Genomic DNA, 57,111 nt, shown 5'->3' with positions numbered 1-57,111 from the left:
CATAGCGGCATGCGTCCACCACCAGCGCCGTCCCGGCCAACAGCGCTTGTACCTCTTCCAGCACGAGCAAACGCTCTTCGCCTCGGGCGATCAGACGCGCGACGGGCGTGCGCAGCAGTTGCCAGGCGCTGTCAATTTCGGCGCTCAGCGCGCCGATTCCCGCTTGCCGTGCGGCGTGCCCGGCCCGTTCGAGGGCGGCGTGGGCGGTCTGTGTTTGCAACCGCCGCATGGCGATTCCCGCGGCCACTAACTCGCAAGCCGCCCGTGATGCCAAGGGCAGGCAGGCAAGATCCAGCTCGACGAGTTTGAGCTCGGCCTCGTCAAGTCGACCGATCAACAACAGCCGGCGGATTTCGATCGTGCGGGCATGCGCGACGTTGGCTCGATCGCCGTGGGTTTCGAGCACCGCCCGCGCGGCGTCGAGGCGTTTCATCGGCCAAGTCAGGTCGCGGGACGCCAGGGCAATCTCGCCTTCGGCGATTACACAGCGCGCCCGTGCCACGGCCTCCTTGGGCCCGAAGGCCGCGCTCGCCCGACGCATCAGGGCCCGGGCCTTGGCCAGATCGCCCAACTGCGCCATGGCGATGCCGCGAAGCGCGAGGGCCGGGGCATCGTTGCGCAAGGCCACGCGATTGAGCGCGGCCACGGGATCGCCCGCTGCCAATGCTTGCGCTGCCGTGGTGATCTCGTCATTCATGAACGATAACCTTTGTGGCGAGGGAGCTTGCTCCCGCTGGACTGTGAAGCAGGCCCAAGGCATTTGCGACCGCTTCGCGCTCGAGCGGGAGCAAGCTCCCTCGCCACAGGCTTGCCCCAGCCCAAACCTGCGCCGCACTCAGGCTGTGGGTAATCGGTTACAGGCGGATCTCAGCAGCCGGCATAACATCAATCCGCGACACCGCACTGCTCAGCCGCCCCAGCCGGTTGTTGTGGTTGGCGATGATCTGCTCGGCCGCCATGCTGCCATTGTCCACGGTGGAGTGGGCGTCGGCCGCCAGGACCACGTCGTACCCCAGGGCATGGGCCTGGCGCACGGTGGCATTGACGCAACAGTCGGTTTGCAGCCCGCAGATCACCAGGCGGTCAATGCCTCGTGCCTGCAGCAAGGGTTGCAGGTCGGTCTGGTAGAAGGCATCGGGCGTGGTCTTGCGCACCCGCAGGTCATCCACCGCAGTCGACAGGCCGTCGGCCAGTTGCCAGCCGACAGCGCCATGGGTCAGCGCCCCTTCCAGCTCTTCATGCTGGATCAGGATCACCGTCCGGCCGAGCGCCCTGGCCCTGGCACCGAGGTCACTGATGGTCCGGATGATGCGCTGGCTGTCGAAGCACTCCTCTTCGCCGCTGCACAGCGCGTTCTGGACATCGATGATCAGCAATGCGGTGTTCATGACCTTCCCTCTTCAAACCGTGTTGGAGCCGCGCACTCCCTCAATAACCCAGCGACAACCCGGTGTTGCGACGGGGGTCGTTGGCGCCATAGAAGCGGTTCTTGCCCACGGGCTTGCCGCCCAATGACGGCGCGCCAACCAGAATCGCGGCAATGTGGTTGGGATCCTGCGGGCCGGCAAACTTGTGCCCCCAGCTCTCCAGCAGCTTCTGGGTATCAGGGCTGGCCGCGAACGTCTCCAGGTTGGTCTCCTCCGGCATCCACTGTTGATGGAAACGCGGCGCATCGACTGCTTCCTGGAGGTTCATGCCGTAGTCGATCACGTTGAGGATGGTCAGCAACGTCGCGGTGATGATCCGGCTGCCGCCCGGGGTGCCCACCACCATGACTGTCTTGCCGTCCTTGGTGACGATGGTCGGGCTCATGGACGACAGCGGCGCCTTCCCTGGCGCGATGGCGTTGGCCTCGCCCTGCACCAGGCCATACATGTTGGGCACGCCGACCTTGGCGGTGAAGTCGTCCATTTCATCGTTGAGGATCACCCCGGTCTTGCTGGCCATGACGCCGGCACCAAACCAGTCGTTCAGGGTGTAGGTGACCGAAACGGCGTTGCCCCACTTGTCGACGATGGAGTAATGGGTGGTATTGCTGCCCTCATGGGGCGCCACGCCAGGCTTGATCTTCTGCGAGTCGCCGGCCTTCTGCGGTTCGATCGCGGCCCGCAGCTTGGCGGCATAGTTTTTATCCAGCAGGTGGTCGATGGGGTTCTTCACGAAGTCCGGATCACCCAGGTAGCTGTTGCGGTCCACGTAGGCGTGGCGCATGGCTTCGATCTGATAGTGCATGCCCTGGGCCGAGTGGAACCCCAACTCCTTCATCGGATAGCCGTCGAGGATGTTCATGATCTGGCACAGCACCACCCCGCCGGAACTGGGCGGCGGTGCCGAGATGATGTGGTAGCCGCGGTAGTCGCACTCCACCGGGGCCAGCTCGCGGGTCTTGTACTTGTCCAGGTCGGCCTGGGTGATGATGCCTTTGTTGGCCTGGCTGGAGGTGACCAGGGCATCGGCGACCCAGCCCTTGTAGAAGCCGTCGGCGCCCTTGGCGGAGATTTCCCGCAGGGTCTTGGCGAGGTCTTTTTGCACCAGTTTCTGGCCGACCTGCATGGGCTCGCCGTTGCTCAGGAAGATCGCCCCGGAGTCGCGCATGTCCTTCTTGAACACATCGGTGGCGGTTTCCAGCAGATCGACATCGCCCTGTTCCAGGGTGAAGCCTTCCTCGGCGAACTTGATGGCCGGGGCGATCAGTTCCGCCCGGGGTTTACTGCCGTACTTGCTCAACGCCAGTTCCATGCCGGACACGGTGCCGGGCACGCCTACCGCCAGGTGGCCGCGGGTACTGAGCTCGGGCACGACGTTGCCGTCCTTGTCCAGGTACATGTTGGCGGTAGCGGCCAGAGGGGCTTTTTCGCGGAAATCCAGGAACGTCTTGCGACCATCGGCCAGTTGCAGGGTCATGAAACCACCCCCACCCAGGTTGCCCGCCGCCGGATACACCACGGCCAGGGCATAGCCCACCGCCACCGCCGCATCCACGGCATTGCCGCCGTTCTTGAGCACGTCGACCCCGACATGGGTCGCCAGGTGCTGGGCGGTGACCACCATGCCGTTCTCGGCGGCCACCGGCGCTTGGGAAGCGGCGTACGTCGATAAGCAACCGAGGGTCAATGACGTAGCGATGAGCGTTCGAGCTAAGGATTCGAACTTCATGAGTCGGTCTCTTCTTGTTTTTAGGGATAGGGATCGCTTCAAAAGCATTAGGCAGTATGGCCCGATTTGCGTAATGCGCCTGTTCGCTCGTCGACCGGATGACGTCACGACAACCTTTGGGATAGGCTCCTGCGGTTCATCCCTCAACGCATAAGGACATCGCCGATGACGCTACGAATCGAACGCACCGACACGCCCACCGACGAAGAACGCCAAGCCATCCTCGCCCCGCTACGCGCCTATAACACCGCCAAGACCGGTGGGACGGTGCCTGAACTGGTGGCCTGGCTGGTGCGGGACGAACAGGGCGAAATCGTCGGGGGACTCTACGGCCGAGTGTTTTTTGGTTGGCTGTATATCGAATTGCTGGTGGTGCCGGAACAGGCCCGGGGCCAGGGCACCGGCTCGACCCTGATGCAGATGGCCGAAGAACTGGCCCGGGAGAAAAACTGCGTGGGCATCTGGCTGGACACCTTCGACTTCCAGGCCCCGGCGTTCTACCGCAGACACGGCTTCACGGAAATCGGCCAGATCGACGACTACCCGCCGGGCCACCAGCACTTCTTCTTCCAGAAACGCCTGACGCCCTCTGACTGAAACCCAACCCCTGTGGGAGCGAGCTTGCTCGCGATGGCGGTGGGTCAGTCGACAGACATGTTGACTGTAGGATGGCTATCGCGAGCAAGCTCGCTCCCACAGGGGGATTGCGGTGGATGGCAATCTTTCGGCCACCCAGGACCAGTGTGGGAGCGGGCTTGCTCGCGAAAGCGGAGCATCAGTCGACAAAAATGTTGAATGGTTAACCGCTTTCGCGAGCAAGCCCGCTCCCACATTCGATCCGGTGTTCAACTCGAGTTGCTTATAGACACGTCGCCAACGCCGCCAACCGGCGCTTGGCCACGAAGTCGTCATGCTTGGCGTAATAGCTCAACTCGGTGCCCGTCGCACCGGCGTGCAAGTCGACAAACGACTCGGCGGAGCGAGTATAGACCGTCGAGCCGCCCTTCTTGCCCGTTTGCAGGTAGGCGCCGGCATCGACACCGAATACCGCTTCGTCCTGCCAGGAAAATTGCACACACTGGGCCACGACCTGTTCCGGTTTGTCCGAGGTCAGGGTCTTGTAAGGGGCCTGGGTCCGAGCCTCGTTCATCGCCGAGCCCGCGCAGCCGGCCAGCAAAGTGGCGGCCAGGGCCACCGTCAACATTCGCATTGCGATCACTCATCGAGAAAAAAACGGACTGTAGCACTGCGGCCCAAGCCATCGTGCTGCTTTACTGAAATTTACCCGCGACAGCGAGCACCGATTCACGCAATCTGTCGCGCCATTGCCACCAGCCACGCGGAACACTCCATGACCCCCAACGCCGAGTTCTACAAGCCCACCCCGGAATATGCCGACAAACTGATCAGCCAGATCGGCCAGACACCTTCCTGGATCGCCAAGCGAATCGGCGTCACCGACAAACGGATTCGCTACATCCTCGACGGCGAACGTACCGTCAAGGGCGAAACCACGCCGATCCAGATGACCTACACCGAACAATTCGCCCTCGAATGCCTGGCGGCTGCGGCCAAGGCCAGCAAGAAACAGTCCTCGTCTCCCAAGGAGTGACCATGGCGGCAACCGAACAGCAACACGAACGGGCCTTGGAAAAGTTTCTCGATGAGCGCCCCGAACTGCGCCTCGAACTGGACCACCTCAACCCACTGCTGGCCCAGGCCAAGGGCGAGACCACCGCGCAGTACCGTGCCGAGCGCTTGCATGAAGCGTTCGAAGCCGAGGCCGAGCGCCTGGGCCTGTTTGCCTGGGAACTGACCCTGCAACTGACCGCCGCCTCGCCTGAGGAGTACCAGGCCCAGCGCCTGGAGGTGCACAGGGAAGTGGCGGAAATGGCCGGGATGGAATGGGTGGAGTATTGCGAGTTGCATGGCCTCAAGCAGTAGCCTGATCACACGCCCATCTGTGGGAGCAAAGCTTGCTCGCGATACAGGCGCCTCGGTTTTCCGGAGACCGCATGGCCCTCATCGCGGGCAAGCCTTGCTCCCACACAGACCTCGCTGCACAAGCCTTGCTCCCACACAGGCATACACAATCGCCCCCCCGCCCATAAAGCTTTATCATGGCCGCAGTTTTGCTGATCGGGTCTGTCATGAAGTTCGCCATTGCGCTGTTTTCCGCCGCCCATGCGCCCTCCTCGCGCCGTGCCTTGTTGTTTGCCCAAGCGGCGCTGTCGGGTGGGCATGAGATCGTGCGGCTGTTTTTCTATCAGGACGGCGTCTATAACGCCTGCGCCAGTGTCGTCACGCCCCAGGACGAACAGGACCTGCCCCAACAATGGCGCGCCTTTGTCAGCGAAAACCAGCTCGACGGCGTGGTCTGCATCGCGGCGGCGTTGCGTCGTGGCGTGTTGAACGAGGAAGAAGCCCAGCGCTACCAGCGTTCGGCGGCCAGCGTCGAAGCGCCCTGGGCCTTGTCCGGACTGGGCCAGTTGCACGATGCGATCCAGGACGCCGACCGCTTGATCTGTTTTGGAGGCGCGTGATGGCCAAGTCTTTATTGCTCATCAGCCGCCAGGCCCCCTGGTCGGGCCCGGGTGCCCGTGAAGCGCTGGACATCGTCCTCGCCGGCGGGGCGTTCGACCTGCCCATCGGCCTGCTGTTTCTCGATGACGGGGTGTTCCAGCTCAGCGCCGGCCAAAACGCCAAGGCAGTCCAGCAAAAGGACCTGAGCGCCAACCTGCAGGCATTGCCGATGTTCGGCGTCGAGGAACTGTTCCTCTGCGCCGACAGCGCCGCCGAACGTGGCGTTGCCAGCGCTGCCCTGGCGCTGGGCGAGGTGAAAGTACTGAACGCGCCGGACATCGCCGCGCTCATCGACCGTTACGACCAGGTGATCACCCTCTGATGTCGACTTTGCATGTGTTGTCTCATTCGCCCTTCGGCGATAACCGCCTCGCCAGTTGCCTGCGGGTGCTGGGCAATCAGGATGCGCTGCTGCTGTGCGGCGACGCGACGTATGCGTTGCAGCCGGGCAGCCCACCGTTTGCAGTGCTGCAGGCCGCCGGCGTGAATCTGTTCGTGCTCGCCGAAGACCTCCAGGCCCGCGCCCTGGACACGCCAGACTGGGCCGAAGCCATCAACTACTCAGGTTTCGTCGAGCTATCGATCGAGCACGACAAGGTCAACACCTGGCTATGAACACGCTGAACGTGGGCGACCGCGCCATCGCGCTGGACAAGGACGGCTACCTGGCCGACCTGGACGACTGGTCGGCCGAAGTCGCCACGGCCCTGGCCACCGCCGAGGACATCGAGTTGAGTCCCGAACACTGGGAGATCCTCGAACTGCTGCGCGGTTTCTACGACGAATTCCAGCTCTCCCCCGCGACCCGGCCGCTGATCAAGTACACGGCGCTGAAACTGGGGGCGGACAAAGGCAACAGCCTGCACCTGAACCGATTGTTCAAAGGCACTCCCGCCAAACTCGCCGCCAAGCTGGCGGGCCTGCCCAAACCGACGAATTGCTTATGACCGACTTTCCAGCACTGACCCTTGAGACCCCGGCCGAACACCCGTTCGCCCAATTCGTGCGCATCCTTGGCAAAGGCAAGCGCGGCGCCCGCAACCTGACCCGCGAAGAGGCCCGCGAAGCCATGGGCATGGTGCTCGACGAACAGGTTGAGGACACCCAGCTGGGCGCCTTCCTGATGCTGCTGCGGCACAAGGAAGAAAGCGCCGAGGAAATGGCCGGCTTCACCGAAGCCCTGCGCGAACGCCTGGTGGTCCCGACGTTGACGGTGGACCTCGACTGGCCGACCTACGCCGGCAAGAAGCGCCATTTGCCGTGGTACCTGCTGGCGGCCAAGTGCCTGGGGCAGAACGGCGTGCGGATTTTCATGCACGGCGGCGGCGCCCACACCGCCGGTCGCCTCTACACCGAACAATTGCTGGGCCTGTTGCAGATCCCACTGTGCCGGGACTGGCAGCAGGTCGGCAGTGCGCTGGACAACGGCGGCCTGGCCTTCATGCCGCTGGTGGACTGGGCGCCGCAGATGCAGCGCATGATCGACCTGCGCAACACCCTGGGCCTGCGCTCGCCGATCCATTCCCTGGCACGGATTCTCAACCCACTGGCCGCCCGTTGCGGCTTGCAAAGCATCTTCCACCCGGGCTACCAGGCTGTGCATCGCGATGCCAGCGGCTTGCTCGGTGACACTGCCATCGTGATCAAGGGCGACGGCGGCGAGATCGAGATCAACCCGGACGCCGACAGCCACCTGTACGGCACCACCGGCGGCGCCAGTTGGGACGAAGAATGGCCGCGCCTGGCCGAGCAGCGCCACGTCAAACCGGAGAGCCTCGACCCCGAGCACTTGAAGGCGATCTGGCGTGGTGACGTCGAAGACAGTTATCCGCAATTGACGCTGATCGCCACCATGGCGTTGGCCTTGCGTGGCCTGGGCGATACCCGCGACGAAGCGTTCGACAAAGCCCGGCAGTATTGGGAGGCCCGGGACCGATCGATTTAACCGATCATCAACGCCCAACCTTTGCGCTTTTAGTTCGAACCTAACGGAATAGACTCGCCTCCAACGTTTATTGGCCGAGGAGATCGAGATGGGTTTGTTAGTCGAGGGCCGCTGGCAGGACCAGTGGTATGAAAGCAAGGACGGCACCTTCCAGCGCGAACAGGCGCAGCGCCGTCACTGGGTCACCGCCGACGGCAGTGCCGGCCCCTCGGGCGAGAGCGGGTTTGCCGCCGAGGCCGGGCGCTACCATTTGTATGTCTCCCTGGCCTGCCCCTGGGCCCACCGCACGCTGATCTTTCGCAAGCTCAAGGGCCTGGAAGACTTGATCGATGTCTCGGTGGTCAGCTACCTGATGCTGGAAAATGGCTGGACCTTCGACAAGGCCCACGGCTCCACAGGCGACAAACTCGACGATCTGCAATTCCTGCATCAGCGCTACACCGCCGACACGCCAGACTACACTGGTCGCGTCACCGTGCCGGCGCTGTGGGACAAACAGCAACAGCGCATCGTCAACAACGAATCGGCGGAAATCATCCGCATGTTCAACAGCGCCTTCGATGGCTTGACCGGCAACGACCTGGACCTGTATCCCGAGCACCTGCGCCGCGATATCGACGCGCTGAACGAGCGGATCTACCCGGCGGTGAACAACGGTGTCTACCGGGCCGGATTCGCTACGACCCAAGCGGCCTACGAAGAAGCATTCGACGGTTTATTCGCCGAACTGGACCGGCTGGAGGCCTTGCTGGCAACCAAGCGCTACTTGGCCGGCGAATACCTGACTGAGGCGGATATCCGCCTGTTCACCACGATCATCCGCTTCGACGCGGTGTACTTCGGTCACTTCAAATGCAACCTGCGGCGCATCGCCGATTATCCGAACCTGTCGAACTGGCTGCGGGAGCTGTACCAGTGGCCGGGCATTGCCGAGACCGTGGATTTCACCCACATCCAAGGCCATTACTACGGCAGCCACAAGACCATCAACCCCAATGGGATCGTGCCCAAGGGGCCGAAGCAGGACTTTACGCTCGCCCATGATCGGGAAAGGTTGAGTGGGAAAGGGATTTGGCGTGGGGTTAGGGGCTGATCCGGGATTTTCGCTGTATTTGAGGGCCTCATCGCGAGCAAGCTCGCTCCCACAGTGGACTGTGTGCAACCGCAGATTCATGGTTGAACACGATCAATTGTGGGAGCGAGCTTGCTCGCGATTGGAGGCGACACGGTCTTTCTAGACCTGCCCCTGAGCCCCTTCAAACCACGCCAGTTTCTCGCGCAGTTGCACCACTTCCCCAACGATCACCAGCGTCGGCGCATGCACCTCGTGCTCGGCCACCAGCCGTGGCAAGTCCGCCAAAGTGCCGGTAAACACCCGTTGGTTGGACGTCGTACCCTGCTGGATCAACGCCGCCGGCGTATCCGCCGCGCGACCGTGCTTGATCAGCTCGTTGCAGATCATCGGCAAGCCGACCAAGCCCATGTAGAACACCAGCGTCTGCGCCGGCGACACCAAGTCTGCCCACGGCAAGTCGCTGGTGCCGTCCTTGAGATGGCCAGTGATGAAACGCACCGACTGGGCGTAGTCGCGATGGGTCAGCGGGATCCCGGCGTAGGCCGCGCAACCACTGGCGGCGGTGATGCCCGGGACGACCTGGAACGGGATGCCATGGGCCGCCAGCTCTTCGATCTCCTCGCCACCACGGCCGAAGATGAACGGATCGCCGCCCTTCAATCGCACCACACGCTTGCCCTGGCGGGCCAGGTCCACCAATTGCTGGTTGATCTGATCCTGGGGTACGGCGTGGTCGGCGCGGCGCTTGCCGACGTAGATGCGTTCAGCGTCGCGCCGGCACAGTTCGAGGATTGCCGGTGCCACCAGGCGGTCGTACAGCACCACGTCCGCCTGCTGCATCAAGCGCAAGGCGCGGAAGGTCAGCAGGTCCGGATCCCCCGGCCCGGCTCCCACCAAGTAGACTTCGCCCGGCGCGTTCGGCGCCTGGCCGTCGATCTTTTCCCGCAGCAAGCGCTCGGCTTCGCCGCCCTGCCCGGCCAGTTGGCGGTCGGCGATAGGGCCTTGGAACACCTCTTCCCAAAACGCCCGGCGCTGCTGGACATCGGGAAACAGTTGCTTGACCTGATTGCGAAAGCGCGCCGCCAGCCCGGCCAGTTGCCCGTAGGTCGATGGAATCCAGGTTTCCAGCTTGGCCCGGATCAGCCGCGCCAGCACCGGCGCATCCCCGCCGCTGGACACCGCGATCACTAATGGAGAGCGGTCGACAATCGCCGGAAAGATCACGCTGCACAGGGCCGGCGCGTCCACCACGTTGACCGGCACGCAACGCTTGTGGGCGTCGGCCGAGACCTGGGCATTGAGCGGTTCGTCGTCGGTGGCGGCAATGATCAGCCCGCACCCGTCCAGATCCGTCTCGAGGTAACCGCGCTGGACACACTCGCCGCCGCTGCCACTGACCAGCTCCCGCAACTGCGGTTCGATGTCGGGTGCGACCACCCGCAGCAACGCGCCGGCATCGGCCAGCAGGCGGGACTTGCGCAAGGCAATCTCCCCGCCGCCAACCACCAGCACGCGGCTGCCGCGCAGGTTGTGGAACAGTGGCAAATAGTCCATTTAGCCGATGACCTCGATGCCGCCCATGTAGGGTTTCAACACCTCGGGTACCCGGATCGAACCGTCGGCCTGCTGGTAGTTTTCCAGCACTGCCACCAAGGTCCGGCCCACCGCCAGGCCGGAACCGTTGAGGGTGTGGACCAGTTCCGGCTTGCCGGTTTCCGGGTTGCGGAAACGCGCCTGCATGCGGCGGGCCTGGAAGTCGCCGCAGTTGGAGCACGAGGAAATCTCGCGGTATTTGTCCTGGCTCGGGATCCAGACTTCCAGGTCGTAGGTCTTGACCGCGCTGAAGCCCATGTCGCCGGTGCACAGCGCCAGGGTGCGATACGGCAGTTCCAGCAGTTGCAAGACTTTCTCGGCGTTGGCGGTCAGGCTTTCCAGGGCTTCCATGGACTTCGAAGGCTCGACAATCTGGACCATCTCGACTTTGTCGAACTGGTGCTGGCGGATCATGCCGCGGGTATCACGGCCCGACGCCCCGGCTTCACTGCGGAAGCACGGCGTGTGGGCGACGAACTTGATCGGCAGTTGCTTGGCGTCGACGATCTCGCCAGCGACGATGTTGGTCAGCGAGACTTCGGCGGTCGGGATCAGGTACAGGTCAGCCTCGCCGTCGCGGCTGATCTTGAACAGGTCTTCCTCGAACTTGGGCAACTGGCCGGTGCCTTGCAGCGCCGGGGCCTGGACCAGGTACGGCGTGTAGGCTTCTTCGTAGCCATGCTCAGTGACGTGCAGGTTGATCATGAACTGCGCCAGGGCCCGATGCAGACGGGCGATCGGCCCACGCAGCAGGGCGAAACGGGCGCCCGACAGCTTGGCGGCGGTTTCGAAGTCGAGCCAACCGAACTTCTCGCCCAGGGCCACGTGGTCCTGCACCGGGAAATCGAAGGTTGTCGGCGTGCCCCAGCGGCGCACTTCGACGTTGCCGTCTTCGTCTGCACCGACTGGCACCGATTCGTGAGGCAGGTTCGGGATGCCCAGCAGGATCGAATCCAGCTCGGTCTGGATCGCGTCCAGCTCGACCTTGCCGGCACTCAATTCGCCCGCCATGCGCTCGACATCGGCCATCAGCGGCGCGATGTCTTCGCCACGCTGCTTGGCCTGACCGATGGACTTGGAGCGCGCGTTACGTTCAGCCTGCAGGGCTTCGGTGCGGGTCTGGACGGTCTTGCGCTGTTCTTCCAGCGCTTCGATGCGCGCGACGTCCAGGGCAAAGCCACGGGAAGCCAGGCGGTCCGCTACGTCCTGAAGGTTGCTACGTAACAGTTTGGAATCGAGCATGTCGGTCTCTCGTTATCAAAGTTTGGTCAGGGACAGGCCGGCCCACGTGGCGAGCAGCCCGCCGAATACGCTGATGGCCGCATAGCCCAGGGCCAGCGGCACCTGCCCGCTTTCCAGCAGGCGCACCGTATCCAGTGAAAAGGATGAAAAAGTCGTCAGGCCGCCGAGAAAGCCGACCATCAGCCCCGCGCGTACCTCGATGGGCACTTCCGGGCGAATCAAAAACAGACCGTATAGAACGCCGATCAGCAGACAGCCCACGATATTAACGGCCAGCGTCGCGGTATAGAAGTGCCGGGGCCAATTTGCGTTGATCCAGTTGCCCGTGGCGAAACGCAGTAACGTGCCGGCGACGCCGCCAGCGGAAACAGCCAGTATCAAGGGGATCAAGGTTTTCTCCGCTGCCGTGGACTCAAGCGGTCCAGTTGCGCCAAGTGGTTGAGCTTCTCGCCGATCTTCAGCTCAAGGCCACGAGGCACCGGCTGATAGAAGCGCTGGGGTTCAAGTTCATCAGGAAAATAGTCTTCGCCGGCGGCATAAGCGTCCGGCTCGTCGTGGGCGTAACGGTATTCTTCGCCATAGCCCAACTGCTTCATGAGCTTGGTCGGCGCGTTGCGCAGGTGCAGCGGCACTTCGAGGGAACCGTGCTCGGTGGCGCTGCGCATCGCCGCCTTGAAGCCCATGTACACCGCATTGCTCTTCGGCGCGCAGGCCAGGTAAGTGATGGCCTGGGCCACGGCGAGCTCACCTTCCGGGCTGCCGAGGCGCTCCTGCACGTCCCACGCCGCCAGGCACAGGCTCAGGGCCCGGGGGTCGGCGTTGCCGATGTCTTCGCTGGCCATGCGCACCACCCGGCGCGCCAGGTACAGGGGATCGCAGCCGCCGTCGATCATGCGCGCAAACCAGTACAAGGCCGCGTCGGGGTTGGAGCCACGGATGGATTTGTGCAGCGCCGAAATCTGGTCGTAGAACGCCTCGCCGCCCTTGTCGAAACGCCGGCGGGTATCGCCCAACAGGCTTTGCAGCAGTTCGACGCCAATCTCACTGTCGTCTTCGGCCAGGTCCGAGGCGTTTTCGAGCAGGTTGAGCAAGCGCCGGCCATCGCCATCGGCGGCGGAAAACAGGATCTGGAAGCCTTCATCGCTAAGGCTCAACTGCCGCTTGCCCAGGCCGCGTTCCTCGGTCAGCGCACGGTGCACCAGCTTACGCATCGCCGTTTCGTCGAGACTCTTGAGCACATAGACCCGCGCCCGCGAGAGCAAGGCGTTGTTGAGTTCGAACGAAGGATTTTCAGTGGTGGCGCCGATGAAAATCAGCGTGCCGTCTTCGACGTAGGGCAGGAAGGCGTCCTGCTGGGATTTGTTGAAGCGGTGCACTTCGTCGACGAACAGGATGGTGCGTTTGCCGTACTGGCCGGCCTGCTGCTTGGCCACTTCCACCGCCTGGCGGATCTCCTTGACCCCGGCCAGCACCGCCGACACCGTTTCGAAGTGGGCGTCCGAGACTTCCGCCAGCAGTCGCGCCAGGGTGGTCTTGCCCACGCCCGGCGGGCCCCAGAAGATCATCGAATGCAGCGCGCCCTGCTCCAGCGCTTCGCGCAGGGGCTTGCCGCGGGCGAGCACATGTTCCTGGCCGACGTACTCATCCAGGTTGGTCGCGCGCAGGCGGGCGGCCAATGGCTGGGCAATCGGGGCGCTTCGAAACAGGTCCATCACTACTTGTGCAACCTCCACTGGGTCCTGGTGCCGATCCTCTCTGCCGGAGCAGATCTGTGGGAAGTGGTCTGTGGGAGCAAGGCTTGCCCGCGATTGCATCGCCTCGGTCTATCAGATGCACCGAGGTGTGTCTGTATTGCGGGCAAGCCTTGCTCCCACAGATCTGCTCCCACAGACCATTTCCCACAGCCTTTTCCCACCGGGCTTTGTTTATTCCTGGATCACATCCGCACCCTTGGGGATGTCGAACTTGAACTTGGACGCGGCGATCGGCTCGTTGGCCTTGACCCCGGTGAACAGGATATTGGTGCGCTGGCCGACACTGTCGATCAGTTGCATGTCGTTGACAAGGCCATTGCGGAACGACAGGCGCAGGCTGTCGAACAGGCTGTCCTTGGTCTTGGGCTTGAGGGTGAAGTCAATCACGCCGCCCGCCTCTTTGGAGCTGATGTCGAAGCTCTGGCTGATCTTGGAAACGTCACCGGAGAGCAGCAATGCCGGGGTCTGGGTCAGGCGCTGGTCGAGGGTCTTGATGGTGACCTGCTCCAGGTCCGGGTCCCACAGCGAGACTTTCTTGCCGTCGGAAACCATCAGTTGTTCGGCCGGTGCATCGGTGTGCCAGTAAAACAGGCCTGGACGCTGCAGGGCCATGTCGCCGGCAGTTTCCTGCAACTGGGTGCCGCTGCCGTCGAGGGTCAGTTGGGAAAAGCGTGCCGTCAGGGTCTGGGAACGCTCCAGCAACTGGGTCAGGCGGGCCACGTCCTTTTCATCGGCGTGGGCCGACAAGGTGGTCAGGGTCAGTACGGGCAACAGCAACATGCGAATCAGGCGCATGGGAGTCCTCATGAAGTCGTGGAGGGTCGAGCGGCGCTTCAGCAGGCCGCCCGGGTCATTAGTCGCGCATCGGGCCCGGCGCCAGTACTTCGCGCGAGCCGTTGGTGTTCATGGCCGTCACCACCCCGGCCATTTCCATGGCTTCGATCATGCGGGCGGCGCGGTTGTAGCCGATCTTCAGCTTGCGCTGAACGGCGGAAATCGAGGCCCGGCGGCTCTCCAGGACGAACTGCACCGCTTCGTCATAGAGCGCATCGGTTTCAGCATCGTCGTCACCGCCGCCACTGCTGCCCTCGAAACCGCTGCCGGCTTCTTCGACACCGTTGAGGATATCGTCGTTATATTCAGGGGCGCCGCGCAACTTCCAGGCCTCCACCACGCGGTGCACTTCGTCGTCGGAAACGAATGCACCGTGGACACGGATCGGCAGGCTGGTACCCGGCGGCATGTAGAGCATGTCACCATGACCGAGCAACTGCTCGGCGCCGCCCTGGTCAATGATGGTCCGCGAGTCGATCTTGCTCGACACCTGGAACGCCATTCGGGTCGGGATGTTCGCCTTGATCAGGCCGGTGATCACGTCCACCGACGGCCGCTGCGTGGCGAGAATCAAGTGGATACCGGCCGCCCGAGCCTTCTGGGCGATACGGGCGATCAGCTCTTCGACCTTCTTGCCGACGATCATCATCATGTCGGCGAATTCGTCCACCACCACCACGATGGTCGGCAACTTGTGCAGCAGCGGCGCTTCATCGTGGATATTTTCGCGGTGATACAACGGATCGCTCAATGGCGTACCGGCCTCTTCGGCTTCCTTGACCTTGGCGTTGAAGCCCGACAGGTTGCGCACGCCCATCTTCGCCATCAGCTTGTAACGGCGCTCCATCTCGGCGACGCTCCAGCGCAAGGCGTTAGCGGCGTCCTTCATGTCGGTGACCACCGGGCACAGCAGGTGCGGAATGCCTTCGTAGATCGACAGTTCGAGCATTTTCGGGTCGATCATGATCAGCTTGGCGTCTTCCGGGCCAGACTTGAACAGAATCGACAGGATCATCGCGTTCACCCCCACCGACTTACCGGAACCGGTAGTACCGGCCACCAGCAGGTGGGGCATCTTCGCCAGGTCGGTGATGACCGGCTTGCCGCCGATGTCATGGCCCAGGGCCAGGGTGACCGGCGATTTGTGGTTGTCATACTCAGGCGTCGACAGCACTTCAGAGAAGCGCACGATCTGCCGGTCTTCGTTGGGAATCTCGATACCCACGGTGGTCTTGCCGGGAATCACTTCCACCACCCGCACGCTGGTCACGGCCAGGGAACGCGCCAGGTCCTTCGCCAGGTTGGCGATGCGACTGACCTTCACGCCGGCGGCCGGCTGGATTTCGTAGCGGGTAATCACCGGGCCCGGGTGGATCGAGTCCACCGACACCTCGACGCCGAACTCCTTGAGCTTGATCTCCAGCAAATGGCCGACGGCCGCCAGGGATTCAGGGGAATAGTTGAGCTGTTTCTTCTCGGCCGGGTCCAGGATCGAGATCGGCGGCAAGGTGCCTTCCACCGCACTGTCGACGAACAGCGGCGCTTGTTTCTCTTTCTGTACGCGCTTGCTTTGCTCCGGCGGCTTGGCCGGGGCCATGGTGATGACCGGCGGCACCTGCTTCTCGCGCTCGGACATGTGCTTGCTCAACGCCTGCTCACGCTCGATCAGGCGCTCCTTGACCTTGGCCTGCTCGCGCTTGTCCGGCGTCGTCGGGGCCACCACGTCGTGGACCCGGTCGTCGACTTCACGCAGTTGCGCCACCAGTTGCTTACGCTCGGTGCGCGCCGCCCACCAGCGGTTCATGGCGCCCTGGATCAGTTCGATCAGGTCGAGGGTGATCTTGCCGGTGACGTCCATGACCTTGAACCAGGACAGGTCGGTGAATACCGTCAGGCCGAACAGGAACAGGGCGATGAACAACAACGTGCTGCCCTGGATGTTCAGGGCGTTCCTGGCCAGGTCGCCGAGGCTTTCCCCCAGCGCCCCGCCCGCCCCGGCCGGCAAGCCGGTGGGCGCATGGAAATGGATATGGGCCAGCGCGGCCCCCGACAGCACCAGGAACACCAGGCCGATCAGGCGCCAGGAGAACAGCCAGCCGCTCCACTGCCACGGTTCATGGCGCTGACGGAAGATCTGGTAGGCCTTGATCGCCAGCAGCAACGGGAAAATGTAGGCGAAATAGCCCAGCACCATGAACAGGATGTCGGCGCTGTAGGAACCGGCCGGACCGCCGAAATTCTGCACGTCGTCGATCTTGCTGTTATGGCTCCAGCCCGGATCGTCCTTGCCGTAGGTCAGCAGGGCCATCATCAGGAACAGGCACAGGGCACCGATGGCGATCAATGCACCTTCCTTGAGCCGGTAGTGCAATTGCTGGCGCCAGAGCGGAACGACTGGTTTAGGTGATGCGGTGGATTTCTTCAAAACGCTTCTTTTCCTGCGCCAATGGCGCGTCCATCTGTTGAATGACTATAAAAAACTGCCCATGACGAGCAGGTAAAAAAGTGAATGTGCACAACCGGTACTACTTTTACCACTGTGAGGTGCATCCAGAAAACTGCAGGCGTGGCCGAAAATTTGATCTTTAGCCCATCCTGCGTTCAAAACCCAAGCATTGTACGGGTTTGTCGACGCCAAGGCATTGCCCGCTCGCTGAGTGACAGCATCGCCGGATACAGGGTGCACAAGCGCCAATTGGACCATGCATTCTCTTTTGTGACAAAGGCTTATGAGGTGTTTTTTATGAGCGAAGTGAAGCATTCACGCCTGATCATTCTCGGTTCCGGCCCCGCGGGGTACAGCGCGGCGGTCTATGCCGCCCGCGCCAACCTCAAACCCGTAGTCATTACTGGCGTGCAGGCCGGTGGCCAGCTCACCACCACCGTGGAAGTCGATAACTGGCCCGGCGATGTCGAAGGCCTGACCGGCCCGGTTCTGATGGAGCGCATGCAGCGGCACGCCGAGCGTTTCGACACGCAGATCGTCTACGACCATGTTCACACGGCCAAGTTGCAGCAGCGCCCGTTTGAATTGATCGGCGACAGCGGTACCTACACCTGTGATGCGCTGATCATTGCCACCGGCGCCTCGGCCCAGTACCTGGGGCTGCCCTCGGAAGAAAGCTTCGCCGGCAAAGGGGTTTCCGCGTGCGCGACCTGCGATGGTTTTTTCTATCGCAACCAGGTGGTGGCGGTGGTCGGCGGCGGCAATACCGCGGTCGAGGAAGCCCTGTACCTGTCGAACATCGCCAGGGAAGTGCACCTGATCCACCGCCGCGACAAGCTGCGCGCCGAGAAAATCCTCCAGGACAAACTCTTCGAAAAGGCCACCAGCGGCAATATCAAGCTGCACTGGAACCAGAACCTGGATGAAGTCCTGGGCGACGCCAGCGGCGTGACCGGCGCGCGCCTGCGGCACAGCGAGACCGGCGAAACCAGCACCTTGTCCCTCGCCGGGGTGTTCATTGCCATCGGCCATAAACCCAACACCGATCTGTTCCAGGGCCAGTTGACGATGCGCGACGGCTACCTGCTCGTGCGCGGCGGCAGCGAAGGCAACGCCACCGCGACCGCTATCGAGGGCGTATTCGCCGCAGGTGATGTGGCCGACCATGTCTATCGCCAGGCGATCACCTCCGCCGGCGCCGGCTGCATGGCCGCACTCGACGCGGAGAAGTATCTCGATGACATCCCTGCCGTTTGACGGTTAACCTTCCCGGCGGGTACTCGCTGACGGGCGAGACCCGCATCCGCCGCCCTCCCCTTCTACAAGCCGGACACTCATGCTGACTTGGTTACAACGCAACAGCCTCGAATTCCCGCCACTGGCAAAAGCCATGCGCGATCCCAACGGATTATTGGCCGCCGGTGGCGATCTATCCGCCGACCGGCTGATCCAGGCCTATCGCCACGGCTGCTTCCCGTGGTTTTCCGAGGGGCAACCGATCCTGTGGTGGTCGCCGGACCCACGCACGGTGTTGTTTCCCGACGAACTGCATGTATCCCGCAGCCTGGGCAAACTGTTGCGCAAGCAGCGCTATAAAGTGACGTTCGATCGGGATTTTGCCGCGGTCATCCAGGCCTGCGCCGCGCCGCGGGACTATGCCGACGGCACGTGGATCACCGACGCCATGCAAACCGCTTATCTGGAACTGCACCGACGCGGCTTTGCCCATTCGGTGGAAGTCTGGGACCAGGGGGTGCTGGTGGGCGGCTTGTATGGCTTGGCCATGGGGCAGCTGTTCTTTGGCGAGTCCATGTTCAGCCGGGCCGACAATGCGTCGAAATTCGGCTTCGCCACTCTGGTCCAACACCTCAAGGCCGCCGGTTTCGTGCTGATCGACTGCCAGATGCCCACCGAGCACCTGCACAGCCTGGGTGCACGGTCGATCCCACGCAGTGAATTTGCCGATTATCTAAAGGCACATCTGGACCAACCCAACCATGCGACATGGGTTTGCTGAGCGACATTCGCGCTCCTGGCTTACAATTAAATTCAAAGCTTATCCCGAGGGTCGATCATGACCGAGTTGGCGCGTTTGAAGTTCTATGCCACTCAGCCCCACTCTTGCAGTTACCTGCCGGAGGAGCAGGCCACGACGCTGTTCCTCGACCCTAGCCAGCCCATGGATGTGCATGTCTACGCAGACCTGTCGGAAATGGGCTTTCGTCGTAGCGGCGATCACCTTTATCGGCCCCATTGCCAACACTGCAACGCTTGCGTCCCGGCGCGCATTCCCGTGGCGCAATTTTTACCCAATCGCCAGCAGAAACGCATTTTCAAGCGCAACGCCGACCTTCAGGTCCGCCCAGCCAAGCCGCAGTTCACCGAAGAATACTTCGACCTGTACCAACGCTACATCGAACAACGCCACGCCGACGGCGACATGTACCCGCCCAGTCGGGATCAGTTCTCGACGTTCCTGGTGCGTGACCTGCCGTTTTCCCGCTTCTATGAGTTCCGGCTGGAGGGGCGACTGGTCGCCATCGCCGTGACGGACCTGCTGCCCAACGGCCTTTCAGCGGTGTACACCTTCTATGAGCCGGAAGAAGAACGGCGCAGCCTGGGGCGCTTTGCCATTCTCTGGCAAATCAACGAAGCCCGGCGCCTGGGACTGGAAGCGGTGTACTTGGGCTACTGGATCAAGAACTGCAAGAAAATGAACTACAAGACCCAATATCGCCCGATTGAATTGCTGATTAACCAGCGATGGGTCGTCCTGAGTTAGAACCCTTCGGCTTAAAAGCTAGAACCCCTTGGCTTGCCCCCCCTTTTTCGGGCACAATGCACGCCGCTTTTGCCTGGCGCAGTTGCACCGGGCCATTCACTGGATACCGAGGGCTTTACTGCATGTCGAAAGAAGACAGCTTCGAAATGGAAGGCACTGTCGTCGACACCCTGCCCAACACCATGTTTCGTGTGGAGTTGGAAAATGGGCACGTCGTAACCGCGCATATCTCCGGCAAGATGCGCAAGAACTACATTCGTATTCTTACCGGTGACAAAGTGCGCGTCGAGCTGACGCCCTATGACTTGAGCAAAGGGCGCATCACTTACCGCGCTCGCTAACAAGTCAATACAAGACGCCCGGCTGATGCCGGGCGTTTTTGTTTGTGGGAGCTAAGCTTGCTCGCGATAGCGGAGCATCAGACAACATCGATGTCGACTGAACCGACGCCATCGCGAGCAAGCTCGGCTCCCACAGGGACTTGGCGGTAGAACGCCAATCTTGTGCCTTACCCAAACAAACTGTGAGCGAGTTTGCTCGCGATAGCGGTGGGTCAGCTTGCATCGATGCTGAGTGTGCCGCCGCCATCGCGAGCAAGCTCGCCCCCACAAGGGGGCGATTGGCGTGAGTCTGGAACAGCAAAAAGGCGCCTTTCGGCGCCTTTTGCTTTATTGCTATTAACGGTCAGGCCATTTCGGCCGTGGTTTCGAAGTCGAAGGTCAGTTCGCCGTCCTTGATGTCGATGTGAACCACACCGCCATGTTCGGCCAGCTCGCCAAAGAGGATCTCCTCCGCCAGTGGACGCTTGATCTTGTCCTGGATCAAGCGAGCCATCGGCCGCGCGCCCATCGTTACATCGTAACCGCCTTCGGCCAGCCAACTGCGGGCCGCATCGGTCACCTCCAGCAACACACGCTTGTCTTCGAGTTGCGCCTGAAGTTCGGTAAGGAACTTGTCCACCACGCTCTTGATGACTTCATGGCTGAGGCGACCGAACTGGATAATGGTGTCCAGGCGATTGCGGAACTCAGGCGTGAAGCTCTTCTTGATCACTTCCATCGCATCGGACGAGTGGTCCTGATGGGTGAAACCGATCGAAGCGCGAGCCGCGGTTTCGGCACCGGCGTTCGTGGTCATGATGACGATCACGTTGCGGAAATCCGCCTTGCGCCCGTTGTTATCGGTCAGCGTACCGTGGTCCATCACCTGCAGGAGCAGATTGAAGACTTCCGGATGCGCCTTCTCGATCTCGTCGAGCAGCAATACGCAGTGCGGTTGCTTGGTGATGGCTTCGGTCAACAGGCCGCCCTGGTCGAAACCGACATAGCCCGGAGGCGCACCGATCAGACGCGACACGGTGTGGCGCTCCATGTACTCGGACATGTCGAAGCGCACCAGCTCGATGCCCATCGCCTTGGCCAATTGCCGCGCCGCCTCGGTCTTGCCGACACCGGTAGGACCGGCGAACAGGAACGAGCCCACCGGCTTGTCCGGCGACTTGAGACCGGCGCGGGACAGCTTGATGGCGGTCGACAGCGAGTCGATGGCCGCATCCTGGCCGAACACCGTCAGCTTCAGGTCACGCTCCAGGTTACGCAGCAGTTCCTTGTCGGAACTGGTGACGTGCTTGGGCGGAATCCGCGCGATTTTCGCCACGATATCCTCGACCTGAGGCACTTCGATACGCTTGACGCGTTTCTCCACGGGTTGCAGGCGCTGGTAGGCACCCGCTTCGTCGATGACGTCGATGGCCTTGTCCGGCATGTGCCGATCGTTGATGTAGCGCGAGGCCAGTTCAGCCGCCGCGCGCAGGGCTTCATCGCTGTATTCGATGTTGTGGTGCAGCTCGAATCGTCCTTTCAGGCCGCGCAGGATGCCAATGGTGTCTTCCACCGAAGGCTCCGACACATCGACCTTCTGGAAACGCCGAGCCAAGGCACGGTCTTTCTCGAAGATCCCGCGGAATTCCTGGAACGTGGTCGAGCCGATGCAACGGATATCACCCGAGGACAGCAGCGGCTTGAGCAGGTTCGACGCATCCATGACCCCGCCCGACGCCGCCCCGGCACCGATGATGGTGTGGATTTCGTCGATGAACAGGATCGCCTGCGGACGTTTTTTCAGTTCGCCGAGCAACGCCTTGAAGCGCTTCTCGAAATCACCGCGGTATTTGGTACCGGCCAGCAAGGCACCCAGGTCAAGGGAATACACCACGCTGTTGGCCAGCAGGTCCGGCACCTGGTTGTCGACGATGCGCTTGGCCAGGCCTTCGGCAATCGCGGTCTTGCCCACGCCCGCCTCGCCCACCAGCAATGGGTTGTTCTTGCGACGTCGGGCCAGGATCTGGGCCACGCGCTCGACTTCCGCCTCGCGCCCGACCAGCGGATCGATCCGCCCCTGGCGCGCCAGTTCGTTCAGGTTGCTGGCATAGGCATCCAATGGGTTGCCTGAAGAAGAAGACTCACCGCCCTCGTCGTCCTGCATATCCTGCTCACCCTCGGAATGATCGCCATGCCCCGGCACCTTGGAGATGCCATGGGCGATGTAGTTGACGACATCGATACGCGCAACGCTCTGCTGCTTGAGCAGGAACACCGCTTGGCTTTCCTGCTCGCTGAAGATGGCAACCAGCACGTTGGCGCCGGTGACTTCACGCTTGCCCGAGCTCTGTACGTGGAAGACAGCACGCTGCAGGACACGCTGGAAGCCCAGGGTTGGCTGGGTTTCGCGATCCTCGTCATGCACGGGGATCAATGGCGTGGTGGAGTCGATGAACTCCTGCAGATCATGCTTGAGTTTATCGAGGTTCGCGCCGCAGGCACGCAAAACGGTGGCGGCAGCCTCGTTATCCAATAGGGCCAGCAGCAGGTGTTCGACAGTCATGAATTCATGACGCTTCGAACGAGCCTCCTTGAAGGCAAGATTGAGGGTGACTTCGAGCTCGCGGTTTAACATAGCTTCACCTCATACCCAAGTGGTCGGCGTTAACCGTCCTTCTCGATTTCACAGAGTAGCGGATGCTGGCTTTCCCGGGCGTACTGGTTGACCTGCATGGCCTTCGTCTCGGCGATGTCGCGGGTAAACACTCCACATACTGCCCGTCCCTCTGTATGGACGGCCAGCATGACCTTGGTCGCCAGCTCACGATTCAGGTTAAAAAACACCTCGAGCACTTCGACGACGAAATCCATCGGTGTGTAGTCATCGTTGAACAAAACCACCTTGTACATCGGTGGCGCCTGTAATGCGGGCTTTGCTTCCTGAACAGCAATGCCTGCGGAATCGTCGTCGTGTAGATCCGGGCGATCCTGATTGAATGTTAGTCGAATCTGGCTGACTGCATGCATGGAAAGAAAGGTTCGTTTAGTTGGCGAATACAGTGATGGGGGCGCTTGTGGGCGATTTCAACCACGACCACCGGAGCCACCTTGACTATCGGGAAAACGGTGTTACAACCAATAGAGCCCATCGTGGGTTAAAAAGGTCCGTGGAATCTATCCTGTTAACAAGATTAGCCTGCGGATGGACTGGATGATACTCCAGTGATGGAGTGCGTTGCAGAGGGAAATGGGTTATGTCGCTCGTCAAGAATGGCAGGGTTAAATGGTTCAACAACGCCAAGGGCTTTGGTTTCGTTATCGTCGACGGGGTGGATGAAGACCTTTTCGCCCATTACTCAACCATCCAGATGGAGGGCTATAAAACCCTGAAAGCCGGGCAGCCGGTGACTTGCGAAGTCATCCAGGGACCCAAGGGCCTGCACGCCACCAACATCAAGGTAATCGTCGTCGAAGACGCCGCCCCCCTTGTTCATACCCATGCCAGGGTCACCGAGCCCCATTGACCGATCATCACCGCCCTGCATGATATGAAAATGCCCGGCTCGATCACTCTAGCCGGGCATTCGCGCTGAGCGCCGATTCGCTTACATGTGCGAGATCAGGGCATCACCGAAGCCCGAGGACGACACCAGCTTGGCGCCCTCCATCAGCCGTTCGAAGTCATAGGTCACGGTCTTGGCCGAAATCGCGCCATTGGTGCCCTTGATGATCAGGTCGGCCGCTTCGGTCCAACCCATGTGGCGCAGCATCATTTCCGCCGACAGGATCAGCGAGCCCGGGTTGACCTGGTCTTTGCCGGCATACTTGGGCGCAGTACCGTGGGTGGCCTCGAACATCGCCACGGTGTCGGACAGGTTGGCGCCCGGCGCGATGCCGATACCGCCCACTTCCGCCGCCAAGGCGTCGGACAGGTAGTCACCGTTCAGGTTCAGGGTGGCGATCACGTCATATTCAGCCGGACGCAACAGGATCTGCTGCAACATCGCATCGGCGATGGCGTCCTTGACGATGACGTTCTTGCCGGTCCGCGGGTTCTTGAACTGCATCCACGGCCCGCCGTCGAGCAGGGTCGCACCGAACTCTTCGGCCGCCACTTCGTAGGCCCATTCCTTGAAGGCACCTTCGGTGAACTTCATGATGTTGCCTTTATGCACGATGGTCAGCGAATCGCGATCGTTGTCGACCACATATTGCAGGGCCTTGCGAGCCAGGCGCTTGGTGCCCTGCTTGGAAACCGGCTTGACGCCGATGCCGCAATCCTCGTCGAAACGGATCTTGGTCACGCCCATTTCTTCTTTCAGGAACTTGATGACCTTGGTGGCTTCGGCCGAACCGGCCTTCCACTCGATGCCGGCGTAGATATCCTCGGAGTTCTCACGGAAGATCGTCATGTCCACGTCGCCAGGCTTCTTGACCGGGCTTGGCACGCCTTCGAACCAGCGCACCGGGCGCAGGCAGACATACAGGTCGAGCTGCTGGCGCAGCGCTACGTTCAACGAACGGATACCGCCACCGACCGGCGTGGTCAGCGGGCCCTTGATGGACACCACGTAGTCCTTGACCGCGTCCAGGGTTTCCTGGGGCAGCCAGGTATCCTGGTCGTAGACCTGGGTCGCTTTCTCACCGGCATAGACTTCCATCCAGGAAATCTTGCGCTTGCCGCCATAGGCCTTCTGAACCGCAGCGTCCACAACCTTGATCATGACCGGACTGATATCGACGCCAATGCCGTCGCCTTCGATGAAGGGGATGATCGGGTTGTCGGGAACATTAAGAGAATGGTCTGCATTGACGGTGATTTTGTCACCGACGGCTGGAACCTGAATCTTTTGATACCCCATGCTGAACTCCATTGCTTGGATTGAACATCTGGCTGCGTTCGAGCGTACCCCAGTTGAATCGGCGCGCAAACCCTACGTTAGGCCCATCAGCGGCAAAGTCTTGCACTTCGCCGCGTACAACCTGCGAAAACCAAGGGAAAAGCGCCAAACATGAGCATAGTTTGCCCCAGGGGTACTGCGACGTTTAGACCAATGGACGTGTACGGAAGTCTATGAACCATCGGCAGATCGCCAGCTACCTATGTATAATGCCGCCGCTGACCACAGGGTCACGACGGCTGACGGCTCTATCACAGGACTTTCCGCCAACTTAAAAGCCGGACCGTTACCGCGGCCCGACCGCTTGACGCTCGACTGATGCACCCAACATCACCGCGAAGAAACCTCGACATTCGGCTCACGGATGACTTTGAACGAACGCGCTTACCCGGCGCCCCTCGAGTTTCTGCGCATGCTTTAGCAAAGAAGAGAGTTAATCCGAATATGCCCACCCGCTCGAAGATCATCTACACCTTCACCGACGAAGCGCCTGCCCTCGCCACCTATTCGCTGCTGCCGATCGTCGAAGCCTTTACCGCTTCGGCCGATATCGCCGTGGAAACCCGCGATATCTCCCTCGCGGGGCGCATCCTGGCCAGCTTCCCCGAGCAACTGGGTGACAAAGCCGTAGCCGACCACCTCGCCGAACTGGGCGACCTGGCCGTTACGCCAGAAGCCAACATCATCAAGCTGCCGAACATCAGCGCCTCGGTGCCGCAACTGCAGGCCGCGATCAAGGAATTGCAGGCCCAGGGCTACGCACTGCCGGACTACCCGGAAACCGTGACCAGCGATGCCGAGAAAGATGCACGCGCCCGTTACGACAAGGTCAAGGGCAGCGCCGTGAACCCGGTCCTGCGCGAAGGCAACTCCGACCGTCGCGCGCCGCTGTCGGTCAAGAACTACGCTCGCAAGCACCCGCACAAGATGGGCGCCTGGGCCGCGGACTCCAAGTCCCACGTGGCCCACATGAGCACCGGCGATTTCTACGGCAGCGAAAAAGCCGCCCTGATCGACGCCGCCGGCAGCGTGAAAATCGAGCTGATCGCCCAGGACGGCACCGCCACTGTCCTGAAGGAAAAAACCACCGTACAAGCCGGTGAGATCCTCGACTGCGCAGTGATGAGCAAAAACGCCCTGCGCGACTTCATCGCCGCTGAAATCGAAGACGCCAAGCAAAAAGGCGTGCTGCTGTCGGTTCACCTCAAGGCCACCATGATGAAGGTCTCCGACCCGATCATGTTCGGCCAGATCGTTGCCGAGTTCTATAAAGACGCCTTGGCCAAGCACGCTCAAGTGCTGGAGCAGATCGGCTTCAACCTGAACAACGGCATCGGCGACCTGTACGCCCGCATCAAGGCCCTGCCGGCCGAGCAGCAGGCGCAGATCGAAGCCGACATCCAGGCGGTCTACGCGGCGCGCCCATCCCTGGCGATGGTCAACTCCGACAAAGGCATCACCAACCTGCACGTGCCGAGCGACGTGATCGTCGACGCCTCGATGCCGGCCATGATTCGTGACTCCGGCAAGATGTGGGGCACCGATGGCCAGTTGCACGACACCAAGGCTGTGATCCCGGATCGCTGCTACGCCACCATCTACCAGGCGGTGATCGAAGACTGCAAGCAACACGGCGCCTTCGACCCAACCACCATGGGCAGCGTGCCGAACGTTGGCCTGATGGCCAAGAAAGCCGAGGAATACGGTTCCCACGACAAGACCTTCCAGATCAAGGTCAACGGCGTGGTGCGCGTTTCCGACAGCAACGGCCGCACTCTGCTGGAGCAGAACGTCGAGGCTGGCGATATCTTCCGCATGTGCCAGACCAAGGACGCGCCGATCCAGGATTGGGTCAAACTGGCCGTCAACCGTGCCCGCGCCAGCAGCACCCCGGCGATCTTCTGGCTGGACCCGATGCGCGCCCACGACGGCGTGGTCATCGAGAAAGTCCAGACCTACCTGAAGGACCACGACACCAGCGGCCTGGACATCCGCATCATGTCGCCGGTCGACGCGATGAAGTTCACCCTGGGCCGCACCCGCGAAGGCAAGGACACCATCTCGGTGACCGGCAACGTGCTGCGTGACTACCTGACCGACCTGTTCCCGATCATGGAACTGGGCACCAGCGCCAAGATGCTGTCGATCGTGCCGCTGATGAACGGCGGCGGCCTGTTCGAAACCGGCGCCGGCGGCTCGGCACCCAAGCACGTCCAGCAGCTGCTGGAAGAAAACTTCCTGCGCTGGGATTCCCTGGGCGAGTTCCTGGCCCTGGCCGCGTCCCTCGAGCACCTGGGTGTGACCTACAACAACCCGAAAGCCCTGGTGCTGGCCAAGACCCTGGACCAGGCTACCGGTGAGTTCCTGGACCGCAACAAATCGCCATCGCGCAAGGTCGGCGGCATCGACAACCGCGGCAGCCACTTCTACCTGACCCTGTTCTGGGCTCAGGCACTGGCCGCCCAGGACGACGACGCAGCCCTCAAGGCCCAGTTCGCGACCCTGGCCAAGACATTGACCGACAACGAAGAAAAAATCGTTGCCGAACTCAATGCCGTCCAAGGCAAGCCCGTGGACATCGGCGGTTACTACTTCGCCAACCCGGAGCTGACCAGCAAGGCCATGCGCCCAAGCAACACCTTCAACGCGGCGATCGCTGCGCTGGTATAAAGTTGTAAGGAAGCACCACGAACCCCGGCCTTGTGCCGGGGTTTGTGTTTCCGGCATTTACACCATTCATCAGACAGAACCCGACCCTGTGGGAGCGAGCTTGCTCGCGATAGCGATGTAGCATTCAACATTGATATTGACTGACCCACCGCTATCGCGAGCAAGCTCGCTCCCACAGTTGACCGTGCTTGACTATTGAATCGAGGACACTTGCTGTCCACGGACCGTGCGTTAGAGAGACTGCTTGACAGCGTCAGGAGGCAGCCTAGGCTCAATGGCATCGTTCTAAGTACGCCCTCTTCACTGAAGGCGCATGAAATAGACCATGAAGGCTGAAGGCCCCGGCGTGACCCAAACACGCTCCTTTCACCTTTTGGGATGCGGGATGTCTCGGCAAGAGAACGAGAGAGCGTCGGATCAGGTGTCATTCTGAAACTGGAAGGGCCTGCAGCAGTGTCGACCTCAAGTGGAGCGAAACCGGGTTGCTGAAATCGCCTACGTAGCGATAGCAATCCGTGTACAAGGTTTGAGTTTTTTCAACGAACAACAAGCGCTGACAACTCATCACCTGACTCGCGCACATTGAGGAAACACCTAATGAAAAAAAAAGCGCAAGTAACCATACCTGCTCAACGGCACTTCTCTATTGGGAACTGGAGCTTTCTGGAGCTGACAGTTTCCCCAACCCTATATGCTAGAGATCGCGACAACGAACCCTTTGCATATCGCGAAATAAATAAGCTTAGCTCTTCGGGTGGAAGATACTCTACAGATGTTCGCACCAATGACCATGGCCAGAGATACAGCTACGCCACCGCCTCCCATGAATTACTGTTTAAAAGCGCATCTGCCGAATACAGATTCAATGCGAACAAATTCGGAAACCAAGTCACCTACTCAACCAGCTCACCGGGCGCCTCCGTCGAAGCTTTTTATTGGATCTTCGATGATTTTCTACGCGTGATTGAACTTACGATGCGTAAACCAGATGATCCCGTCGACCATAAAATAGATGAGTCCAACAGGGAGTACGAAGTTCAGCTCAACGGTCAGATCATTCAATGTTCTACAGGGGACCCTGTGCATCCCGCTCCTAAAAAAAAGGTGTCACAAATCGTTATCGCAGACACGGATAGATTTTCTTTTTTATCCAATGTAAATCTCTATTTTTCGGGCTGCGATGTATACCAAGAATATCCGCCAGAAAAAATAAAAAAGGTTGACCGACACGGCGAGGGCAATCCCAGCGCGGCCACCGATTACTACCTCACACCGGACAAGGGCTATCCCCCTGGCATCACAATTCTTACTATAAAAGACGGGTTCTCGGAAGCAACGGCTGTCGTCGAGTTCGATCACGACACATTCAATAAACAGGTAACCGTGACCATCAAATCGTTCACCAGCAGACTGTGTGACATCCGAGACTTTTCATACCTCGAACAATACTTTCCCAATGCGATATGTATCGCGCTTTAAGGATCTCCGGATCTTGCACCCGCCTGCGGGACTTGCTCGGGACGGCGAGTGGTCATTCATTATCGACTGACCCACCGCTATCGCGAGCAAGCTCGCTCCCACAATGGCCCAATTCCAATCTGAGAAATAAAGGCCCCCATGAACTGGCAATCCCACATTACCGCCCCCCCCCCTCGCTGAGGACCAAGGCCGTTTTCAGATGACGTGGATGCAACGGCAGACGGGTGGCGGCCAACGCATAGCAAGATAGGGGCATTGTTCCTGTGCGCGGCATCAGCTTGACAGAATCAGGAGGCAGCCTAGGCTTGACAGCATCGTTCTAAGTACGCCCTCTTCACTGAAGGCGCATGAAATAGACCATGAAGATTGAAGGCCCCGGCGTGACCCAAACACGCTCCTTTCAGCCTTTTGGGATGCGGGATGTCTCGGCAAGAGAACGAGAGAGCGTCGGATCAGGTGTCATCCTGATTACCTAAAGATGTAGCGACCTCAAGCGGAGCGAAACCGGGTTGCTGAATCCGCTACGTAGCGATAGCAATCCTTGTCCAGGGTTTGAGTTTTTCAGCGAGCAACACATGCTTAAAACTCAGCACCCAGCTCATACACTGAGGGTCCACATTGTGAAGAAGAATGCGCAAATTACTATGACCGCTCAAATGCCTTTCAGCATTGCAAATATCGACAATCAACAGCTGCTAGGCTCTCCCGCCCTATACAAGAGAGAGGGCCAGGGCGAGCCTTTTGAATATCCTAAAGTAGATGAATTCACCGATACGTATACCCTTTACTGCTCTACAGATGTTCGCCACAACGACCACGGACAGAGATACAACTACATCACAGCTTCCCAAGAGCTTCTATTTAAAAGCGCACATGCCGAATACAGATTCAATTTGAACAAATTTGGAAACCAGGTCACCTATTCAACCAATTCTCCAGGTGCTAGCGTCACGGCCAATCCTTGGATTTTCGATGACTTCTCCATGAAAATTCAGCTTGAAATGCGTGAGCCAGGTACAAAGGCCGACCGAAAGACAGATAAGACCAACAGGCGACTCGAGGCCCAGACTGACGATCAGGTCCTTCAATATGCTTCAAACGACCCCGTGCATCCTGCTCCGCAAAAAAAGGCCTCACAAGTCGTTATCAAAAACACAGATAAATTCTCGCTGCTATTCAATGTCAACCTCTATTTCTCGGGCTGCGATGTATACCAAGAGTTCCCTCCAGGTGAAATGCACAAAGTTGACAAACGAGCTGGGGCATCTACCGACTGCTACCTCACACCGGAAAAGGGTTATCCACCAGGAGTCACAACCCTGACGATAAAAGATGGATTTTCGGAGGCAACCGCCATCGTCAAATTTGACCACGACGCATCAAAAAAACAGGTCACCATGACAATCGAATCATTTACGAGCAAGCTTTGTGACATCCGAGACTTCTCACTCAGCAACAAACCATTTCCGAATGCGATATGCATTGCTCTTTAAGGATGATCAGAACCCGCACAGGCCTGCGAAGGGCTACTGCAATTTACGTTCAAGACCAGCCTCGCTGAAAAGGAGGACGTAATTGCCTGTAGGGGCCCTTGCTCGGGACGGCGATCCATCATTCATTTAATATCGACTGATCCACCGCCATCGCGAGCAAGCTCGCTCCCCCAGTGGCCCATATTCCAATCTGAAAATAGAGACCCCATGGACTGGCAACCCCACATCACCGTCGCCACCATCGTCGAAGACCACGGCCGCTTCCTGATGGTGGAAGAATCCAAAGGCGGACGCGCTGTACTCAACCAGCCCGCCGGACACCTGGACCCCAACGAAACGCTGATCGAAGCCGCCGTGCGCGAAACCCTGGAAGAAACCGGCTGGGACGTCGAGCCCACCGGCGTGGTGGGCATTTATCTGTACACCGCCCCCAGCAACGGCGTGACGTACCAGCGGGTCTGTTTCGCCGCCAAGGCCTTGAAACACCACCCTGAGTATCAACTGGACGACGGCATCCTCGGCGCCAGATGGCTGAGCCGCGACGAACTGCTCGAACAGCGCGAGCACTGGCGCAGCGAGCTGATCATCCGCTGCATCGACGATTATCTGGACGGCCACCACCACAGTCTGACGCTGATCCGTCCTTCTCTTTAGCCTTGCGCGCCCGGGCCTGATAGAATCGCGTCCTTTTTCAAGACACTCATTGAATTCCTATGCGTGATCCAGCCCCTTCTGACACACCCAAGAAGCGCGTCATTGTCGGCATGTCCGGCGGCGTGGACTCTTCCGTTTCCGCCCTTCTGCTGATCGAGCAGGGTTATGAGGTGGAAGGCCTGTTCATGAAGAACTGGGAAGAAGACGACGGAACCGAATACTGCACCGCCATGGATGACCTGGCGGACGCCCAGGCCGTGTGCGACAAGATCGGCATCAAGCTGCACACCGCCAACTTCGCCGCCGAGTACTGGGACAACGTGTTCGAGCACTTCCTGGCCGAATACAAGGCCGGGCGCACGCCGAACCCGGACATCCTCTGCAACCGCGAAATCAAGTTCAAGGCGTTCCTCGACTACGCCATGATGCTCGGCGCCGACCTGATCGCCACCGGCCACTACGTGCGCCGTCGCGACATCGACGGCCGCACCGAACTGCTCAAGGGCCTGGACCCAAACAAGGACCAGAGCTACTTCCTGCATGCCGTCGGCGGCGAGCAGATCGCCAAGACACTGTTCCCGGTAGGTGAACTGGAAAAGCCCGAAGTGCGCGCGATCGCCGAAAAACACCAGCTCGCCACCGCCAAAAAGAAGGATTCCACCGGGATCTGCTTCATTGGCGAGCGCCGTTTCAGCGATTTCCTCAAGCAATACCTGCCAGCCCAGCCAGGCGAGATCAAGACCACCGAAGGTGAAGTCATCGGCCGTCACCATGGTCTGATGTACCACACCATCGGCCAGCGCCAGGGCCTGGGCATCGGTGGGCTGAAAGACGCTGGGGAAGAGCCGTGGTACGTGCTGGTCAAGGACCTGGAACACAACGAGCTGATCGTCGGCCAGGGCAACGACCATCCCTGGCTGTTTTCCCGTGCCCTGCTCGCCTCCGACATCTACTGGGTCAACCCGATCGACCTCAGCGCACCACGCCGCCTGACGGCCAAGGTTCGCTACCGCCAGAGCGACCAGCCCTGCACCCTGGAAAAAACCGCCACAGGCTACCGTGCCACCTTCGACGACCCGCAGCGGGCGGTCACACCCGGCCAGTCGGTGGTGTTCTACGACGGCGACATCTGCCTGGGCGGCGGCGTGATCGAAGTCGCAGAGCCCTGGAGCAGCAAGGCATGAACCCCATCCAGGAACAACTGACGGCATTGGGCGGCGTGTTTCTCGCCGCCGTGCTGGTGGACAGGATCGCCAAGACCGGCCAGGCCACCGAAGCGGGCGTGGCCTGCATGCTCGGCAGCCTGCTGGTTCGCGACCCCAAGGACACCCTGGAAGTCTATGGCGGCGACGACCTGAACCTGCGCGAAGGCTATCGTGCGCTGATCGGCGCCCTGGAGCGCGATCCCAGCGCCTTGCAACGCGAGCCGCTGCGCTATGCCCTGTCGATGCTGGGCCTTGAACGCCAGTTGGCCAAGCGCGACGACCTGCTGGAGACCATCGGCAAACGCTTGCCGCAGATCCAGTCCCAGGTCGAGCACTTCGGCCCGGCTCACGAAAACGTCGTCGCGGCCTGCGGTTCGCTGTACCAGGACACCCTGAGCACCTTGCGCCAGCGCATCCAGGTGCATGGCGACATGCGCAACCTGCAACAGCCGAGCAATGCCTCGAAGATCCGCGCCCTGCTGCTGGCCGGGATTCGCTCGGCACGGCTGTGGCGGCAGTTGGGTGGCCATCGCTGGCAACTGGTGATCAGCCGACGCAAATTGCTGAAAGAGCTTTACCCGTTGATGCGCAACGAATAAGTCGCCTCAACCCATTTTTTAGCTTGTTACGCGTAACACGCCGGTCAGTTGGCGACGGACCGGCGATTGTTTTCATGTATGATACGCGCCCCATTTCGTTGCCCGACTGTCCGAGAACACCCTATGCAGCTCTCTTCGCTCACTGCGGTTTCCCCTGTTGACGGCCGCTACGCCGGCAAAACCCAGGCCCTGCGCCCGATTTTCAGCGAGTACGGCCTGATCCGTGCCCGCGTCCTGGTTGAAGTGCGCTGGCTCCAGCGCCTGGCCGCCCACCCTGCCATCGGCGAAGTGCCGGCGTTCTCGGCCGAAGCCAACGCGGTGTTGAACGCCCTGGCCGAAAACTTCGTGCTGGAACACGCCGAGCGCGTCAAAGAGATCGAGCGCACCACCAACCACGACGTCAAGGCCATCGAATACCTGCTCAAGGAGCAGGCGGCCAAGCTGCCGGAGCTGGCCAATGTCAGCGAGTTCATCCACTTTGCCTGCACCAGCGAGGACATCAACAACCTGTCCCACGCCCTGATGCTGCGCGAAGGCCGTGATGAAGTGATGCTGCCCCTGATGCGCCAGACCGCCCAGGCCATCCGCGAACTGGCGATCCGCTTCGCCGACGTGCCGATGCTGTCGCGCACCCACGGTCAACCGGCATCGCCGACCACCCTGGGCAAGGAGCTGGCGAACGTGGTCTATCGCCTGGAGCGCCAGATCGCCCAGGTGGCCGCCGTGCCGCTGCTGGGCAAGATCAACGGCGCCGTGGGCAACTACAACGCCCACCTGTCGGCCTACCCGGACATCGACTGGGAAGCCAATGCCCGCGCCTTCATCGAAGACGAGCTGGGCCTGAGCTTCAACCCGTACACCACCCAGATCGAACCGCACGACTACATCGCCGAGCTGTTCGATGCAATCGCCCGTTTCAACACCATCCTGATCGACTTCGACCGTGACATCTGGGGCTACATCTCCCTGGGTTACTTCAAGCAGCGCACCATCGCCGGCGAAATCGGTTCCTCGACCATGCCGCACAAGGTCAATCCGATCGACTTCGAAAACTCCGAAGGCAACCTGGGCATCGCCAACGCGCTGTTCCAGCACCTGGCGAGCAAACTGCCGATCTCCCGCTGGCAGCGCGACCTGACTGACTCCACCGTGCTGCGCAACCTGGGCGTGGGTTTTGCCCACAGCGTCATTGCCTACGAAGCCAGCCTCAAGGGCATCAGCAAGCTGGAACTGAACGAACAGAAAATCGCCGCCGACCTGGACGCCTGCTGGGAAGTCCTGGCCGAGCCGATCCAGACGGTGATGCGCCGCTACAACATCGAGAACCCATACGAAAAACTGAAAGAGCTGACCCGTGGCAAGGGCATCAGCCCTGAAGCGCTGCAGACTTTCATCGATGGCCTGGACATGCCTGCCGAGGCCAAGGCGGAGCTGAAGAAGCTCACGCCGGCCAGCTACATCGGCAACGCGGCGGCACAAGCCAAGCGCATCTGATCCACGGCTTTACCTTTGAGACGCCCGGCCGCGCCGGGCGTTTTTATTCGCGTCTGAAAAGTATATTTTTTCAATAGGTTACACATGAATCCTGATATTCCTCTGCAACTCCTGGGCGGCATCACGGCACGGGAGTTCCTGCGCGACTACTGGCAGAAAAAACCCCTGCTGATCCGTCAGGCGATTCCTGACTTCCAAAGCCCGATCGATGCCGATGAACTGGCTGGCCTGGCCTTGGAAGAAGAAGTCGAATCGCGCCTGGTGATCGAGCACGGCGAGCGTCCCTGGGAACTGCGTCGCGGCCCATTCGCCGAAGACGAATTCAGCAAGTTGCCGGAGCGCGAGTGGACCCTGCTGGTGCAGGCGGTCGACCAGTTCGTGCCGGAAGTCAGCGAACTGCTGGAGAACTTCCGCTTCCTGCCGAGCTGGCGCATCGACGATGTGATGATCAGCTTCGCCGCCCCGGGTGGTAGCGTGGGTCCGCATTTCGATAACTATGACGTGTTCCTGCTGCAGGGCCATGGCCAGCGCAACTGGAAGATCGGCCAGATGTGCGACTCCGAAAGCCCGCTGCTGCAGCACGCAGACCTGCGCATCCTCGCCGACTTCGAAGCCACCGACGAGTGGGTCCTTGAACCGGGCGACATGCTCTACCTGCCGCCGCGCCTGGCGCACTGCGGCGTGGCCGTGGACGACTGCATGACCTACTCGGTCGGCTTCCGCGCGCCGAGCGCCGCCGAAGTGCTGACCCACTTCACCGACTTCCTCAGCCAGTTCCTGCCGGACGAAGAACGCTACACCGATGCCGACGCGCGCCCGGTGGCCGACCCGCACCAGATCCAGCACGACGCCCTCGACCGCCTCAAGGGCCTGCTGGCCGAGCACATGAGCGACGAACGCCTGCTGCTGACCTGGTTCGGCCAGTTCATGACCGAGCCGCGCTACCCGGAACTGGTGGTGGGCCCGGAACTGGAAGAAGACGACCTGCTGGCCAGCCTGGAACAAGGCGCCGTGATCATCCGCAACCCGAGCGCGCGCCTTGCCTGGTCGGAAGTCGATGATGACCTGCTGCTGTTCGCCAGCGGCCAGAGCCGTTACCTGCCGGGCAAGCTGCGCGAATTGCTGAAGATGATCTGTGCCGCCGACGCCCTGCACATCGAGAACCTTGGCCCGTGGTTGGCCGACGAAGACGGTCGCGGCCTGGTCTGCGAGCTGGTCAAGCAAGGCAGCCTGGGGTTCGCCGATGAATAAAATTCACGTTCGTGTCGCAGACTGGCAAAAGGATAACGCCGAGATCCGGCGCATTCGTGAGACCGTGTTCATCGCCGAGCAGTCCGTTCCGCCCGAGCTGGAATGGGATGCCGATGACCAGAGCGCAGTGCATTTCCTGGCGTTCGAAGGCGATTTTCCCATTGGCACCGCTCGCCTGCTGACTGACGGTCACATCGGCCGAGTCTCGGTCCTCAAGGACTGGCGCGGCCTGAAGGTGGGCGATGCGCTGATGCATGCGGTGATCGCAGAAGCCGAGAAGCGTGGGCTCCAGCAGCAGATGCTCAGCGCCCAGGTGCATGCCACGCCGTTCTATGAGCGGTTGGGGTTTGCGGTGGTCAGCGAGGAGTTCCTGGAAGCCGGAATTCCTCATGTGGACATGGTTCGCCATTCGGCCTGACACCGCAGCGCAGCCATCGCGAGCAAGCTCGCTCCCACAGGGACCTGCGGTGAACAGAGATTTCGTGTACATCACTATTCCAATGTGGGAGCGAGCTTGCTCGCGATGAGGCCCTGAAGAACACCACAAAACGCCCCGCCATCCTCCGATGCCGGGGCGTTTTGCCGTCTACCATTCAACTTGCCCCACCCCAGGCCGACAAACTGGCAATATCAAGCCTTTGTCTCGCGGAGAAATGGACATGTCCTTACGCACCCTGCTGACCACCCTGCTGCTCGGCTGCAGCCTGTCGGTCATGGCGGACACGCAAATCGTGCCGCTGAACTACCGCACCAGCGCCGACCTGTTGCCGGTGGCACAGAATTTCATCGGCAAGGACGGCCAGGTCAGCGCCTACGGCAACCAACTGATCGTCAACGCCGAGCCGGGCAAGATCGAAGAACTCCGGCAATTCCTCGCCCAACTGGACACCGCCCCCAAGCGCCTGCTGATCACGGTCGACACCAACGAAAACAACCTGCAGGGCAACCAGGGTTACTCGGTCAACGGTGCAGCCCCCAGCCAGACCCGCATCATCAACCGCAGCACCGCCAGCCGTGACGGCGGCGTGCAGCAGGTGCAGGCCAGCGAGGGCCAGCCAGCGCTGATTCAGGTGGGCCAGAGCGTGCCGTTCACCAGCAACCAGACCGACAACTACGGGCGCATGCAAAGCCAGACCGAATACCGCAACGTCACCCAAGGTTTCTATGTCACGGCCAGCGTCACCGGCGAGACCGTTCATCTGAGCATCAGTACCAACCGTGACCGTATGAGCCAGGAACGTCCAGATGTAGTGAACGTTCAGAGTACCGACACAACTGTCAGCGGACGCCTGGGCGAATGGATCACCCTGGCCGGCGTGAATCGCCAGACTCAGGCCGACAAACAAGGCCTGACCCGCAGCTACTCGACCCAGGGCCGCGATGACATGATTTTGCGGGTCAAGGTCGACACCCTGAACTGAAGCACCAAAAACTGACTGATGAGTCGTATTAGACCAAAGATGTAGTGCTATAAAAAAAGCACTACAAAACGTTTGACGAGCCAAAAAACCGAAGGCATGATGGCCTCGCTCCCGCTAATCAGGGGCCCTGGCAAGGGCCTTCGGGTCGACGCTTGCAACTACCCTGCGAGCCGATTCGTGTCTGTACCGCCCACAAGGTGTGTTTGACGAGGTTGCGACTGGAACGAAGTTGTCCCGAGGGACGGAAGCGTAACTAGGTAACCCGGCATCACTCTGAGTTCGTATCAAGGCCCACGACGCCCGAATGCGCCCGCAGTTCGCCCCTACCTGCTCACTTTCCCCTCGAGCCCATCGTTCTTCCCGTCGCCGCCCCGCCTGAACCGACTTGTACGCCAACCCCTGGTCGGCAGGAGCAGGAATTTTCCACCAAGACCTATGCGACGAGGTTTATCTCCATGGCACTGACACGCGAACAGCAAATTGCAGCCCTTGAAAAAGACTGGGCTGAAAACCCGCGCTGGAAAGGCGTGAAGCGCAATTATTCCGCTGCTGACGTCGTCCGTCTGCGTGGCTCGGTTCAACCTGAGCACACCTTTGCGAAAATGGGCGCCGAGAAGCTGTGGAACCTGGTCACCCAGGGCGCCAAGCCAGCCTTCCGTCCCGAGAAAGATTTCGTCAACTGCATGGGCGCCCTGACCGGCGGCCAGGCTGTGCAGCAAGTCAAGGCCGGCATCCAGGCGATCTACCTGTCGGGCTGGCAAGTGGCCGCGGACAACAACTCCGCCGAATCGATGTACCCCGACCAGTCGCTGTACCCGGTGGATTCGGTTCCAACCGTGGTCAAGCGCATCAACAACTCGTTCCGTCGCGCCGACCAGATCCAGTGGAAAGCCGGCAAGAACCCGGGCGACGAAGGCTACATCGACTACTTCGCGCCGATCGTGGCTGACGCCGAAGCTGGTTTCGGTGGTGTCCTGAACGCCTACGAGCTGATGAAGAGCATGATCGAAGCAGGCGCCGCCGGCGTTCACTTCGAAGACCAACTGGCTTCGGTGAAGAAATGCGGCCACATGGGCGGCAAGGTACTGGTTCCAACCCAGGAAGCCGTGCAGAAGCTGACCGCTGCTCGCCTGGCCGCCGACGTTGCCGGTGTACCGACCATCATCCTGGCCCGTACCGACGCCAACGCCGCCGACCTGCTGACTTCCGACTGCGACCCGTACGACCAGCCGTTCGTGACCGGTACCCGCACCCAGGAAGGCTTCTACAAGGTGCGCGCCGGCCTCGACCAGGCCATCGCCCGTGGCCTGGCCTACGCGCCGTACGCCGATCTGATCTGGTGCGAAACCGCCAAGCCGGACCTGGACGAAGCCCGTCGCTTCGCCGAAGCGATCAAAAAGGAATACCCGGACCAACTGCTGTCGTACAACTGCTCGCCTTCCTTCAACTGGAAGAAAAACCTGGACGACGCGACCATCGCCAAGTTCCAGCGCGAACTGTCCGCCATGGGCTACAAGCACCAGTTCATCACCCTGGCCGGCATTCACAACATGTGGCACAGCATGTTCAACCTGGCGCACGACTACGCCCGCAACGACATGACCGCCTACGTGAAACTGCAAGAGCAGGAGTTCGCTGACGCCGCCAAGGGCTACACCTTCGTGGCTCACCAGCAGGAAGTGGGCACCGGCTACTTCGACGACATGACCACCGTGATCCAGGGTGGCACTTCGTCGGTGACCGCACTGACCGGCTCCACCGAAGAAGAACAGTTCCACTGATCCTTGAGGTAAACGGCCCTTGCGGACCGAATAAAAGCTAACCGCAAAGCCGACGATCTGACGCCCCGACTGGTTCGGGGCTTTTTTTTGCCGGCTTTACCCGGTTCGCTTTTTACACCTTGAAATGACTGACCAACTGCTGCAACTGGTTGCCCAGGCGCGCCAGCTCGATGCTGGAGGCTGCGGTTTCTTCGCTGGCTGAGGCGGTCTGCTCGGATACATCGCGCACGCTCAGGATACTGCGGCTGATTTCCTCGGCCACCGAGCTTTGTTGCACCGCGGCGGCAGCAATCTGTTGGTTCATGGCCTGAATGCCAGAAACCGCCTGGGTGATGCTACCCAGAGATGTGCCGGCTTTGGATGCCAACGCCACGCTGCTGTCGGTCAGCTCGCGGCTATTTTGCATGATAGTCGATACCTGGCGCGTGCCGTTCTGCAAGCCCGCCACCAGGCTTTCAATCTCTTCGGTGGAATGCTGGGTACGCTGGGCCAACCCGCGTACTTCGTCGGCGACCACGGCAAAACCGCGCCCGGCGTCACCCGCGCGAGCGGCCTCAATGGCGGCGTTAAGGGCCAGCAAGTTGGTCTGCTCAGCCACCGCCCTGATCACGTCCATGATCTTGCCGATGCGCCCGCTTTCTTGTTCCAGCTCGTTCATGGCCTCGACCGAGCGCCCGACCTCGCTGGCCAAGCGCTCAATCTGAACGATGGCTTGCGCGACCACTTGGTCGCCAATACGGGCCTGTGCATCGGCCTCCGATGCGGCTGCGCGAGCTTGTTCGGCATTACGCGCGACTTCATGCACGGTGACCGACATTTCGTGCATGGCAGTCGCCACCTGATCGGTCTCGGTCTTCTGACTATTGACCCCGGCACTGGTCTGCTCAGTGACAGCCGATAGCTCTTCGGCGGCACTGGCGATTTGGGTGACGCCATCGCGGATGCCACCGATCAGATCGCGCAAGGTGATGCCCATGCGTTGAATACCCTGCTGCAAGGCACCCAGCTCATCACGACGGGTCACGATCATGTGTTGCGTGAGGTCGCCTGCTGCAATGCGATCGACCACAGCCAATGTGTCCTGCAACGGCCGTGTAATCTGGCGGGTGATGATCAAGGCGGCAAAAATCCCCAACAACATCGCCAAGGCCGTACAACTCAGCTGCAGGATGCGAGCCTGGGCGCTGTCTTCATCCCGGGAGACCAGTTGGCTGGCATACATTTCGTCAGACAGACGAGTGATGGTTTCACCTAAATCGACAGTGTCCTGCACGGCCTTGCCAATGGCCTGATTGCTGGCAGTGAAGTCCTGCACCGAACGGCGGTAAGCAATCAGCGCGGTTTCCAGCTGCTGGATGGTGTCGGCATAGGTCGAGCCGAAAGCGCTGTTGAGGGCTTCGATGCTCTTGAGCGCATTTTCGAGCTGGCGGGTGGCGGCTTGTTCGGTGGTGCTGTTGGGGTTGCCGGTATAGCCACGCACTTCATAACGCACCAGCGCCACGTCCTCTTTGGCCTTGAGGATTAGCTTATAAAGGTCAAAGCGGCGCTCATCCGAAGCGGGCATCGCTTCTACGTCACTGATGACCTTGGCAATCAGCGCAGCGCCCTTGACCGCATTGACGCCCATCTCCTTGCGCATGGCTGCGTCATTGCGATAAGCCTCGCGCATCGTATTCAGTGCCACTTGATACTGCGTGCTGGCCTGCTCGATCAGCGCAAGTTTTTTCTGGTTTTCAGGTTTTCTCAACTCGTTCGCGAGGCTTTTTTGCTTGGCGACAAACTGCTCCAGCGACGCCTGGATCATTGCCCCCTTTTGTTCATCGCCCCTGTCCAGCTGGTATTGCAAGCGAGCCCTGCGCAAGTGATCGAGACGGTTGCCGAGTTCGGTAATGCTGGTCATTCGATCCGTACGCTCGATCATTTTTCCCAGGCTGAACCAGCCGGTCGCGGCGAGGATAGCGGTCAGAATCAGCACAACGGCAAAACCCAAAGCCAGCTTGAGCATAACGCTCATATTCGCGATCCAAGAGTTCATGACATTCCTTTGGTTATCAGCCGCGAACGATGAAAACTGACGCGGTTTATCTGAGAAGGGGCGAGAATCCAATCAATATTGATATATATGATTAGATGAATGAGCCGCAAAGATAGCTATTTGCCATCAATCCTTCAAGGCTTTAAGCCTGGCCTCGTGCCGATTTTTGCTCGCAAGGCGGGTGTCGCTTAAACGCGAATCCCTTGGCCACAGGTTCTGGGTTGACTTGACCGTTCGACATTGAGCTGACGACCCTTGGTTTTTTCACCCGTTTTTTTTGAAGCGACCTACTCTGTAAGAGCAAGGCTGCACCTGTGGGAGCCAGGCTTGGCCGCGATGAACGATAAGGCAGTCTGCCTCGGGACCGCTTTGCCGGCATCGCGAGCAAGCTTGGTTCCCACAGGAGCAGCCCTCATGCCAATCCAACCTTCATCAAGACCTTCCCCACAAAACTTCGGCGCATGGATAGAAAAATTGATCGAACGCAGTATTGGGCAGTCCGAAAAGGAGTAAAACGTGCGGCGCTGACAATTGCAGTAGCGACGATGTAAGACAGCCCCTAAGACACAACACTAAGTGCAGCGCAGAAAAGCCGCCACAGATAACAATAATTATCATTTGGAAGTCATTATCATTGTTACATCCGCACGAAATATTATTGATCAATAGCCGGCCAACGCCCACGGGGCCGGGGCCGCAGGGTCCTGGGAGAGCGCTATGTCCTTATTCCAATAAATAATTTCGCTATAGGAATTTTACTTGCCCGGTGTTTAGCCATAAAATCACCGCGATTGATTGCTGCGACATATCGTCACTGCGTTATTTCATTCAAGCTCAGAGACCTTTGCTCTCTGTTAAGGATTTCCAGCATGTCCGAAGCGACAGGACTCATGGCCCACAATTGGGGCTTTGCCATTTTCCTTCTGGGCGTTGTTGGCCTGTGTGCTTTCATGCTCGGCGTTTCGAGCCTGCTTGGGTCAAAAGCCTGGGGCCGCAGCAAAAATGAACCGTTCGAGTCCGGCATGCTGCCTACCGGTGGCGCCCGCTTGCGGCTCTCAGCCAAATTCTATCTGGTCGCGATGCTGTTCGTGATCTTCGATATCGAAGCCCTCTTTCTCTTTGCATGGTCTGTGTCCGTCCGCGAAAGCGGCTGGACCGGATTCGTCGAAGCTCTCGTTTTCATAGCAATTCTGTTGGCAGGTCTTGTCTACCTTTACCGGGTGGGGGCACTTGATTGGGCTCCGGAAGCTCGGCGCAAGCGGCAAGCGAAGCTGAAACAATGAGGCTTTGGCAATGCAATACAATCTCACCAGGATCGACCCCGATGCTCCTAACGAGCAGTATCCGATTGGCGAACGGGAAACCGTCGCCGATCCGTTAGAAGATCAAGTCCACAAAAACATCTTCATGGGCAAGCTCGAAGACGTGCTGAACAGCACGGTCAACTGGGGTCGCAAGAACTCCCTGTGGCCGTACAACTTCGGCCTTTCGTGCTGCTACGTGGAAATGACCACCGCCTTCACGGCGCCCCACGACATCGCGCGCTTTGGCGCCGAGGTGATCCGGGCATCGCCGCGCCAAGCGGATTTCATGGTTATCGCCGGTACCTGCTTCATCAAGATGGCGCCGATCATCCAGCGTCTCTACGAGCAAATGCTCGAGCCCAAGTGGGTCATCTCCATGGGGTCGTGCGCCAACTCCGGTGGCATGTACGACATCTACTCTGTCGTTCAAGGGGTGGACAAGTTCCTGCCCGTGGACGTCTACGTGCCCGGCTGCCCCCCTCGCCCTGAAGCGTTCCTGCAAGGCTTGATGCTGTTGCAGGAGTCGATTGGCCAGGAGCGTCGCCCTCTGTCCTGGGTCGTTGGCGACCAAGGCGTCTATCGCGCCGAGATGCCCTCGCAAAAGGAACAGCGCCGCGAACAGCGTATCGCAGTCACCAACCTGCGCAGCCCCGACGAAGTCTGATCCAGCTCTGCTTCTGTACAAGAAACGAGAACCTGGCTTCATTCTTTACGTTGACCGAAAGCGATAAATAACCATGACTACAGGCAGTGCTCTGTACATCCCGCCTTACAAGGCAGACGACCAGGATGTGGTCGTCGAACTGAACAACCGTTTTGGCCCCGAGGCGTTCACCGCCCAGCCGACCCGTACCGGCATGCCGGTGCTTTGGGTCGCCCGCGCCAAACTCGTCGAAGTCCTGACTTTCCTGCGCAACCTGCCCAAGCCGTACGTCATGCTCTATGACCTGCACGGCGTGGACGAGCGCCTGCGCACCAAGCGTCAAGGGCTGCCCGACGGCGTCGACTTCACCGTGTTCTATCACCTGATGTCGATCGAACGTAATAGTGACGTGATGATCAAGGTCGCCTTGTCCGAGAGCGACCTCAGCGTACCGACCGTGACCGGCATCTGGCCGAACGCCAACTGGTACGAGCGTGAAGTGTGGGACATGTACGGGATCGACTTTCCCGGCCACCCGCACCTGACCCGCATCATGATGCCGCCGACCTGGGAAGGTCACCCGCTGCGCAAGGACTTCCCGGCCCGTGCCACCGAGTTCGACCCGTTCAGCCTGTCCCTGGCCAAGCAACAACTCGAGGAAGAAGCCGCGCGCTTCAAGCCTGAAGACTGGGGCATGAAGCGCTCGGGCGCCAACGAGGACTACATGTTCCTCAACCTGGGCCCGAACCACCCTTCGGCCCACGGTGCGTTCCGCATCATCCTGCAGCTGGACGGCGAAGAGATCGTCGACTGCGTGCCGGACATCGGCTACCACCACCGTGGCGCCGAGAAAATGGCCGAGCGCCAGTCCTGGCACAGCTTCATCCCGTACACCGACCGTATCGACTACCTCGGCGGCGTGATGAACAACCTGCCGTACGTGCTGTCGGTGGAGAAACTGGCCGGGATCAAGGTCCCGGAGAAGGTCGACGTCATCCGCATCATGATGGCCGAGTTCTTCCGTATCACCAGCCACCTGCTGTTCCTGGGTACCTACATCCAGGACGTCGGCGCCATGACCCCGGTGTTCTTCACCTTCACCGACCGCCAGAAGGCCTACACGGTGATCGAAGCCATCACCGGTTTCCGCCTGCACCCGGCCTGGTACCGTATCGGTGGCGTGGCCCACGACCTGCCACGCGGCTGGGAAAAGCTGGTCAAGGACTTCGTCGAGTGGATGCCCAAGCGCCTGGACGAATACACCAAGGCCGCCCTGCAGAACAGCATCCTCAAGGGTCGTACCATCGGGGTCGCCGCCTACAACACCAAGGAAGCCCTGGAATGGGGCGTCACCGGTGCCGGCCTGCGCTCCACCGGTTGCGACTTCGACCTGCGCAAGGCGCGTCCTTACTCCGGCTACGAGAACTTCGAATTCGAAGTACCGCTGGCCGCCAACGGTGACGCCTACGACCGCTGCATGGTTCGCGTCGAGGAAATGCGCCAGAGCATCAAGATCATCGACCAGTGCCTGCGCAACATGCCGGAAGGCCCGTACAAGGCGGATCACCCGCTGACCACGCCGCCGCCCAAAGAGCGCACGCTGCAGCACATCGAGACCCTGATCACGCACTTCCTGCAGGTTTCGTGGGGCCCGGTCATGCCGGCCAACGAGTCCTTCCAGATGATCGAAGCGACCAAGGGCATCAACAGTTATTACCTGACGAGCGATGGCGGCACCATGAGCTACCGCACCCGGATTCGCACCCCAAGCTACCCGCACCTGCAGCAGATCCCTTCCGTGATCAAAGGCAGCATGGTCGCGGACTTGATCGCGTACCTGGGTAGTATCGATTTCGTTATGGCCGACGTGGACCGCTAAGCATGAACAGCACGCTTATCCAGACTGACCGTTTCGCCCTGAGCGAAACCGAGCGCTCGGCCATCGAGCACGAGCTGCATCACTACGAAGACCCGCGCGCGGCGTCGATCGAAGCCCTGAAGATCGTCCAGAAGGAACGTGGCTGGGTGCCCGACGGCGCGCTCTACGCCATCGGCGAGATCCTCGGCATCCCGGCCAGCGACGTCGAAGGCGTCGCCACTTTCTACAGCCAGATTTTCCGCCAGCCAGTAGGCCGTCACATCATTCGTGTCTGCGACAGCATGGTCTGCTACATCGGCGGCCACGAATCTGTCGTCAGCGAGATCCAAGGCAAGCTGGGCATCGGCCTGGGCCAAACCACCGCCGACGGCCGCTTCACCCTGCTGCCGGTGTGCTGCCTGGGCAACTGCGACAAGGCACCGGCGCTGATGATCGACGACGACACCTTCGGTGACGTCCAGCCTGACGGCGTCGCCAAACTGCTGGAGGGCTACGTATGACCCTGACTTCCTTCGGGCCCGCCAACCGCATCCAGCGTTCGGCCGAAACCCACCCCCTGACCTGGCGTCTGCGTGACGACGGCGAAGCGGTGTGGCTGGACGAGTACCAGGCCAAGAACGGCTACGCCGCCGCGCGCAAGGCCTTCGCCGACATGGCCGGCGACGACATCGTCCAGACCGTGAAAGACTCCGGCCTCAAGGGTCGCGGCGGTGCGGGCTTCCCCACCGGCGTGAAGTGGGGCCTGATGCCCAAGGACGAATCCATCAACATCCGCTACCTGCTGTGCAACGCGGATGAAATGGAACCCAACACCTGGAAGGACCGCATGCTGATGGAGCAACTGCCCCATCTGCTGATCGAAGGCATGCTGATCAGCGCCCGTGCGCTGAAGACCTACCGTGGCTACATCTTCCTGCGCGGCGAATACACCACCGCCGCCAAGCACCTGAACCGTGCCGTGGAAGAAGCCAAGGCCGCCGGCCTGTTGGGCAAGAACATCCTGGGCTCCGGTTTTGATTTCGAGCTGTTCGTCCACACCGGCGCCGGGCGCTACATCTGCGGTGAAGAAACCGCGCTGATCAACTCCCTCGAAGGCCGACGCGCCAACCCACGTTCCAAGCCGCCCTTCCCTGCCGCCGTCGGCGTGTGGGGCAAACCGACCTGCGTGAACAACGTCGAGACCCTGTGCAACGTACCGGCGATCATCGCCGACGGCGTAGACTGGTACAAATCCCTGGCCCGCGACGGCAGCGAAGACATGGGCACCAAGCTCATGGGCTTCTCCGGCAAGGTCAAGAATCCCGGCCTGTGGGAACTGCCATTCGGCGTCACTGGCCGCGAACTGTTCGAAGACTACGCCGGCGGCATGCGCGACGGCTACAAACTCAAGTGCTGGCAGCCCGGCGGCGCCGGTACCGGTTTCCTGTTGCCGGAACACCTGGACGCCCAAATGTACGCCGGCGGCATCGCCAAGGTCGGCACCCGCATGGGCACCGGCCTGGCCATGGCGGTAGACGACAGCGTCAACATGGTCTCGTTGCTGCGCAACATGGAAGAGTTCTTCTCCCGTGAGTCGTGCGGCTTCTGCACCCCTTGCCGCGATGGCCTGCCGTGGAGCGTCAAGCTGCTGCGAGCCATTGAAAACGGCGAAGGCCAGGCCGGCGACATCGAGACCCTGCTGGGTCTGGTGGGTTTCCTCGGCCCAGGCAAGACCTTCTGTGCTCACGCACCGGGTGCCGTGGAGCCGTTGGGCAGCGCGATCAAATACTTCCGCCCTGAATTCGAGGCCGGCATCGCGCCAACCCGCGCGGGCGACCTCAATCAGGTGGTCACGCCGACCATGGTCGGCGCGTAATGACGCTTTAAAAGGCGAAGGGTCCGTGCCCTTCGCCTTTCGTCCGATGACGCCTTTTACCCAGGCTGTTTGGATTCGGACGAACAACAAGATTCCATTAGCCACGCCCGCTGACACCGGGCCAACGAAGAACTTTGAACCATGGCCACTATCCACGTAGACGGCAAAGAGCTCGAAGTCGATGGCGCAGACAACCTGTTACAGGCATGTCTGTCCCTGGGCCTCGACATTCCTTATTTCTGCTGGCACCCCGCCCTTGGCAGCGTAGGCGCCTGTCGCCAATGCGCGGTCAAGCAGTACACCGACGAAAACGACAAGCGTGGTCGGATCGTCATGTCCTGCATGACCCCCGCCACCGACGGCAGCTGGATCTCCATCGACGACGAAGAAGCGAAAGTGTTTCGCGCCAGCGTCGTCGAATGGCTGATGACCAACCACCCTCACGACTGCCCGGTCTGTGAGGAAGGCGGCCACTGCCACCTGCAAGACATGACCGTGATGACCGGCCACAACGAGCGCCGTTATCGCTTCACCAAGCGCACCCACCAGAACCAGCAACTGGGGCCATTCATCTCCCACGAGATGAACCGCTGCATCGCCTGCTACCGCTGCGTGCGCTTCTACAAGGACTACGCCGGCGGCACCGACCTGGGCGTATTCGGCGCCCACGACAACGTGTACTTCGGTCGCGTTGAAGACGGCACCCTGGAAAGCGAGTTCTCCGGCAACCTCACCGAGGTCTGCCCGACCGGTGTGTTCACCGACAAGACCCACTCCGAGCGCTACAACCGCAAGTGGGACATGCAGTTCTCGCCGAGCATCTGCCATGGCTGCTCCAGCGGTTGCAACATCTCCCCGGGTGAGCGCTACGGTGAACTGCGTCGCATCGAAAACCGCTTCAACGGTTCGGTCAACCAGTACTTCCTGTGTGACCGTGGCCGTTTCGGCTATGGCTACGTCAACCGCACCGATCGTCCACGCCAACCGCTGCTGGCCAATGGCGCCAAGCTGAGCCTGGACGAAGCGCTGGACAAGGCCGCCGAGCTGCTGCGCGGACGCAACATCGTCGGCATCGGTTCTCCACGGGCCAGCCTGGAAAGCAACTACGCCCTGCGTGAGCTGGTCGGCGCCGAGCACTTCTACAGTGGCATCGAAGCCGGCGAGCTGGAACGCATCCGCCTGGTGCTGCAAGTGCTCAAGGACAGCCCGCTGCCCGTGCCGACGATGCGCGACATCGAAGACCACGACGCGGTGTTCGTCCTTGGCGAAGACCTGACCCAGACCGCCGCCCGCATGGCCCTGGCCCTGCGCCAGTCGGTCAAGGGCAAGGCCGAGGACATGGCCGACGCCATGCGCGTGCAGCCGTGGCTCGACGCCGCCGTGAAGAACATCGGCCAGGACGCACTGAACCCGCTGTTCATCGCCAGCCTCGCTGAAACCAAGCTCGACGACGTGGCCGAAGAATGTGTCCACGCCGCCCCGGACGACCTGGCCCGCATCGGTTTCGCCGTGGCCCACGCCCTGGACGCCAGCGCCCCGGCCGTCGACGGCCTGGACAGCGAAGCGGCCGCCCTCGCCCAACGCATTGCCGACGCCCTGCTGGCGGCCAAGCGCCCATTGATCATCGCCGGCACCTCCCTGGGTTCCAAAGCCTTGATCGAAGCCGCCGCCAACATTGCCAAGGCCTTGAAGCTGCGTGAGAAGAACGGTTCCATCAGCCTGATCGTGCCGGAAGCCAACAGCCTCGGCCTGGCCATGCTCGGTGGCGAATCGCTGGACGCGGCCCTGCAAGCGGTGATCGACGGCAGCGCCGACGCCATCGTCGTGCTGGAAAACGACCTCTATACCCGCACCGACAAAGCCCGGGTGGACGCCGCCCTGAACGCCGCGAAAGTGCTGATCGTCGCCGACCATCAGAAAACCGCCACCACCGACCGCGCCCACCTGGTGCTGCCGGCGGCAAGCTTCGCCGAAGGCGACGGTACGCTGGTCAGCCAGGAAGGTCGCGCCCAACGTTTCTTCCAGGTGTTCGACCCGACTTACCTGGACGCCAGCATCCTGGTCCACGAAGGCTGGCGCTGGCTGCATGCCCTGCGCGCCACCCTGCTGGACCAGCCGATCGACTGGACGCAACTGGACCACGTCACCGCCGCCGTCGCTTCGAGCAGCCCGCAACTGGCGCGCATCGTCGATGCCGCGCCATCGGCCGCGTTCCGCATCAAGGGCCTGAAACTGGCGCGCGAACCGCTGCGCTACTCCGGTCGCACCGCCATGCGCGCCAACATCAGCGTCCACGAACCACGGACCTCCCAGGACAACGACACGGCGTTCTCGTTCTCCATGGAAGGTTACTCGGGCTCCGCCGAACCGCGCTCGCAAGTGCCGTTCGCCTGGTCGCCGGGCTGGAACTCGCCGCAGGCCTGGAACAAGTTCCAGGACGAAGTCGGTGGTCACCTGCGTGCCGGTGATCCGGGCACCCGCCTGATCGAAAGCCAGGGCGATGGCCTGAGCTGGTTCGCCAGCGTGCCACGCGCCTTCAACCCGGCACCGGGCACCTGGCAGGTCGTGCCGTTCCATCACCTGTTCGGCAGCGAAGAGAACTCTTCCAAGGCCGCACCGGTGCAGGAACGTATCCCGGCCGCCTACGTGTCGCTGGCCAAGTCCGAAGCCGATCGCCTGGGCGTCAACGACGGCGCCCTGCTGAGCCTGAACGTGGCCGGCCAGACCTTGCGTCTGCCGCTGCGCATCAATGAAGAACTGGGCGCTGGCCTGGTGGCCCTGCCGGCTGGCCTGGCGGGTATTCCACCGGCGATTTTCGGCAAAACCGTCGACGGTCTGCAGGAGGCAGCGCAATGAGCTGGTTCACCCCTGAAGTGATCGATGTGATCCTGACGGTCCTCAAGGCCATCGTGATCCTGCTGGCCGTGGTGGTCTGCGGCGCGTTGCTGAGCTTCGTCGAACGTCGCCTGCTGGGCTGGTGGCAGGACCGCTACGGTCCGAACCGCGTTGGCCCGTTCGGCATGTTCCAGATCGCCGCCGACATGATCAAGATGTTCTTCAAGGAAGACTGGACACCACCGTTTGCCGATAAGGTGATCTTCACCCTGGCACCGGTGGTGGCCATGAGCGCCTTGCTGATCGCCTTCGCGATCATCCCGATCACCCCGACCTGGGGCGTGGCGGACCTGAACATCGGCCTGCTGTTCTTCTTCGCCATGGCCGGCCTGTCGGTGTACGCGGTGCTGTTCGCCGGCTGGTCGAGCAACAACAAGTTCGCCCTGCTGGGCAGCCTGCGGGCCTCGGCCCAAACCGTGTCCTACGAAGTGTTCATGGGCCTGGCGCTCATGGGCATCGTGATCCAGGCCGGCTCGTTCAACATGCGCGACATCGTCGAGTACCAGGCCCAGAACCTGTGGTTCATCATTCCGCAGTTCTTCGGTTTCTGTACCTTCTTCATCGCCGGCGTGGCCGTGACTCACCGTCACCCCTTCGACCAGCCGGAAGCGGAACAGGAACTGGCCGACGGTTACCACATTGAATATGCCGGCATGAAATGGGGCATGTTCTTCGTCGGTGAATACATCGGCATCATCCTGATCTCGGCACTGCTGGTGACGCTGTTCTTCGGTGGCTGGCACGGTCCGTTCGGCATCCTGCCGCAACTGTCCTTCGTCTGGTTCGCCCTGAAGACCGCGTTCTTCATCATGCTGTTCGTCCTGCTGCGCGCCTCGATCCCGCGCCCACGCTACGACCAGGTGATGGACTTCAGCTGGAAATTCTGCCTGCCGCTGACCCTGATCAACATGCTGGTGACCGCTGCGATCGTTTTGATGAACGCGCCTGCGGCCGCGGTTCAGTGAGGATTTGACCCATGTTCAAATATATTGGCGACATCGTTAAGGGTACCGGTACCCAACTGCGAAGCCTGGTCATGATCTTCGGCCATGGCTTTCGCAAGCGCGACACCCTGCAATACCCGGAAGAGCCGGTCTACCTGGCGCCCCGCTACCGTGGCCGCATCGTCCTGACCCGCGACCCCGACGGCGAAGAACGCTGCGTGGCCTGCAACCTGTGCGCCGTGGCGTGCCCGGTGGGTTGCATCTCGCTGCAGAAAGCTGAAACCGAAGACGGTCGCTGGTACCCGGACTTCTTCCGCATCAACTTCTCGCGCTGCATTTTCTGCGGCCTCTGCGAGGAAGCGTGCCCGACCACCGCGATCCAGCTCACGCCGGATTTCGAAATGGCCGAGTTCAAACGTCAGGACCTGGTGTACGAGAAAGAAGATCTGCTGATTTCCGGTCCCGGTAAAAACCCTGATTACAACTTCTATCGTGTTGCAGGTATGGCCATTGCCGGTAAGCCAAAAGGCGCCGCGCAGAACGAAGCCGAACCGATCAACGTGAAGAGCTTGCTGCCTTAAGGAAGAAAGATGGAATTCGCTTTCTATTTCGCATCGGGTATCGCGGTGGTGTCCACGCTTCGTGTGGTCACCAACACCAACCCTGTGCACGCCCTGCTCTACCTGATCATTTCGCTGATCGCCGTGGCCATGACCTTCTTCGCCCTCGGCGCGCCGTTCGCCGGTGCCCTGGAAGTGATCGCCTACGCCGGCGCCATCATGGTGCTGTTCGTGTTCGTGGTGATGATGCTCAACCTCGGCCCGGCCGCGGTCCAGCAGGAACGCTCCTGGCTCAAGCCCGGCATATGGGCGGGGCCGGTGATCCTGTCCGCCCTGTTGCTGGGTGAACTGCTGTATGTGCTGTTCGCTCACCAGAGCGGCCAGGCCATCGGCCACACCACCGTAGGCGCCAAGGCCGTGGGCATCAGCCTGTTCGGTCCGTACCTGCTGGTGGTCGAACTCGCCTCGATGCTGCTGCTTGCCGCAGCCGTCACGGCGTTCCATTTGGGCCGTAACGAGGCGAAGGAGTAATCACATGCCTGCTATCCCTCTCGAGCATGGTCTGGCGGTTGCCGGCATCCTGTTCTGTCTCGGTCTGGTCGGCCTGATGGTCCGCCGCAACATTCTGTTCGTGCTGATGAGCCTGGAGGTCATGATGAATGCCTCCGCCCTGGCCTTCATCGTCGCGGGCGCTCGCTGGGCACAGCCGGATGGACAGATCATGTTCATCCTGGTGATCAGCCTGGCAGCCGCCGAGGCCAGTATCGGCCTGGCGATCCTGTTGCAGCTGTATCGCCGCTTCCACACTCTCGATATTGACGCTGCCAGCGAGATGCGCGGATGAACCTTCTCTTCCTGACTTTCATATTTCCCCTTGTCGGTTTCCTGCTGCTGTCGTTCTCCCGTGGACGCTGGTCGGAAAACCTCTCGGCCCTGGTTGGCGTGGGCTCCATCGGCCTGTCTGCCATCGTCACGGCCTACGTGATCTGGCAATTCAACGTCGCCCCGCCGGAAGGTGGCCGGTACGTGCAGGTGCTGTGGCAGTGGATGGCGGTGGAAGGCTTCACGCCGAACTTCGCCCTGTATCTGGACGGCCTGTCGGTGACCATGCTCGGCGTGGTGGTCGGCGTGGGTTTCCTGATCCACCTGTTCGCCTCCTGGTACATGCGTGGTGAAGCCGGTTACTCGCGCTTCTTCGCCTACACCAACCTGTTTATCGCCAGCATGCTGTTCCTGGTGCTCGGCGATAACCTGTTGTTCCTGTACTTCGGCTGGGAAGGCGTGGGCCTGTGCTCGTACCTGTTGATCGGTTTCTACTACAGCAACCGCAACAACGGGAACGCCGCACTCAAGGCGTTCATCGTGACCCGGATCGGCGACGTGTTCATGGCCATCGGCCTGTTCATCCTGTTCCAACAACTGGGCACGCTGAACATCCAGGAACTGCTGGTCAAGGCACCCGAGCACTTCAAGGTCGGCGACTTCTGGATCGTCTTGGCGACCCTGATGCTGCTGGGCGGTGCCGTCGGTAAATCCGCGCAACTGCCGCTGCAAACCTGGTTGGCGGACGCGATGGCCGGCCCTACCCCGGTCTCGGCACTGATCCACGCCGCGACCATGGTGACCGCCGGTGTCTACCTGATCGCCCGTACCCACGGCCTGTTCGCCCTGGCGCCGGACATCCTGCACCTGGTGGGCATCGTCGGCGGTGTGACCCTGGTGCTGGCCGGTTTTGCCGCCCTGGTACAGACCGACATCAAGCGCATCCTCGCCTACTCGACCATGAGCCAGATCGGCTACATGTTCCTGGCCCTGGGCGTCGGTGCCTGGGAAGGCGCGATCTTCCACCTGATGACCCACGCCTTCTTCAAGGCCCTGCTGTTCCTTGCCTCCGGTGCGGTGATCGTCGCCTGCCACCACGAGCAGAACATCTTCAAGATGGGCGGCCTGTGGAAGAAACTGCCGCTGGCCTATGCCAGCTTCATCGTCGGCGGCGCGGCCCTGGCGGCCCTGCCACTGGTCACCGCCGGTTTCTACTCCAAGGACGAAATCCTCTGGGAAGCGTTCGCCAGCGGTAACCAAGGCCTGCTGTATGCCGGCCTGGTGGGTGCGTTCATGACCTCGCTGTACACCTTCCGCCTGATCTTCATCGCGTTCCACGGTGAGGCCAAGACCGAAGCCCACGCCGGCCACGGCATTGCCCACTGGCTGCCACTGTCGGTGCTGATCGTGCTGTCGACCTTCGTCGGCGCCCTGATCACCCCACCGCTGGCCGATGTACTGCCGCAAAGCGTCGGCCATGCCGGCGGCGAAGCCAAGCACAGCCTGGAAATCGCCTCGGGTGCCATCGCCCTGGCCGGTATCCTGCTGGCCGCCCTGCTGTTCCTGGGCAAGCGTCGTTTCGTCACGGCGATCGCCAACAGCGGCATCGGGCGTTTCCTTTCGGCCTGGTGGTTCGCCGCCTGGGGCTTCGATTGGATCTACGACAAACTGTTCGTCAAGCCATACCTTGCGATCAGCCACATTCTGCGCAAAGACCCGCTCGACCAGACCATTGGCCTGATCCCGCGCATGGCCAAGGGCGGCCACACTGCCCTGAGCCGTACCGAGACCGGTCAACTGCGTTGGTATGCGGCTTCCATGGCGGCTGGCGCCGTGCTGGTTATCGGCGCCATCGTGCTGGTAGCGGTCTGATATGAACCTTGCGAACTTGCGAAAGGAAACGAGCCCGTCATGATTCTGCCCTGGCTAATCCTGATCCCCTTCATCGGCGGCCTGCTGTGCTGGATCGCGGAGCGCTCCAGCTCCACGCTCCCGCGCTGGATTGCGCTGCTGACCATGTCCCTGGAACTCGCGCTCGGCCTCTGGCTGTGGGCGACCGGCGACTATTCATTCGCTCCGGCCCCTGGCGCCGATCCGACCTGGGCGCTTGAGTTCAAGCATGCCTGGATCGCGCGCTTCGGCATCAGCGTGCACCTGGCCCTCGACGGTCTGTCGCTGCTGATGATCCTGCTGACCGGCCTGCTGGGTATCCTCTCGGTCCTCTGCTCCTGGAAAGAGATCCAGCGTCACGTCGGTTTCTTCCACCTGAACCTGATGTGGATCCTGGGCGGTGTCGTCGGCGTGTTCCTGGCGCTGGACCTGTTCATGTTCTTCTTCTTCTGGGAAATGATGCTGGTGCCGATGTACTTCCTCATCGCGCTCTGGGGTCACAGTTCTTCGGACGGCAAGAAAACCCGGATCTACGCGGCGACCAAGTTCTTCATCTTCACCCAGGCTTCCGGCCTGATCATGTTGGTGGCGATCCTCGGTCTGGTACTGGTCAACTTCAACAACACCGGCGTGATCACCTTCAACTACGCCGACCTGTTGAAAGTGCAGATGTCCAAGACCACCGAGTACGTGCTGATGCTCGGCTTCTTCATCGCCTTCGCGGTGAAGCTGCCGGTGGTGCCGTTCCACTCCTGGCTGCCGGACGCCCACGCCCAGGCGCCGACCGCCGGTTCCGTGGACCTGGCCGGTATCTTGCTGAAAACGGCGGCCTACGGCCTGCTGCGCTTTGCGCTGCCGCTGTTCCCGAATGCCTCGGCCGAGTTCGCGCCGATCGCCATGACCCTGGGCCTGATCGGGATTTTCTACGGTGCGTTCCTGGCGTTCGCCCAGACCGACATCAAGCGCCTGATCGCCTTCTCCAGCGTTTCGCACATGGGCTTCGTGCTGATCGGGATCTACTCCGGCAGCCAGCTCGCCTTGCAAGGCGCGGTGATCCAGATGCTCGCCCACGGTCTGTCGGCCGCCGCACTGTTTATCCTCAGCGGTCAGTTGTACGAGCGCCTGCATACCCGGGACATGCGTGAAATGGGTGGCATTTGGTCGCGCATCGCCTACCTGCCGGCCATCAGCCTGTTCTTCGCGGCCGCTTCCCTGGGCCTGCCGGGCACCGGCAACTTCGTCGGCGAGTTCCTGATCCTGATCGGCTCGTTCGTCAGCGCGCCATGGATCACGGCGATCGCTACGTCCGGCCTGGTGTTCGGTTCGGTCTACTCGCTGATCATGATCCACCGCGCCTACTTCGGTCCGACCAAGTCGGATGAAGTGTTGCGTGGCATGGACGGTCGCGAACTGATCATGGTGCTCGGCCTTGCGGTGCTGCTGGTTTACCTCGGCGTGTACCCGCAACCGTTCCTCGACACCTCTGCCGCCACGATGCATGGCGTGCAGCAGTGGCTCGGCACCGCCTTCTCTCAACTCGCTTCGGCCCGGTAAGAGCGCTATGGAATTCACGATTCAACACTTTATCGCGCTTGCGCCGCTGTTGATCACCAGCGCCACGATCATCGTGGTGATGCTGGCGATCGCCTGGCGGCGCAATCACTCGCAGACCTTCCTGCTGTCGGTGGCAGGGCTGAACCTGGCCTTGCTGTCGATTTTGCCGGCCCTGAAAGTCGCGCCACTGGCGGTCACGCCACTGATGCAGGTGGACAGCTTCGCCTGCCTCTACATGGCGTTGATCCTGGTCGCCACCCTGGCCTGCGTCACCCTCGCCCACGCCTACCTCGGCGATGGCGGTTCGGGTTACCCGGGCAACCGCGAAGAACTGTACCTGCTGATCCTGATGGCCGCCGCCGGTGGCCTGGTGCTGGTCAGCGCGCAGCACCTGGCCAGCCTGTTCATCGGCCTGGAACTGCTGTCGGTACCGGTCTACGGCCTGGTGGCCTACGCCTTCTTCAACAAGCGCTCCCTGGAAGCCGGCATCAAGTACATGGTGCTGTCGGCGGCCGGTTCCGCGTTCCTGTTGTTCGGCATGGCCCTGCTCTACGCCGAAGCCGGCACCCTGAGCTTCGTCGGCATCGGCCAGGCCCTGGCGGCCACCGGCCTGCCTAGCCCGATCGCACAACTGGGCCTGGGCATGATGCTGATCGGCCTGGCGTTCAAGCTGTCGCTGGTCCCGTTCCACCTCTGGACCCCGGACGTCTACGAAGGCGCCCCGGCGCCAGTGGCGGCTTTCCTGGCCACCGCGTCGAAAGTGGCGGTGTTCGCGGTCATGGTGCGTTTGTTCCAGATCTCGCCCGTGGCCAGCAGCGGTGTGCTGAGCAACGTGCTGACCATCATCGCCATCGCGTCGATCCTGTTCGGTAACCTGCTGGCACTGACCCAGAGCAACCTCAAGCGTCTGCTGGGTTACTCGTCCATCGCCCACTTCGGCTACCTGCTGATCGCCCTGATCGCCAGTAAAGGTCTGGCCGTGGAAGCCATCGGCGTGTACTTGGTCACCTACGTGATCACCAGCCTCGGCGCCTTCGGCGTGATCACCCTGATGTCCTCGCCGTACAACGGCCGCGACGCCGACGCCCTGTACGAATACCGCGGCCTGTTCTGGCGCCGTCCGTACCTGACCGCCGTGCTGACCGTGATGATGCTGTCCCTGGCCGGCATCCCGCTGACTGCTGGCTTCATCGGCAAGTTCTACATCATCGCCACCGGCGTCGAGGCCCACCAATGGTGGCTGGTCGGCTCCCTGGTGCTGGGCAGTGCCATCGGCGTGTTCTACTACCTGCGCGTCATGGTCACCCTGTACCTGATGGAACCGAACCTGCGTCGCCACGATGCCGAGTTGCACTGGGAACAGAAAGCAGGCGGCGTGATGCTGCTGGCCATCGCCGTATTGGCGTTCTTCCTCGGTGTGTACCCGCAGCCGTTGCTGACCCTGGTCCAGCAGGCTGGCTTGACGGGTTGATCGTCCAAGCGTTGTAACCACTGAGAATGCCCGTATCGCGAGATACGGGCATTTTTTTTGCCGATTAAATTACCAACCCTGGCTGATGTTTGAGCCATTGTGGCGAGAGGATCTATCTGTGGGAGCACGGCTTGCTCTCACAAGGGGTGGGATAAATCCCCGGCGCAGCACCTTATTCAATATGATTTATTTTGCTGCCCTGAGGGCCAGAACGAATCACCGCTCAGAAGCGACTGCTTTAGAAGACTGGCTAGCATTGCCAATTGCCAAAGGAGAAATCCGTCATGACAACCCTCGCAAAAACTCGGTCCGTCACCGTTCAGGTCCCGGTGCACCTGGCCGAAAAAGTCGATCTGATGACCGAGAACCTTGGGCGCTCCAGGGACTGGATCGTCAAACAAGCGCTGTCTGCGTGGATAGACCAGGAGGAGGAACGGAGTCTCCTGACTCATGAAGCCTTGGCCGATGTTGACGCTGGCCGAGTGATTGACCACCAGGCAGTCCAGGCTTGGGCCGATAGTCTCAGCGGGGATCGATAACTTCGGCTCGACCCGCCTGATTGCCAAAGCGCAGTGGCTTTT

Annotated in this window: 53 protein-coding genes and 1 pseudogene (1 of these 54 cut by a window edge); 39 read left to right on the top strand and 15 right to left on the bottom strand. The window is 61.0% G+C overall.

Annotated features, from left to right (window positions below; genetic code table 11):
- The 3 genes from AC3A5O_RS07650 to ggt form a co-directional block, all read right to left on the bottom strand.
- On the bottom strand, positions 1-697 hold the 5' portion of the coding sequence (locus tag AC3A5O_RS07650) for a helix-turn-helix domain-containing protein (protein WP_487753028.1). Its footprint begins 524 nt before the window's first position; 697 of the gene's 1,221 nt are visible here — the first part of the coding sequence; it begins with the start codon at positions 695-697; its stop codon lies off the left edge, out of view.
- A gap of 157 nt (positions 698-854) precedes the next feature.
- On the bottom strand, positions 855-1,388 hold the full coding sequence (locus tag AC3A5O_RS07645; protein ID WP_122568530.1) for a cysteine hydrolase family protein: 534 nt from the start codon (positions 1,386-1,388) through the stop codon (positions 855-857).
- A 40-nt stretch (positions 1,389-1,428) separates the two neighbouring features.
- Positions 1,429-3,156: a gamma-glutamyltransferase gene (gene ggt, locus AC3A5O_RS07640; RefSeq protein WP_122568529.1), complete on the bottom strand. Its 1,728-nt coding sequence runs from the start codon at positions 3,154-3,156 to the stop codon at positions 1,429-1,431.
- Between the two features lie 165 nt (positions 3,157-3,321).
- Between ggt and AC3A5O_RS07635 the strand changes: the two genes are divergently transcribed.
- Entirely contained in the window at positions 3,322-3,753 is a 432-nt protein-coding gene (locus tag AC3A5O_RS07635) for a GNAT family N-acetyltransferase (protein WP_122568528.1), read from the top strand.
- A 262-nt stretch (positions 3,754-4,015) separates the two neighbouring features.
- On the opposite strand, the gene AC3A5O_RS07630 is transcribed toward AC3A5O_RS07635, so the two are convergent.
- Positions 4,016-4,366: a hypothetical protein gene (locus AC3A5O_RS07630; RefSeq protein ID WP_122568527.1), complete on the bottom strand. Its 351-nt coding sequence runs from the start codon at positions 4,364-4,366 to the stop codon at positions 4,016-4,018.
- A 141-nt stretch (positions 4,367-4,507) separates the two neighbouring features.
- Between AC3A5O_RS07630 and AC3A5O_RS07625 the strand changes: the two genes are divergently transcribed.
- From AC3A5O_RS07625 to AC3A5O_RS07590, 8 genes are all read left to right on the top strand, one after another.
- On the top strand, positions 4,508-4,768 hold the full coding sequence (locus tag AC3A5O_RS07625) for a hypothetical protein (protein ID WP_060741573.1): 261 nt from the start codon (positions 4,508-4,510) through the stop codon (positions 4,766-4,768).
- Positions 4,769-4,770: 2 nt separating this feature from the next.
- Positions 4,771-5,100, top strand: a complete 330-nt coding sequence (locus AC3A5O_RS07620) for a DUF6388 family protein (RefSeq protein WP_122568526.1) — start codon at positions 4,771-4,773, stop codon at positions 5,098-5,100.
- 206 nt (positions 5,101-5,306) lie between these two features.
- Positions 5,307-5,699 carry a sulfurtransferase complex subunit TusD gene (tusD, locus tag AC3A5O_RS07615; RefSeq protein WP_487753027.1) on the top strand — a complete coding sequence of 131 codons (393 nt, stop codon included), beginning with the start codon at positions 5,307-5,309 and terminating at the stop codon, positions 5,697-5,699.
- Positions 5,699-6,061, top strand: a complete 363-nt coding sequence (tusC, locus tag AC3A5O_RS07610) for a sulfurtransferase complex subunit TusC (RefSeq protein ID WP_122568525.1) — start codon at positions 5,699-5,701, stop codon at positions 6,059-6,061. Before tusD ends, tusC begins: the two co-directional genes overlap by 1 nt.
- Positions 6,061-6,354, top strand: a complete 294-nt coding sequence (gene tusB, locus AC3A5O_RS07605; protein WP_063320500.1) for a sulfurtransferase complex subunit TusB — start codon at positions 6,061-6,063, stop codon at positions 6,352-6,354. The genes tusC and tusB overlap by 1 nt, the downstream gene beginning before the upstream one ends.
- Positions 6,351-6,686, top strand: coding sequence for a TusE/DsrC/DsvC family sulfur relay protein (locus tag AC3A5O_RS07600; RefSeq protein ID WP_122568524.1), 336 nt, complete (start codon positions 6,351-6,353; stop codon positions 6,684-6,686). The genes tusB and AC3A5O_RS07600 overlap by 4 nt, the downstream gene beginning before the upstream one ends.
- Positions 6,683-7,684, top strand: a complete 1,002-nt coding sequence (locus tag AC3A5O_RS07595; RefSeq protein ID WP_487753026.1) for a glycosyl transferase family protein — start codon at positions 6,683-6,685, stop codon at positions 7,682-7,684. The genes AC3A5O_RS07600 and AC3A5O_RS07595 overlap by 4 nt, the downstream gene beginning before the upstream one ends.
- 88 nt (positions 7,685-7,772) lie before the next feature.
- The gene (locus tag AC3A5O_RS07590; RefSeq protein ID WP_460082920.1) at positions 7,773-8,777 is read left to right on the top strand and encodes a glutathione S-transferase family protein; all 1,005 of its coding nucleotides are present in this window, start codon (positions 7,773-7,775) and stop codon (positions 8,775-8,777) included.
- A 141-nt stretch (positions 8,778-8,918) separates the two neighbouring features.
- Here the strand turns inward: AC3A5O_RS07590 and cysG are convergent, their stop codons facing one another.
- The 6 genes from cysG to ftsK all read right to left on the bottom strand — a co-directional run bounded on the left by cysG (position 8,919) and on the right by ftsK (position 16,607).
- A complete protein-coding gene (gene cysG, locus AC3A5O_RS07585) occupies positions 8,919-10,313 on the bottom strand; it encodes a siroheme synthase CysG (protein ID WP_305467612.1) in 1,395 nt (464 codons plus the stop codon).
- Positions 10,314-11,594, bottom strand: coding sequence for a serine--tRNA ligase (serS, locus tag AC3A5O_RS07580; RefSeq protein WP_122568520.1), 1,281 nt, complete (start codon positions 11,592-11,594; stop codon positions 10,314-10,316).
- Positions 11,595-11,609: 15 nt separating this feature from the next.
- Positions 11,610-11,984, bottom strand: coding sequence for a fluoride efflux transporter CrcB (gene crcB, locus AC3A5O_RS07575; RefSeq protein ID WP_018608522.1), 375 nt, complete (start codon positions 11,982-11,984; stop codon positions 11,610-11,612).
- The gene (locus AC3A5O_RS07570) at positions 11,981-13,306 is read right to left on the bottom strand and encodes a replication-associated recombination protein A (RefSeq protein ID WP_122568519.1); all 1,326 of its coding nucleotides are present in this window, start codon (positions 13,304-13,306) and stop codon (positions 11,981-11,983) included. Before AC3A5O_RS07570 ends, crcB begins: the two co-directional genes overlap by 4 nt.
- A gap of 213 nt (positions 13,307-13,519) precedes the next feature.
- Positions 13,520-14,143 (bottom strand): outer membrane lipoprotein periplasmic chaperone LolA, encoded by a 624-nt coding sequence (gene lolA, locus AC3A5O_RS07565; RefSeq protein ID WP_305467615.1) that lies wholly within the window; start codon positions 14,141-14,143, stop codon positions 13,520-13,522.
- Between the two features lie 58 nt (positions 14,144-14,201).
- Complete coding sequence (gene ftsK, locus AC3A5O_RS07560; RefSeq protein WP_122568516.1) at positions 14,202-16,607, bottom strand: DNA translocase FtsK; 2,406 nt, start codon at positions 16,605-16,607, stop codon at positions 14,202-14,204.
- A gap of 318 nt (positions 16,608-16,925) precedes the next feature.
- Here ftsK and trxB point away from each other — a divergent pair, with 318 nt between their 5' ends.
- From trxB to infA, 4 genes are all read left to right on the top strand, one after another.
- Positions 16,926-17,885, top strand: a complete 960-nt coding sequence (trxB, locus tag AC3A5O_RS07555) for a thioredoxin-disulfide reductase (protein WP_122568515.1) — start codon at positions 16,926-16,928, stop codon at positions 17,883-17,885.
- Between the two features lie 79 nt (positions 17,886-17,964).
- A complete protein-coding gene (gene aat, locus AC3A5O_RS07550) occupies positions 17,965-18,645 on the top strand; it encodes a leucyl/phenylalanyl-tRNA--protein transferase (protein WP_305467617.1) in 681 nt (226 codons plus the stop codon).
- A 57-nt stretch (positions 18,646-18,702) separates the two neighbouring features.
- Positions 18,703-19,410, top strand: coding sequence for an arginyltransferase (locus tag AC3A5O_RS07545; RefSeq protein ID WP_053123176.1), 708 nt, complete (start codon positions 18,703-18,705; stop codon positions 19,408-19,410).
- A gap of 122 nt (positions 19,411-19,532) precedes the next feature.
- Positions 19,533-19,751, top strand: a complete 219-nt coding sequence (gene infA / locus AC3A5O_RS07540; RefSeq protein WP_002553999.1) for a translation initiation factor IF-1 — start codon at positions 19,533-19,535, stop codon at positions 19,749-19,751.
- A gap of 343 nt (positions 19,752-20,094) precedes the next feature.
- Here the strand turns inward: infA and clpA are convergent, their stop codons facing one another.
- On the bottom strand, positions 20,095-22,365 hold the full coding sequence (gene clpA, locus AC3A5O_RS07535) for an ATP-dependent Clp protease ATP-binding subunit ClpA (protein ID WP_024616766.1): 2,271 nt from the start codon (positions 22,363-22,365) through the stop codon (positions 20,095-20,097).
- Between the two features lie 29 nt (positions 22,366-22,394).
- The gene (clpS, locus tag AC3A5O_RS07530; protein ID WP_003180089.1) at positions 22,395-22,757 is read right to left on the bottom strand and encodes an ATP-dependent Clp protease adapter ClpS; all 363 of its coding nucleotides are present in this window, start codon (positions 22,755-22,757) and stop codon (positions 22,395-22,397) included.
- A gap of 227 nt (positions 22,758-22,984) precedes the next feature.
- On the opposite strand from clpS, the gene cspD reads away from it, so the two are divergent.
- The gene (cspD, locus tag AC3A5O_RS07525) at positions 22,985-23,254 is read left to right on the top strand and encodes a cold shock domain-containing protein CspD (protein WP_122568512.1); all 270 of its coding nucleotides are present in this window, start codon (positions 22,985-22,987) and stop codon (positions 23,252-23,254) included.
- 81 nt (positions 23,255-23,335) lie between these two features.
- Here the strand turns inward: cspD and icd are convergent, their stop codons facing one another.
- Positions 23,336-24,592 carry an NADP-dependent isocitrate dehydrogenase gene (icd, locus tag AC3A5O_RS07520; RefSeq protein WP_053123183.1) on the bottom strand — a complete coding sequence of 419 codons (1,257 nt, stop codon included), beginning with the start codon at positions 24,590-24,592 and terminating at the stop codon, positions 23,336-23,338.
- A gap of 483 nt (positions 24,593-25,075) precedes the next feature.
- On the opposite strand from icd, the gene AC3A5O_RS07515 reads away from it, so the two are divergent.
- From AC3A5O_RS07515 to aceA, 11 genes are all read left to right on the top strand, one after another.
- Positions 25,076-27,301 carry an NADP-dependent isocitrate dehydrogenase gene (locus AC3A5O_RS07515; RefSeq protein ID WP_305490788.1) on the top strand — a complete coding sequence of 742 codons (2,226 nt, stop codon included), beginning with the start codon at positions 25,076-25,078 and terminating at the stop codon, positions 27,299-27,301.
- 597 nt (positions 27,302-27,898) lie between these two features.
- Positions 27,899-28,780 (top strand): hypothetical protein, encoded by an 882-nt coding sequence (locus AC3A5O_RS07510; protein WP_487753025.1) that lies wholly within the window; start codon positions 27,899-27,901, stop codon positions 28,778-28,780.
- Positions 28,781-29,355: 575 nt separating this feature from the next.
- A complete protein-coding gene (locus AC3A5O_RS07505) occupies positions 29,356-30,273 on the top strand; it encodes a hypothetical protein (RefSeq protein WP_487753024.1) in 918 nt (305 codons plus the stop codon).
- A gap of 207 nt (positions 30,274-30,480) precedes the next feature.
- The gene (locus AC3A5O_RS07500) at positions 30,481-30,927 is read left to right on the top strand and encodes an NUDIX hydrolase (RefSeq protein ID WP_122568507.1); all 447 of its coding nucleotides are present in this window, start codon (positions 30,481-30,483) and stop codon (positions 30,925-30,927) included.
- A gap of 59 nt (positions 30,928-30,986) precedes the next feature.
- Positions 30,987-32,111 carry a tRNA 2-thiouridine(34) synthase MnmA gene (mnmA, locus tag AC3A5O_RS07495; protein WP_122568506.1) on the top strand — a complete coding sequence of 375 codons (1,125 nt, stop codon included), beginning with the start codon at positions 30,987-30,989 and terminating at the stop codon, positions 32,109-32,111.
- Positions 32,108-32,731 carry a high frequency lysogenization protein HflD gene (hflD, locus tag AC3A5O_RS07490; protein ID WP_060741554.1) on the top strand — a complete coding sequence of 208 codons (624 nt, stop codon included), beginning with the start codon at positions 32,108-32,110 and terminating at the stop codon, positions 32,729-32,731. Before mnmA ends, hflD begins: the two co-directional genes overlap by 4 nt.
- Before the next feature lie 123 nt (positions 32,732-32,854).
- The gene (purB, locus tag AC3A5O_RS07485; RefSeq protein WP_053123194.1) at positions 32,855-34,225 is read left to right on the top strand and encodes an adenylosuccinate lyase; all 1,371 of its coding nucleotides are present in this window, start codon (positions 32,855-32,857) and stop codon (positions 34,223-34,225) included.
- A gap of 84 nt (positions 34,226-34,309) precedes the next feature.
- Positions 34,310-35,476 (top strand): ribosomal protein uL16 3-hydroxylase, encoded by a 1,167-nt coding sequence (locus AC3A5O_RS07480; protein ID WP_122568505.1) that lies wholly within the window; start codon positions 34,310-34,312, stop codon positions 35,474-35,476.
- Entirely contained in the window at positions 35,469-35,894 is a 426-nt protein-coding gene (locus AC3A5O_RS07475) for a GNAT family N-acetyltransferase (protein ID WP_018609216.1), read from the top strand. The genes AC3A5O_RS07480 and AC3A5O_RS07475 overlap by 8 nt, the downstream gene beginning before the upstream one ends.
- Before the next feature lie 241 nt (positions 35,895-36,135).
- Positions 36,136-36,897, top strand: coding sequence for a secretin N-terminal domain-containing protein (locus tag AC3A5O_RS07470; protein WP_305467624.1), 762 nt, complete (start codon positions 36,136-36,138; stop codon positions 36,895-36,897).
- A gap of 455 nt (positions 36,898-37,352) precedes the next feature.
- Positions 37,353-38,678, top strand: a complete 1,326-nt coding sequence (aceA, locus tag AC3A5O_RS07465) for an isocitrate lyase (RefSeq protein WP_014337679.1) — start codon at positions 37,353-37,355, stop codon at positions 38,676-38,678.
- Between the two features lie 112 nt (positions 38,679-38,790).
- Here the strand turns inward: aceA and AC3A5O_RS07460 are convergent, their stop codons facing one another.
- Positions 38,791-39,495 (bottom strand): methyl-accepting chemotaxis protein, encoded by a 705-nt coding sequence (locus AC3A5O_RS07460; RefSeq protein WP_436278763.1) that lies wholly within the window; start codon positions 39,493-39,495, stop codon positions 38,791-38,793.
- 201 nt (positions 39,496-39,696) lie between these two features.
- Positions 39,697-40,578, bottom strand: a pseudogene (locus tag AC3A5O_RS07455) (methyl-accepting chemotaxis protein); the annotation flags it as partial.
- A gap of 1,004 nt (positions 40,579-41,582) precedes the next feature.
- On the opposite strand from AC3A5O_RS07455, the gene AC3A5O_RS07450 reads away from it, so the two are divergent.
- From AC3A5O_RS07450 to AC3A5O_RS07385, 14 genes are all read left to right on the top strand, one after another.
- Positions 41,583-41,996, top strand: a complete 414-nt coding sequence (locus AC3A5O_RS07450; protein WP_003203367.1) for an NADH-quinone oxidoreductase subunit A — start codon at positions 41,583-41,585, stop codon at positions 41,994-41,996.
- A gap of 10 nt (positions 41,997-42,006) precedes the next feature.
- Positions 42,007-42,681, top strand: a complete 675-nt coding sequence (locus tag AC3A5O_RS07445; RefSeq protein WP_003180065.1) for a NuoB/complex I 20 kDa subunit family protein — start codon at positions 42,007-42,009, stop codon at positions 42,679-42,681.
- A 73-nt stretch (positions 42,682-42,754) separates the two neighbouring features.
- Positions 42,755-44,539 carry an NADH-quinone oxidoreductase subunit C/D gene (nuoC, locus tag AC3A5O_RS07440; RefSeq protein WP_060741548.1) on the top strand — a complete coding sequence of 595 codons (1,785 nt, stop codon included), beginning with the start codon at positions 42,755-42,757 and terminating at the stop codon, positions 44,537-44,539.
- Between the two features lie 2 nt (positions 44,540-44,541).
- Positions 44,542-45,039: an NADH-quinone oxidoreductase subunit NuoE gene (gene nuoE / locus AC3A5O_RS07435; RefSeq protein ID WP_018609201.1), complete on the top strand. Its 498-nt coding sequence runs from the start codon at positions 44,542-44,544 to the stop codon at positions 45,037-45,039.
- Positions 45,036-46,394 carry an NADH-quinone oxidoreductase subunit NuoF gene (nuoF, locus tag AC3A5O_RS07430; protein ID WP_122568502.1) on the top strand — a complete coding sequence of 453 codons (1,359 nt, stop codon included), beginning with the start codon at positions 45,036-45,038 and terminating at the stop codon, positions 46,392-46,394. The genes nuoE and nuoF overlap by 4 nt, the downstream gene beginning before the upstream one ends.
- A gap of 141 nt (positions 46,395-46,535) precedes the next feature.
- A complete protein-coding gene (gene nuoG, locus AC3A5O_RS07425) occupies positions 46,536-49,250 on the top strand; it encodes an NADH-quinone oxidoreductase subunit NuoG (RefSeq protein ID WP_305467627.1) in 2,715 nt (904 codons plus the stop codon).
- Positions 49,247-50,254, top strand: a complete 1,008-nt coding sequence (gene nuoH / locus AC3A5O_RS07420) for an NADH-quinone oxidoreductase subunit NuoH (protein WP_092196998.1) — start codon at positions 49,247-49,249, stop codon at positions 50,252-50,254. Before nuoG ends, nuoH begins: the two co-directional genes overlap by 4 nt.
- 11 nt (positions 50,255-50,265) lie before the next feature.
- Positions 50,266-50,814 carry an NADH-quinone oxidoreductase subunit NuoI gene (gene nuoI / locus AC3A5O_RS07415; RefSeq protein WP_003180051.1) on the top strand — a complete coding sequence of 183 codons (549 nt, stop codon included), beginning with the start codon at positions 50,266-50,268 and terminating at the stop codon, positions 50,812-50,814.
- 9 nt (positions 50,815-50,823) lie between these two features.
- Positions 50,824-51,324: an NADH-quinone oxidoreductase subunit J gene (nuoJ, locus tag AC3A5O_RS07410; RefSeq protein ID WP_003180049.1), complete on the top strand. Its 501-nt coding sequence runs from the start codon at positions 50,824-50,826 to the stop codon at positions 51,322-51,324.
- Between the two features lie 4 nt (positions 51,325-51,328).
- Positions 51,329-51,637, top strand: coding sequence for an NADH-quinone oxidoreductase subunit NuoK (nuoK, locus tag AC3A5O_RS07405; RefSeq protein WP_003180046.1), 309 nt, complete (start codon positions 51,329-51,331; stop codon positions 51,635-51,637).
- The gene (nuoL, locus tag AC3A5O_RS07400; protein ID WP_122568500.1) at positions 51,634-53,487 is read left to right on the top strand and encodes an NADH-quinone oxidoreductase subunit L; all 1,854 of its coding nucleotides are present in this window, start codon (positions 51,634-51,636) and stop codon (positions 53,485-53,487) included. The genes nuoK and nuoL overlap by 4 nt, the downstream gene beginning before the upstream one ends.
- 39 nt (positions 53,488-53,526) lie before the next feature.
- Positions 53,527-55,059, top strand: a complete 1,533-nt coding sequence (gene nuoM / locus AC3A5O_RS07395) for an NADH-quinone oxidoreductase subunit M (RefSeq protein ID WP_122568499.1) — start codon at positions 53,527-53,529, stop codon at positions 55,057-55,059.
- 7 nt (positions 55,060-55,066) lie between these two features.
- A complete protein-coding gene (gene nuoN, locus AC3A5O_RS07390; protein ID WP_072406832.1) occupies positions 55,067-56,530 on the top strand; it encodes an NADH-quinone oxidoreductase subunit NuoN in 1,464 nt (487 codons plus the stop codon).
- A gap of 284 nt (positions 56,531-56,814) precedes the next feature.
- Positions 56,815-57,069: a CopG family ribbon-helix-helix protein gene (locus AC3A5O_RS07385; protein WP_305467631.1), complete on the top strand. Its 255-nt coding sequence runs from the start codon at positions 56,815-56,817 to the stop codon at positions 57,067-57,069.
- Positions 57,070-57,111: the final 42 nt, after the last annotated feature.

Source organism: Pseudomonas sp. Soil_N_39, assembly GCF_057655955.1.
The sequence above is the reverse complement of the archived record's forward strand: the minus strand, read 5'-3'. Positions and strand labels throughout refer to the sequence as shown.

Coding starts and splice junctions, on each gene's coding strand:
- AC3A5O_RS07645 (WP_122568530.1), bottom strand. CDS start 1,388: ATGAACACCGCATTGCTGATCATCGATGTCCAGAACGCGCTGTGCAGC.
- ggt (WP_122568529.1), bottom strand. CDS start 3,156: ATGAAGTTCGAATCCTTAGCTCGAACGCTCATCGCTACGTCATTGACC.
- AC3A5O_RS07635 (WP_122568528.1), top strand. CDS start 3,322: ATGACGCTACGAATCGAACGCACCGACACGCCCACCGACGAAGAACGC.
- AC3A5O_RS07630 (WP_122568527.1), bottom strand. CDS start 4,366: ATGCGAATGTTGACGGTGGCCCTGGCCGCCACTTTGCTGGCCGGCTGC.
- AC3A5O_RS07625 (WP_060741573.1), top strand. CDS start 4,508: ATGACCCCCAACGCCGAGTTCTACAAGCCCACCCCGGAATATGCCGAC.
- AC3A5O_RS07620 (WP_122568526.1), top strand. CDS start 4,771: ATGGCGGCAACCGAACAGCAACACGAACGGGCCTTGGAAAAGTTTCTC.
- tusD (WP_487753027.1), top strand. CDS start 5,307: ATGAAGTTCGCCATTGCGCTGTTTTCCGCCGCCCATGCGCCCTCCTCG.
- tusC (WP_122568525.1), top strand. CDS start 5,699: ATGGCCAAGTCTTTATTGCTCATCAGCCGCCAGGCCCCCTGGTCGGGC.
- tusB (WP_063320500.1), top strand. CDS start 6,061: ATGTCGACTTTGCATGTGTTGTCTCATTCGCCCTTCGGCGATAACCGC.
- AC3A5O_RS07600 (WP_122568524.1), top strand. CDS start 6,351: ATGAACACGCTGAACGTGGGCGACCGCGCCATCGCGCTGGACAAGGAC.
- AC3A5O_RS07595 (WP_487753026.1), top strand. CDS start 6,683: ATGACCGACTTTCCAGCACTGACCCTTGAGACCCCGGCCGAACACCCG.
- AC3A5O_RS07590 (WP_460082920.1), top strand. CDS start 7,773: ATGGGTTTGTTAGTCGAGGGCCGCTGGCAGGACCAGTGGTATGAAAGC.
- cysG (WP_305467612.1), bottom strand. CDS start 10,313: ATGGACTATTTGCCACTGTTCCACAACCTGCGCGGCAGCCGCGTGCTG.
- serS (WP_122568520.1), bottom strand. CDS start 11,594: ATGCTCGATTCCAAACTGTTACGTAGCAACCTTCAGGACGTAGCGGAC.
- AC3A5O_RS07570 (WP_122568519.1), bottom strand. CDS start 13,306: ATGGACCTGTTTCGAAGCGCCCCGATTGCCCAGCCATTGGCCGCCCGC.
- lolA (WP_305467615.1), bottom strand. CDS start 14,143: ATGCGCCTGATTCGCATGTTGCTGTTGCCCGTACTGACCCTGACCACC.
- trxB (WP_122568515.1), top strand. CDS start 16,926: ATGAGCGAAGTGAAGCATTCACGCCTGATCATTCTCGGTTCCGGCCCC.
- aat (WP_305467617.1), top strand. CDS start 17,965: ATGCTGACTTGGTTACAACGCAACAGCCTCGAATTCCCGCCACTGGCA.
- AC3A5O_RS07545 (WP_053123176.1), top strand. CDS start 18,703: ATGACCGAGTTGGCGCGTTTGAAGTTCTATGCCACTCAGCCCCACTCT.
- infA (WP_002553999.1), top strand. CDS start 19,533: ATGTCGAAAGAAGACAGCTTCGAAATGGAAGGCACTGTCGTCGACACC.
- clpA (WP_024616766.1), bottom strand. CDS start 22,365: ATGTTAAACCGCGAGCTCGAAGTCACCCTCAATCTTGCCTTCAAGGAG.
- clpS (WP_003180089.1), bottom strand. CDS start 22,757: ATGCATGCAGTCAGCCAGATTCGACTAACATTCAATCAGGATCGCCCG.
- cspD (WP_122568512.1), top strand. CDS start 22,985: ATGTCGCTCGTCAAGAATGGCAGGGTTAAATGGTTCAACAACGCCAAG.
- icd (WP_053123183.1), bottom strand. CDS start 24,592: ATGGGGTATCAAAAGATTCAGGTTCCAGCCGTCGGTGACAAAATCACC.
- AC3A5O_RS07515 (WP_305490788.1), top strand. CDS start 25,076: ATGCCCACCCGCTCGAAGATCATCTACACCTTCACCGACGAAGCGCCT.
- AC3A5O_RS07510 (WP_487753025.1), top strand. CDS start 27,899: ATGAAAAAAAAAGCGCAAGTAACCATACCTGCTCAACGGCACTTCTCT.
- AC3A5O_RS07505 (WP_487753024.1), top strand. CDS start 29,356: ATGCTTAAAACTCAGCACCCAGCTCATACACTGAGGGTCCACATTGTG.
- AC3A5O_RS07500 (WP_122568507.1), top strand. CDS start 30,481: ATGGACTGGCAACCCCACATCACCGTCGCCACCATCGTCGAAGACCAC.
- mnmA (WP_122568506.1), top strand. CDS start 30,987: ATGCGTGATCCAGCCCCTTCTGACACACCCAAGAAGCGCGTCATTGTC.
- hflD (WP_060741554.1), top strand. CDS start 32,108: ATGAACCCCATCCAGGAACAACTGACGGCATTGGGCGGCGTGTTTCTC.
- purB (WP_053123194.1), top strand. CDS start 32,855: ATGCAGCTCTCTTCGCTCACTGCGGTTTCCCCTGTTGACGGCCGCTAC.
- AC3A5O_RS07480 (WP_122568505.1), top strand. CDS start 34,310: ATGAATCCTGATATTCCTCTGCAACTCCTGGGCGGCATCACGGCACGG.
- AC3A5O_RS07475 (WP_018609216.1), top strand. CDS start 35,469: ATGAATAAAATTCACGTTCGTGTCGCAGACTGGCAAAAGGATAACGCC.
- AC3A5O_RS07470 (WP_305467624.1), top strand. CDS start 36,136: ATGTCCTTACGCACCCTGCTGACCACCCTGCTGCTCGGCTGCAGCCTG.
- aceA (WP_014337679.1), top strand. CDS start 37,353: ATGGCACTGACACGCGAACAGCAAATTGCAGCCCTTGAAAAAGACTGG.
- AC3A5O_RS07460 (WP_436278763.1), bottom strand. CDS start 39,495: ATGTCGGTCACCGTGCATGAAGTCGCGCGTAATGCCGAACAAGCTCGC.
- AC3A5O_RS07450 (WP_003203367.1), top strand. CDS start 41,583: ATGTCCGAAGCGACAGGACTCATGGCCCACAATTGGGGCTTTGCCATT.
- AC3A5O_RS07445 (WP_003180065.1), top strand. CDS start 42,007: ATGCAATACAATCTCACCAGGATCGACCCCGATGCTCCTAACGAGCAG.
- nuoC (WP_060741548.1), top strand. CDS start 42,755: ATGACTACAGGCAGTGCTCTGTACATCCCGCCTTACAAGGCAGACGAC.
- nuoE (WP_018609201.1), top strand. CDS start 44,542: ATGAACAGCACGCTTATCCAGACTGACCGTTTCGCCCTGAGCGAAACC.
- nuoF (WP_122568502.1), top strand. CDS start 45,036: ATGACCCTGACTTCCTTCGGGCCCGCCAACCGCATCCAGCGTTCGGCC.
- nuoG (WP_305467627.1), top strand. CDS start 46,536: ATGGCCACTATCCACGTAGACGGCAAAGAGCTCGAAGTCGATGGCGCA.
- nuoH (WP_092196998.1), top strand. CDS start 49,247: ATGAGCTGGTTCACCCCTGAAGTGATCGATGTGATCCTGACGGTCCTC.
- nuoI (WP_003180051.1), top strand. CDS start 50,266: ATGTTCAAATATATTGGCGACATCGTTAAGGGTACCGGTACCCAACTG.
- nuoJ (WP_003180049.1), top strand. CDS start 50,824: ATGGAATTCGCTTTCTATTTCGCATCGGGTATCGCGGTGGTGTCCACG.
- nuoK (WP_003180046.1), top strand. CDS start 51,329: ATGCCTGCTATCCCTCTCGAGCATGGTCTGGCGGTTGCCGGCATCCTG.
- nuoL (WP_122568500.1), top strand. CDS start 51,634: ATGAACCTTCTCTTCCTGACTTTCATATTTCCCCTTGTCGGTTTCCTG.
- nuoM (WP_122568499.1), top strand. CDS start 53,527: ATGATTCTGCCCTGGCTAATCCTGATCCCCTTCATCGGCGGCCTGCTG.
- nuoN (WP_072406832.1), top strand. CDS start 55,067: ATGGAATTCACGATTCAACACTTTATCGCGCTTGCGCCGCTGTTGATC.
- AC3A5O_RS07385 (WP_305467631.1), top strand. CDS start 56,815: ATGACAACCCTCGCAAAAACTCGGTCCGTCACCGTTCAGGTCCCGGTG.